43 protein-coding genes, 2 tRNA genes and 1 pseudogene (1 of these 46 running past the window's edge) are annotated in these 57,671 nt (G+C 64.6%); 16 read left to right on the forward strand and 30 right to left on the reverse strand.

Going from position 1 to position 57,671, the window contains the following annotated elements:
* Positions 1-241 precede the first annotated feature (241 nt).
* Both istB and P3L18_RS22925 read left to right on the forward strand, forming a co-directional pair.
* Entirely contained in the window at positions 242-964 is a 723-nt protein-coding gene (istB, locus tag P3L18_RS22920) for an IS21-like element helper ATPase IstB (RefSeq protein WP_276115332.1), read from the forward strand.
* Between the two features lie 85 nt (positions 965-1,049).
* Positions 1,050-1,263 (forward strand): annotated as a pseudogene (locus tag P3L18_RS22925) (transposase); the annotation flags it as partial.
* Positions 1,264-1,472: 209 nt separating this feature from the next.
* On the opposite strand, the gene P3L18_RS22930 reads toward P3L18_RS22925, so the two are convergent.
* Genes P3L18_RS22930 through P3L18_RS22940 form a run of 3 tightly spaced genes read right to left on the reverse strand, consistent with a single transcriptional unit; the run spans position 1,473 to position 9,750 of the window.
* Entirely contained in the window at positions 1,473-2,858 is a 1,386-nt protein-coding gene (locus tag P3L18_RS22930; protein WP_276115333.1) for a hypothetical protein, read from the reverse strand.
* A complete protein-coding gene (locus P3L18_RS22935; protein ID WP_276115334.1) occupies positions 2,855-6,244 on the reverse strand; it encodes a serine/threonine-protein kinase in 3,390 nt (1,129 codons plus the stop codon). Before P3L18_RS22935 ends, P3L18_RS22930 begins: the two co-directional genes overlap by 4 nt.
* Positions 6,245-6,300: 56 nt before the next feature.
* The gene (locus tag P3L18_RS22940; RefSeq protein ID WP_276115335.1) at positions 6,301-9,750 is read right to left on the reverse strand and encodes a DEAD/DEAH box helicase family protein; all 3,450 of its coding nucleotides are present in this window, start codon (positions 9,748-9,750) and stop codon (positions 6,301-6,303) included.
* Between the two features lie 170 nt (positions 9,751-9,920).
* Here P3L18_RS22940 and P3L18_RS22945 point away from each other — a divergent pair, with 170 nt between their 5' ends.
* On the forward strand, positions 9,921-11,759 hold the full coding sequence (locus tag P3L18_RS22945) for a hypothetical protein (protein ID WP_276115336.1): 1,839 nt from the start codon (positions 9,921-9,923) through the stop codon (positions 11,757-11,759).
* 17 nt (positions 11,760-11,776) lie between these two features.
* Here P3L18_RS22945 and P3L18_RS22950 read toward each other — a convergent pair whose 3' ends face one another.
* The 13 genes from P3L18_RS22950 to dnaA all read right to left on the reverse strand — a co-directional run bounded on the left by P3L18_RS22950 (position 11,777) and on the right by dnaA (position 28,525).
* Entirely contained in the window at positions 11,777-12,694 is a 918-nt protein-coding gene (locus P3L18_RS22950; protein ID WP_276115337.1) for a restriction endonuclease, read from the reverse strand.
* Positions 12,694-13,851 (reverse strand): restriction endonuclease subunit S, encoded by a 1,158-nt coding sequence (locus P3L18_RS22955; protein WP_276115338.1) that lies wholly within the window; start codon positions 13,849-13,851, stop codon positions 12,694-12,696. The genes P3L18_RS22950 and P3L18_RS22955 overlap by 1 nt, the downstream gene beginning before the upstream one ends.
* Positions 13,848-15,371 carry a class I SAM-dependent DNA methyltransferase gene (locus P3L18_RS22960; protein WP_276115339.1) on the reverse strand — a complete coding sequence of 508 codons (1,524 nt, stop codon included), beginning with the start codon at positions 15,369-15,371 and terminating at the stop codon, positions 13,848-13,850. The genes P3L18_RS22955 and P3L18_RS22960 overlap by 4 nt, the downstream gene beginning before the upstream one ends.
* A gap of 509 nt (positions 15,372-15,880) precedes the next feature.
* Positions 15,881-15,953, reverse strand: a tRNA-Ala gene (locus tag P3L18_RS22965).
* A 9-nt stretch (positions 15,954-15,962) separates the two neighbouring features.
* Positions 15,963-16,039, reverse strand: a tRNA-Ile gene (locus P3L18_RS22970).
* Between the two features lie 97 nt (positions 16,040-16,136).
* Positions 16,137-17,045, reverse strand: a complete 909-nt coding sequence (locus P3L18_RS22975) for a DUF3566 domain-containing protein (RefSeq protein WP_276115341.1) — start codon at positions 17,043-17,045, stop codon at positions 16,137-16,139.
* Positions 17,046-17,159: 114 nt separating this feature from the next.
* A complete protein-coding gene (gene gyrA / locus P3L18_RS22980) occupies positions 17,160-19,649 on the reverse strand; it encodes a DNA gyrase subunit A (protein WP_014358153.1) in 2,490 nt (829 codons plus the stop codon).
* A gap of 47 nt (positions 19,650-19,696) precedes the next feature.
* On the reverse strand, positions 19,697-21,775 hold the full coding sequence (gene gyrB / locus P3L18_RS22985) for a DNA topoisomerase (ATP-hydrolyzing) subunit B (protein WP_006368621.1): 2,079 nt from the start codon (positions 21,773-21,775) through the stop codon (positions 19,697-19,699).
* Between the two features lie 365 nt (positions 21,776-22,140).
* A complete protein-coding gene (locus P3L18_RS22990; RefSeq protein WP_079931973.1) occupies positions 22,141-22,746 on the reverse strand; it encodes a DUF721 family protein in 606 nt (201 codons plus the stop codon).
* Positions 22,743-24,041, reverse strand: a complete 1,299-nt coding sequence (gene recF / locus P3L18_RS22995) for a DNA replication/repair protein RecF (RefSeq protein WP_276115342.1) — start codon at positions 24,039-24,041, stop codon at positions 22,743-22,745. The genes P3L18_RS22990 and recF overlap by 4 nt, the downstream gene beginning before the upstream one ends.
* Positions 24,042-24,043: 2 nt before the next feature.
* On the reverse strand, positions 24,044-24,976 hold the full coding sequence (gene gnd / locus P3L18_RS23000; protein ID WP_006368618.1) for a phosphogluconate dehydrogenase (NAD(+)-dependent, decarboxylating): 933 nt from the start codon (positions 24,974-24,976) through the stop codon (positions 24,044-24,046).
* A gap of 104 nt (positions 24,977-25,080) precedes the next feature.
* Positions 25,081-26,271 (reverse strand): DNA polymerase III subunit beta, encoded by a 1,191-nt coding sequence (gene dnaN / locus P3L18_RS23005; protein WP_006368617.1) that lies wholly within the window; start codon positions 26,269-26,271, stop codon positions 25,081-25,083.
* Between the two features lie 583 nt (positions 26,272-26,854).
* On the reverse strand, positions 26,855-28,525 hold the full coding sequence (gene dnaA / locus P3L18_RS23010) for a chromosomal replication initiator protein DnaA (RefSeq protein ID WP_006368616.1): 1,671 nt from the start codon (positions 28,523-28,525) through the stop codon (positions 26,855-26,857).
* A 625-nt stretch (positions 28,526-29,150) separates the two neighbouring features.
* On the opposite strand from dnaA, the gene rpmH reads away from it, so the two are divergent.
* From rpmH to P3L18_RS23055, 9 genes are all read left to right on the forward strand, one after another.
* A complete protein-coding gene (rpmH, locus tag P3L18_RS23015) occupies positions 29,151-29,294 on the forward strand; it encodes a 50S ribosomal protein L34 (protein ID WP_006368615.1) in 144 nt (47 codons plus the stop codon).
* Between the two features lie 55 nt (positions 29,295-29,349).
* Positions 29,350-29,787 carry a ribonuclease P protein component gene (gene rnpA, locus P3L18_RS23020; protein WP_079931970.1) on the forward strand — a complete coding sequence of 146 codons (438 nt, stop codon included), beginning with the start codon at positions 29,350-29,352 and terminating at the stop codon, positions 29,785-29,787.
* On the forward strand, positions 29,784-30,266 hold the full coding sequence (yidD, locus tag P3L18_RS23025) for a membrane protein insertion efficiency factor YidD (RefSeq protein ID WP_006368613.1): 483 nt from the start codon (positions 29,784-29,786) through the stop codon (positions 30,264-30,266). Before rnpA ends, yidD begins: the two co-directional genes overlap by 4 nt.
* 3 nt (positions 30,267-30,269) lie before the next feature.
* Positions 30,270-31,625 (forward strand): membrane protein insertase YidC, encoded by a 1,356-nt coding sequence (gene yidC, locus P3L18_RS23030; protein ID WP_276115343.1) that lies wholly within the window; start codon positions 30,270-30,272, stop codon positions 31,623-31,625.
* A gap of 88 nt (positions 31,626-31,713) precedes the next feature.
* Entirely contained in the window at positions 31,714-32,370 is a 657-nt protein-coding gene (locus P3L18_RS23035; protein WP_276115344.1) for a R3H domain-containing nucleic acid-binding protein, read from the forward strand.
* 313 nt (positions 32,371-32,683) lie between these two features.
* Positions 32,684-33,334, forward strand: a complete 651-nt coding sequence (gene rsmG / locus P3L18_RS23040) for a 16S rRNA (guanine(527)-N(7))-methyltransferase RsmG (protein ID WP_276115375.1) — start codon at positions 32,684-32,686, stop codon at positions 33,332-33,334.
* Between the two features lie 210 nt (positions 33,335-33,544).
* Complete coding sequence (locus P3L18_RS23045; protein WP_006368609.1) at positions 33,545-34,426, forward strand: ParA family protein; 882 nt, start codon at positions 33,545-33,547, stop codon at positions 34,424-34,426.
* Between the two features lie 70 nt (positions 34,427-34,496).
* On the forward strand, positions 34,497-35,588 hold the full coding sequence (locus P3L18_RS23050) for a ParB/RepB/Spo0J family partition protein (RefSeq protein ID WP_014362114.1): 1,092 nt from the start codon (positions 34,497-34,499) through the stop codon (positions 35,586-35,588).
* A 164-nt stretch (positions 35,589-35,752) separates the two neighbouring features.
* A complete protein-coding gene (locus P3L18_RS23055) occupies positions 35,753-36,610 on the forward strand; it encodes a hypothetical protein (protein ID WP_276115345.1) in 858 nt (285 codons plus the stop codon).
* A gap of 44 nt (positions 36,611-36,654) precedes the next feature.
* On the opposite strand, the gene P3L18_RS23060 is transcribed toward P3L18_RS23055, so the two are convergent.
* From P3L18_RS23060 to P3L18_RS23085, 6 genes are all read right to left on the reverse strand, one after another.
* Complete coding sequence (locus tag P3L18_RS23060) at positions 36,655-37,815, reverse strand: N-acetylmuramoyl-L-alanine amidase (protein WP_276115346.1); 1,161 nt, start codon at positions 37,813-37,815, stop codon at positions 36,655-36,657.
* A 212-nt stretch (positions 37,816-38,027) separates the two neighbouring features.
* Positions 38,028-38,366 (reverse strand): thioredoxin, encoded by a 339-nt coding sequence (gene trxA, locus P3L18_RS23065; RefSeq protein WP_006368605.1) that lies wholly within the window; start codon positions 38,364-38,366, stop codon positions 38,028-38,030.
* A gap of 67 nt (positions 38,367-38,433) precedes the next feature.
* Positions 38,434-39,429, reverse strand: coding sequence for a thioredoxin-disulfide reductase (trxB, locus tag P3L18_RS23070; RefSeq protein ID WP_276115347.1), 996 nt, complete (start codon positions 39,427-39,429; stop codon positions 38,434-38,436).
* A 165-nt stretch (positions 39,430-39,594) separates the two neighbouring features.
* On the reverse strand, positions 39,595-40,353 hold the full coding sequence (locus tag P3L18_RS23075) for a hypothetical protein (protein WP_276115348.1): 759 nt from the start codon (positions 40,351-40,353) through the stop codon (positions 39,595-39,597).
* A gap of 127 nt (positions 40,354-40,480) precedes the next feature.
* Entirely contained in the window at positions 40,481-41,074 is a 594-nt protein-coding gene (gene sigM, locus P3L18_RS23080) for an RNA polymerase sigma factor SigM (RefSeq protein WP_006368602.1), read from the reverse strand.
* A 237-nt stretch (positions 41,075-41,311) separates the two neighbouring features.
* On the reverse strand, positions 41,312-41,530 hold the full coding sequence (locus tag P3L18_RS23085; protein WP_006368601.1) for a hypothetical protein: 219 nt from the start codon (positions 41,528-41,530) through the stop codon (positions 41,312-41,314).
* 232 nt (positions 41,531-41,762) lie between these two features.
* Between P3L18_RS23085 and P3L18_RS23090 the strand changes: the two genes are divergently transcribed.
* Positions 41,763-42,311: a DUF1990 domain-containing protein gene (locus P3L18_RS23090; RefSeq protein WP_108772678.1), complete on the forward strand. Its 549-nt coding sequence runs from the start codon at positions 41,763-41,765 to the stop codon at positions 42,309-42,311.
* Positions 42,312-42,411: 100 nt separating this feature from the next.
* Here the strand turns inward: P3L18_RS23090 and P3L18_RS23095 are convergent, their stop codons facing one another.
* The 3 genes from P3L18_RS23095 to P3L18_RS23105 form a co-directional block, all read right to left on the reverse strand.
* Positions 42,412-42,789 (reverse strand): Lsr2 family protein, encoded by a 378-nt coding sequence (locus P3L18_RS23095; RefSeq protein ID WP_026920447.1) that lies wholly within the window; start codon positions 42,787-42,789, stop codon positions 42,412-42,414.
* Positions 42,790-43,102: 313 nt separating this feature from the next.
* Complete coding sequence (locus tag P3L18_RS23100; protein ID WP_079931960.1) at positions 43,103-43,531, reverse strand: PPOX class F420-dependent oxidoreductase; 429 nt, start codon at positions 43,529-43,531, stop codon at positions 43,103-43,105.
* Between the two features lie 81 nt (positions 43,532-43,612).
* Entirely contained in the window at positions 43,613-44,200 is a 588-nt protein-coding gene (locus tag P3L18_RS23105; RefSeq protein ID WP_346348447.1) for a TetR/AcrR family transcriptional regulator, read from the reverse strand.
* Positions 44,201-44,481: 281 nt separating this feature from the next.
* Here P3L18_RS23105 and P3L18_RS23110 point away from each other — a divergent pair, with 281 nt between their 5' ends.
* Positions 44,482-45,423, forward strand: a complete 942-nt coding sequence (locus P3L18_RS23110) for a sterol desaturase family protein (protein ID WP_079931958.1) — start codon at positions 44,482-44,484, stop codon at positions 45,421-45,423.
* Here the strand turns inward: P3L18_RS23110 and P3L18_RS23115 are convergent.
* The 3 genes from P3L18_RS23115 to P3L18_RS23125 all read right to left on the reverse strand — a co-directional run bounded on the left by P3L18_RS23115 (position 45,407) and on the right by P3L18_RS23125 (position 53,619).
* Positions 45,407-49,222, reverse strand: a complete 3,816-nt coding sequence (locus tag P3L18_RS23115) for a murein biosynthesis integral membrane protein MurJ (protein WP_276115376.1) — start codon at positions 49,220-49,222, stop codon at positions 45,407-45,409. The two genes, P3L18_RS23110 and P3L18_RS23115, sit on opposite strands and share 17 nt — an antisense overlap.
* A gap of 256 nt (positions 49,223-49,478) precedes the next feature.
* Positions 49,479-52,316: a DUF6049 family protein gene (locus P3L18_RS23120; protein ID WP_276115350.1), complete on the reverse strand. Its 2,838-nt coding sequence runs from the start codon at positions 52,314-52,316 to the stop codon at positions 49,479-49,481.
* Positions 52,309-53,619: an NUDIX hydrolase gene (locus P3L18_RS23125; protein ID WP_276115351.1), complete on the reverse strand. Its 1,311-nt coding sequence runs from the start codon at positions 53,617-53,619 to the stop codon at positions 52,309-52,311. The genes P3L18_RS23120 and P3L18_RS23125 overlap by 8 nt, the downstream gene beginning before the upstream one ends.
* A 115-nt stretch (positions 53,620-53,734) precedes the next feature.
* On the opposite strand from P3L18_RS23125, the gene P3L18_RS23130 reads away from it, so the two are divergent.
* Positions 53,735-55,207: a CCA tRNA nucleotidyltransferase gene (locus P3L18_RS23130; RefSeq protein WP_276115352.1), complete on the forward strand. Its 1,473-nt coding sequence runs from the start codon at positions 53,735-53,737 to the stop codon at positions 55,205-55,207.
* 27 nt (positions 55,208-55,234) lie between these two features.
* Here the strand turns inward: P3L18_RS23130 and P3L18_RS23135 are convergent, their stop codons facing one another.
* Positions 55,235-56,329 carry an aminotransferase class V-fold PLP-dependent enzyme gene (locus tag P3L18_RS23135; protein ID WP_276115353.1) on the reverse strand — a complete coding sequence of 365 codons (1,095 nt, stop codon included), beginning with the start codon at positions 56,327-56,329 and terminating at the stop codon, positions 55,235-55,237.
* Positions 56,330-56,414: 85 nt separating this feature from the next.
* On the opposite strand from P3L18_RS23135, the gene P3L18_RS23140 reads away from it, so the two are divergent.
* A complete protein-coding gene (locus P3L18_RS23140; RefSeq protein WP_276115354.1) occupies positions 56,415-56,960 on the forward strand; it encodes a hypothetical protein in 546 nt (181 codons plus the stop codon).
* Here P3L18_RS23140 and P3L18_RS23145 read toward each other — a convergent pair.
* A protein-coding gene (locus P3L18_RS23145; RefSeq protein WP_079931928.1) for an MFS transporter crosses the window boundary here: on the reverse strand, positions 56,927-57,671 show its 3' portion. The gene runs 599 nt beyond the window's last position; the window shows 745 of its 1,344 coding nt (coding positions 600-1,344); its start codon lies beyond the right edge, outside the window; the stop codon is at positions 56,927-56,929. The two genes, P3L18_RS23140 and P3L18_RS23145, sit on opposite strands and share 34 nt — an antisense overlap.

The following is a 57,671-nucleotide window of genomic DNA, read 5'->3' on the forward strand; positions in this document are numbered from 1 at the left end:
GTCGTTGTGGTCGACGGTCAAGCACGAATACTACAAGCGACACGCCTTCACCACTCGCGCGAATCTTACTGCAGGACTTGACAATTACATTCGATTCTACAATCATGACAGGAGGCACAGTTCGTTAGGGATGATCTCACCCATCGACTTCGAGATCAGCTCGCACGCAAGTCAGCAATCAAGCTAACCGTGTCCATTTTTTCGGGGGAACCCCATACCGCCACTGGCATCCGATCTTGACATGGCGTTGCGGCGGTTGAAACTCGCCGCGATCTGTCACCTGGCACCCGAGGTGTTGTTGACCGCGAAAACCCAACGCTGGACCCCCGAGGAATTGCTACGCACCTTGGTCGAAGCCGAGATCGCCGCCCGAGACGCCTCCAACATCCGCAACCGACTCAAAGCCGCCGGGTTCCCCGTCACCAAAACGTTGGAGACCTTCGACGTGACCGCCTCGTCAATACCGGCGAACACCTTCGCCTACCTGGAATCCTTGGAATGGTTACGCGCCCAACATAACCTGGCGATCATCGGGCCCGCCGGCACCGGCAAAAGCCACACCCTGATCGGGCTCGGGATCGCCGCGGTGCACGCCGGACACAAAGTGCGTTACTTCACCGCCGTCGACCTCGTCGAAACGCTGTATCGCGGCATGGCCGACAACACCGTCGGCAAGATCATCGACACCCTGCTCCGCCAGGACCTGATCATCGTCGATGAAATGGGATTCGCCCCGCTCGACGACACCGGCACCCAGCTGTTGTTCCGGCTCGTCGCCGGCGCATACGAACGCCGCTCCCTGGCCATCGCCTCCCACTGGCCCTTCGAACAATGGGGTCGGTTCCTACCCGAACACACCACCGCGGTCAGCATCCTCGACCGACTCCTACACCACGCCACAACCGTCATCACCGACGGCGATTCCTACCGCATGACCCACCGAACGGAGGCCCCCAACCACTAAACCAAACCGCACAGGGCGGGGACTTTCAGCTGGCCACCAGCGGGGACCTCAACATGGCCATTGACACCACGGGGCACTATCCACCTGGTGTGCTGATGCCGACATCCCCGAACTCACCCGCCTGGCCACCACGATCGAGACATGGTGGCCGGCGATCCGTCCGTACTGGCCTGACAAGCGCCCGCACCGAGGGATTCAACCCGCTGGTCAAACGCGTGGCGTGCGGCTTCCGCAACACCGAGAACTCACGCCGCCGGACAAGATTCCACTGCACCCGCGCCCAGCGGGCCAACAACTAGCAATTCCACTGCTGAACAGCAGTTGCCCGCTCAACTTCGAGGAGCCGGGTTAGTATCCGGCGGGACATCCGCACTATAGGCGGCCATGTCGCTATGTAACGATCACCGACGGGCTCCCTCCCGCACGTCGTACACATAGGACACCCGAGATGGGTTATCGTGTGCCTGCACGGCCCCTACTTCTGGAAGGCACCGGATCGTCCAGTACATCAAATGTGCTGATCATCGAGCAGCCCAAGATAGTACTCGTACTGCTTCTGCACGCGCGATGGGATCGAAACCATGGTGCCCTCCTCCATCCGATAAGTCCTGTTCGAATCCCCACGAAAGGACAACCAATTAAAGCTGGTGCTAACCCAAATGTCATCGAAGATAAGAATCTTGGCGTGAGTGTTCCGTACCCGGATCAGAGAGAACTGCTGCTCATATCGCTTCGCGAGGTTATCGAGACGACGAAGCGCTGCGTCGTCCGAGCCGCGATCGTCCTCACCATAGCCGTGCGCGATCGTTACTTCGACCTTTGCTCGGAGCCGCCGCTCGAGTTTTGCAAGGAAATCGGAAGTAACTACCGCGCTCCGCACCCATGGCGCGATGATCATCAACCGACGCGTTGCAGTTCGCAGCGCCTCATCCAAGAGATCTGGGTGCTCGAAGACACTCACACTCCGAACCGGAACTCGTCCGTCTTCTCCGGTAGCGAATGGATCGGCAACCGGCTCGTTTAGCTTCCCTGCTTCTTCACTCTTTGGATTTCCTGCTTCTTCACTCAACGACTGAGAACCGTCGCCGGCTGGAGGCTCTTCCTCATCGCGTATTTCCTCAAGATCCGCGTCAAGAATTGGGCGTTCAGCGGGCATTCCGACAGATAGATCCAGCCGCTTAGCGGCACCAATGCGATCGAGGGCGATTCCGTGCGCGTTCGAGAGGTCGTCATCTAGGCAGAGAGCGAGTTCTATCTCGTCGTGACCTGCGTCGGCGAAAACCAACAACGTGCCGGGCAGGTACCTGTGCTTTCGCACACTGACCTTGTGGATGCGCAGCACTTGAAGTCGGTCTTCTTTGAGCAGCAGTTTGTTGAACTCTGTGGCGGTCACGTCATTTAGCCCGATTCGAGCATTTCGGTCGGCGGGTAAAATCAGCATGCCGCGTTCCTGCGCCTGTCGCTTCTCGACCAATGCGCTCTCGGGATAGTCCGCAAGCGCCCACGTCAGCCTGTCGAACGCAACCGGCAAGGAGCGTTCGACAGGTTGTGTCGCGGCGAGCGTTCGTGCCACTTCTACTCCCAGGGGCGTCAAGGTGAGTTCGCCGGTAGCGCGGCGGCGCAGGTGCCCCTCACGGATCTGTGATGCTGTGGCCTCAATGACATGGACCTCGTCCAAGCCCAAGTAAGCAGCAATTTCATCTGTCGTGGCGACCCCTCGATCGACGAACTGCAGCACAAAGGCCTCGGTGACTGGGAGGTCCTTACGCTCGCGAGCGAGCACATCAGCGCGAAGAATAGTCACCGGCACTGCAGCTTCCTCGATTGCAACGAGTTCAAGGCCTGGACGTGACTCACCGAATCGCCGATGAAGGATCTGCCATTGACGGCTCATCGAACTGCCTCCCTGACGGTGCACGCATCAGGATGACTTTCAATGTGACCCAGAACATTTCGCAGAGCACCGTTGGTGCCTCTAATGAACGCAGCGTCGCCGATGATTGTGAGCCCGAAGCGCGCCCGCGATAGTGCGACATTGATGCGGCGCCAGTAGTGGGGACCCAGAAATCCCAGTTTGCCTTCACGATTGCTTCTGGTCACGGAAACCAGGGCAAGATCAGCTTCGCGACCCTGCACAGCGTCAACGGATAGAACTGTCAGGAGGAGATGCGTAAACCTTCTCGCGGAGATACGCCGTCGGAGCTCTTCGACCTGACTCTTGTATGGCGCGATCACAAGCACCTCTAGCGGGCCGTCTGGGTTCAGGAGTTTGTACTCCACTGCATTATCGATTGTCTCTAGTTGGCTCACGATCAGTTTTGCCTCTTCGCGGTTGGCAAAGCTCTTCGTACCGTTTTCTCGCCGGGATTCTCCGAGATTTCCCGTGTCGATCCACGTGACCGCACGACCCATGAGTTGGTCCCATCCGACCAACCCTTGGGTGCGCGGAGATCTGAGCCGACGGTCGTAGAAGCAGTCGGAGATCAGATCTCCGATCGGCTTGATCATTCTGTACTGCTCTTCGAGCATGAGCTGAGAATGCTCAGGCAAATAGTTTACAAAGCGCTGGAACAGGGTTTCCTCCACATCCTCCCTGCTGAGGTTGCGCTCGGCGAGGATAGCATTCGCGCGCAGGAGATCTTCGTCAGTCGGTGGTAGCTGATGCGTATCACCAACAAGTATCCAGCGGTTCGCGCGCGACATCGGAATGAGAGCCTCGGTGAGAGTCGCCTTCGATGCTTCGTCTACTATGCACAGGTCGAATTCAAGGTCGCCAACGGCTTTGTTCCTCAGAAATCCGGTACACGTTCCCGCCACAACTGACGTGCCAGCCAGGAATAGTGACGCAAGGCTTTCCTGTGCACCGATCTCCTCCAACCACGCCGCCTGAAGCTCCAGCCTCTGAAGTAGTTCACGGCCTCCACTCAGTCCATCAAGGATGAGGTCGACTGCCGCGCGCGCATCATCACTCGTGATCGCTTCAGTAATCGTCAGGTGGCCCGCAAGATGTGCCTGTGCTTCCTTGACAAGCTCCGATCGACGATCGTGCTGTTGGTCCAATTGCATTTGGAGACTTTCCAAAGGGTCCTCGTCAGCAACCGCACTCGCGAGGGATGACTGCTTTTCGCCACGTGCCTTTACAAGCCCTTCCATCTGAATCTCCACTCGCTCAATTCGTCGGGCGACAGCCGCGAGTTTCTCAAGAATCAGTGCTGCACGAAGGTGGTCGGGTTGCAGTCCATGGTCGGCGGCTCGCTGAGCGATATTCGCCTCTGCCCGCTTCCTGACGCCCGCACTCCACTTCTGAACCTGGGTGTCGAGTAGCAGGCTCCGCACACCCGGTTGGACGACGGACTCGTCGACGCCTGCGAGTCGCACCAAACCCGTGACTCCCGCTGCGTGCAGCCGTTCAACCGCATTGTCAACAGCGACGTGCGTTTGCGACGCTATCAAGACTCGAGCACTCGGTTTCATTCTCAGGAACTGAGTCACGGCCTCGGTGATGAATCGAGTCTTCCCTGTTCCGGGTGGACCCTGGATGACTAACACGCCGTCCGCACCCAACGCGAGTTGAACGGCCTTCTTCTTGATCGGGTCGAGGTCGGCACTCCACGACGCGACATCGACAGCCGTGGGCGCCGGGTTGCATGCAGGATCCACGAGAATGGAGCGAAGTTCCGGGCAAGCAGCACCGCCCCGTCTCACTGCGTTGACAGCGTTGCGCTGTCGATTCAAAGCGATGGCGCTGGGCTGATTGTAGGGAATCAGCGTAGCCGCCACGGGGATTCTCGCCAGTGGTCTCCCTGGAGACAGCAGAGTAAGCCGATCTGCCTCCTGATCGATGATCTCGCCGTACCCATACTTCCGGCCAGCCTGCTGGTCGACGACCTGCCACGCAGATCCGATGAGATCGATCTCAAGCGGGTCGACCAACGTGAATAGGGTCCGCCGACCCTCAGTTGTATAGCCGCGGTATAGCAAGTCCGCGTCATCGCCTCTGCCCAACTCCTCGCGTGCATCGAGGATGTTCAGCCACCGCTCGAACAACTCGTCAGCTTCGTCATCCGCAGCGGTCTCGGGATTGTTTCGGCGCTCGTAATGCTCGTCGAGGAGCTGGAGCAGCGTCCGAGTGGCCGTTTCGCTCCCGGCCTGTTTGAGTGGCCGCTGCACAGTCCAAGAGAATATGGGCGGGAGCAACATTCCGTTGTGACGCCCACCCTCAAGCTGTTCGAACTCCAGCGCTGGGGCGGCTGTGACCGTAAATTGGGCCGAATCTGCAGCACGCCTTAGCGTGTACCGATGCTCAGAACCGATCAGCAAAACAATCGTTCGGTCGACCTGGCCAGATTCCCTGTTTAGTCCGAAGTGGGCATGAACCTCACCCCGCAAATCCGCAAGCAGCTTCACACCTGCACGCTGACGATCTATCGGTTCGCCCGCCAGGTGTACTTGTGCTGCCTTTGTTAGGTCCAAGAACACTTCGTTGTCCGACTGAGCCCTGCCTGCCGCTCGGCGATCCGCTATGGCTTTCAGTCGGCCTGCGAGATCTGAGGCGTTCGCTGGGCGCTCAGTGGGTTCGGTGCTTACGCAAGCCGACAGCACGTCCCTGACCTCCGGTGGGACATCTACTGCTTCAAGCGCCGGTTTGACGTCGGGGAAGTCCTTGATCAAGTCCTTGCTGAGACACTGCAGGATGAGGATACCGACACTGTAAACGTCGCGAACATACGGAATCGTTGCCTCCATTTCGGGCGGCGCATATGGCCCAGAACGATAGTGCTGCAAAGTCATTTCGCTGTGCGGCTCGTCGCTTCGAATCTTTGCTATCCCGAAGTCCGCTAACAACGGTTGACCCGTCGCGTCGATCAGGACGTTTCCTGGTTTGATGTCGCGGTGCTCCAGTTGCTTAAGATGGGCGTAGGAAAGGCCGGCGAGAAGGGGGTCCACAAACTCTGAGTAAAGGTCATCCCATCCGCCCCAGGGATACTCTCCCAATACGTCAGTCAGGCATCGGTCAACCCAGTCGAGCACGAGAAAGTAGGTGTCGGCCTCGTCAATGCCCGAGTCCCGAAGCCGGACGATGTTGCGATGGTCGAGCGACCGCAACGCCTGGGACTCACGCTCAAATACCTTCTTGGTCACCTCGTCTGTTGAGGCGATGACGAACTTGACTGCGACGGCGGAACCGTCACGCATGTCAATCCCCTTGCGGATCGTCGAGAGGCCTCCTGAGCGTGGATGCGCATCAAGTAGTACGAAATGTCGTCCGACCTGTTCCACCTAGTGCTCCCTTGCTCCCTCGGCACGAACTCTCACACACGATATGACGTGGGCAGTCACGCGGACTTCTCATCCGCTGATGAGCTGATACGTTCGATTGTCTGTACCAAGTGCGAGACCTTCGCCATATCAAAAACCTGCGTCGGCCCTTGGGGTGCGTTGTCCGTAAATGGCGGATCAAACAACTGGGTAGTGTCCATCGAGCCGTTGCGGGTGAGGTAGTCGACCACTAGCCCAATAAAGTGGATTTGATTGGCAGTTGAGTTTAAATCGTTGATGAACTCGGCAAACGCCTCATTTACCGCTTGTTGGTCGAGCCCAACAAGTGACCGGATGAAACGGCCAAGGCCGTGCGCATCGGCGATGGCCTGCTGAAGCTCTCGGTCGGTACCAGCACCACTTCGGGCGAGCAGCTCCTGTAGCGAATCAAGATCGCTCTGGGCCAGTGCCTTCCCAGTTCGCAGCTTCTGCAGCGCGAGGTTATCCGGCTGGCGGCGTAAGTAGTCGCGCATCTTGGCGTTGAAGCGCTCCCTGTCTGTGCTCGTGGCCATGTGCGGCATATCGACGTCAGTGACATCGCCGGTGAAGGTGTCCTGCAGATCGGTGTAGACGAACGGCTGCTTCGTCTTCTCTAGCAGCCCTACCAGGGATCGCAGCTCTTTGCGCGCGTCCTCAAGCATCTCGGGGGTGACGTCCTCCCACCATTCCTCGGAGGCAACTTCGCGCAGTAGTTCTTCTTTGGCTTTGATTTTGGGAATGGTGAGCTGCTCGAGCAGGCCTTCGGCGATGGTGCGGACTCTGACTTCTTGTCGTTCGAGGGTGGTGTCGTCGGCCTCGATCACGGCGAGTTGCCCGTGGAGGACGATGAGGTCGAAACGTTTGGCCATCTCGTCGGTGTCCCGGACGGTGGTTGGGAGATCGGCCAGGTTGTCGACGATCTCACGAACCTTCTGTTCGGTCAGCGATTCCCATTCGCTGCGGTCGCGATAGACCTCGACCTGCCGCCGGCGGGGCCGGACGAGGAAGTTGTCGAGGTTCATGCCGGCGACCTGGGTGTGCAACACATCGGTGATGTCTTCGCGCAGTTCGGTGTTCGTGTCGGCGCGGTCTAGGGCCCACACCACGTCGGTGCGGGCAGTGAACAATCGCTCCGACAGTGAAGCCGGCAGACGTGATTCGGCGGGTGCGGGGTGGGCGTTGAAGAACTCGACGTTGCCGCAAAGGTCGAAGATGAAGAAGTCGGTCTTGTCCTGGCCCGGCCCGTAGAGGTCTTGGCGGAGGCGGGTGCCTCGCCCGACCATCTGCCAGAACTTAGTCTTGGACCGGACCGGTTTGAAGAAGACTAGGTTGACGACGTCGGGGACGTCGATGCCGGTGTCGAGCATGTCGACCGAGATCGCGATGTGCGGGTCGGACGTCGGCTGGGAGAACTGGTCGATGAGGTCTTGGCCGTGGGAGACGGCGTGGGTGATGACGGCGGCGAACTTGCCGTTGTACTGCGGATAGTTATGGTCGAAGCGTTGGGCGATGAAGTCGGCGTGTTTCTGGTTCTTGGCGAAGATGATGGTCTTGCCGAGACGGTCACCGCCAGCGACGCGGTGGCCGCGGGTCATGAGGACTTCGATGGCTTTGTCCACGGTGTCGGTGTTGAACAGCCACTTGTTGACCGCCTCGGACGAGACTTCGTCAGGGAACTCGTCCGGGTCGACGTCTTCGCCCCAATCCTCGCCCTCCCAACGCTTTTTTTCCTCGTCGGACAGGTCGTCGTATTTGATGCCGGATCGCGGGAACGCCAGTGGCACTGTCACGGCCCGTGGCGGAACAAGGTAGCCGTCCTTGATGGCTTCCTCGAGACTGTAATCGTCTGTGGGGATTCCGGTTTCGAGGTTGAACAGCTGGTAGGTGTTGTAGTCGACCTCGTCCTTGGGGGTGGCGGTGAGGCCGAGGAGGTAGGAGTCGAAGTACTCGAAGATGCGTCGGTACTTCTGGTACACCGAGCGGTGGGCTTCGTCGATGACGACGAGGTCGAAGTAACCGGGACCGAAGCGCCGGCGGCCGTTCTCGAGGTCGTTGATCAGGCCCATCATGGTCGGATAGGTGGAGACGTAGATGCGCCCCTCGGTGTTCTTCTCTGTAAGCAGGTTGACCGGCGATGCGTCGGGCAGGAAGGTCTTGTAGGCGTTGACGGCCTGCTTCACCAGAGCTTTGCGGTCGGCAAGGAACAGGATGCGCTTTGTCCAGTTCGCGCGCATCAGCATGTCCGACAGCGCAATCACCGTGCGCGTCTTGCCCGAGCCCGTAGCCATCACCAGCAGCGCAGCGCGCTGCCGTTTGACCTCGAGGCCTTCGGTGACATTGCGAATTGCCCTTGTCTGATACGGCCGTTCCACAATGGCTGTGTTGATGTCTACGTCGGCGAGCTTCTTTCGAGTGGTGCGACGCTGGATCTCGAGAGTCAATTCGTCGCGGGTGTAGAACCCCTCCACCTGGCGGGGCGGATAGTTGGTGTCGTCCCATAGCCACGTGTCGAAACCATTGGTGTAGAAGATGATCGGGCGTTGCCCATGCATAGCTTCGAGGCAGTCAGCATACAACTTGGCCTGGTACTGGCCGACGGTGGCGTCTTTGGAGGTGCGTTTGGCCTCCACCACCGCCATCGGCAGCCCGTCCGTGCCCCAGAGCACGTAGTCGACAAAGCCGTTCTTGCCCTCGGGCATGCCGGTGACCGGATATTCACGAACCCGCGGCGCGTCGACGTCCCAGCCCGCTTCGCGTAGCAGCAGGTCGATGACGTCGGTGCGGGTGCGGGCTTCATCGTAGTCGTGGGTGTCCGCCTGTTGGGCCGCGGACGACTGTGCCGCGGCGACCTGGGCACGCAGCTGGGCAACCAGCTCTTCCAAGCTGGCGTGCGCGGCATCGGCGGCTTTGAGCTGTTCGTCGCGTGCGAGGAGTTGCTCGGTGAGGTCGGCGCGTACGCCGGCGGCCTCTTCAAGCTGGGCGTCTTTGCGTTCGAGCTCGGCGCCAAGTTTCTGCAGTTGCGCCATGGTTTTGGCGACCGCAGCTCCGCCACCCGGCTTGGGCAGCTTCGCCCGGTCGAGCTTCTGCTCAGGGGTTGGCTTCGAATCCGGTTGGGTGGCGTAGGTGCGGGCAAGCCAGGACAGCACGTGGAACAGTTCCTCGAGCAGGCGGATTCCTGATTCCTGCCCGATCGAGCGGTCGTCGTGGACGGCATGGTTGCCGGCACGGCGGATCAGATCCAGCTTCGTCTGTACGTTACTCGGCAAGATCGCCTGGAACGCGGGGTCGTGGATGCGCGCAGAAAGGTCATCCTTGTAGGGCTTGTCCAGGCCGTTGACCGTGTACAGCCACTTGACCGCGGCCTCCACGGTGCGGCGAGCATAGAAGCAGGTTGAACGGCTGTCGAACAGCGCGTCACGCTCTGCATTCTTCGCAGATGCGTGAATCTGGGGCCACTCACCCTGCAGAAAATCGAAGTTGCCGGCCACCTTGCCTCCTCCCTCACCTGTCCGATCTTTACACAATGCCTGAGCTGATTGACGTAAGCCGGACAGACTACATCGCTCCTCCGACAAGTTGAATGAACCGCTGTCGCCGAGACGGTGTCGGCTCCACAGGGCACAATCGATTCGCTCAATCACACCGTGACGGAGGGCCGATGTCATTCGAGACGAGCAGAACTGCATTCATCGCTGACCAGCTCGGTGAACTCGCGGTCCTCCCGCTCTTCGACGATGACTTCTCCATCGTTCTCGACCCGGGTGACGCCGGATTGCGATTGACCGCATCCCCGTTGGACGTTGACGACGAAGAGTATGTGATGACCTACGACCGCGAGCGGTGGACAGATCACGATCCCACCGCGGAACGCGACGCGAACGCGGCAACGCCGACGCCCTGGGCTCCGTTGATTCCCGACGATGTCAAGGACGTCGATCCGAGCGACGAGGACGCGCTCACCGACCAACTCTTCGCCACCGCGGGTGCTCACGCTCAGCTGGTGGATCTGTTCACGACGCTTGTTGCGAGTGGCTGGCTTGCAACCGTGCGCCACGTCGATTCGAAGGATGCAACGACCGGCACTCCGCAGATTCGCCTCGATGCGGAGGCCCCGGGCAGCGATGCGGAGCGGGCGGCGACGGCGCTGCGCGCGCTGCGTCTGCCAGTGGGCTTGGCACGTCTCGAGGCGACGTACGGGCCGGCAGGTGTGAGCGATCGAGCACTGTGGCGGTTCCCCGACGACTTGGCCGTGGCCATCACCGCAAATGGCGAACGTCGGCCCGTAAGAATCGATGATGTACAAACTTATGCGATCAGCAGCGCGCCGGCGTGGACTCTCCATCAGGGCATCGACGCCAAAGTCCAGCGCCACACCGCAGGTAGTCCGATGAAGGGCTCCGTACTCGCCCAGCTCGCCATCCCATCGACCCCTTCACAAGCTGAGATCTATGAACGCCGGAACGCGGTGGACACATGGGCATCGAACAATGGATTCGGGGCGTCGATCGAACCGGCAAGACCCGCTGATGTCCAGCGAGCCCTCGATGAGCTCGACGAAGGGAACGTTGGCTATTACCTCCTCGAGTTCACCAACGGGGATTGCTATCTCGGCCAGTCAATTTCGATCGCGGATCGACTCAAAGGGCACCGTGCGCTTCACAAGGACATCGGCGGTATTCGCCTACTGCCCGACCTGACCGCACGAAGCCTTGTGAATCCACTCAGGCATCTACTCGACCGCGAAGCAAGCCTCATCCACAGCCTCCAAACCGCTGGTCTACCTGCGAGGAACAAGGCTCAGATGACGTACCAGACCGGTGACGGCCTTCCGATCGACGAGATCTTCAAGTCGAACGGAACCGCGGCTGCGGAGTGGCTCGCCGATCCCATCAGTTGCAACCGGCGTGGCGGAGAAGCAGGCCGTGCCCTCACGCCAAGCGCGGACCAAATGGCGGCTGGGGAGGCCGCGTACAAACGCTGGGTTGAGCGGACGGGAGAGCACGCCGACACCGTGCGGTCGCTGTTGGGCATCTACATGGCCCGTTGCCTGCCGCTTCCGCTGCGTACCGAGTACACGCACTGGGTACTCAGCTCGCCTCAGGTCATCCCACGCCATCGCACACTATCGAACCTCAGTATCGGTTTCACCGAGGTTTTCCGGACCATGATCGACAGGGACGGACACCTGAGCGGGATGCTGCACGTCAACGGGATCGAACTCCTCGGCGCAGATATGTCCGACGACGCCCTGGTCAGATTCATGCGCCAACACCCCGGAGTCAGTGTTACGCAGTCCCCATATCAGGCAGCCGGGCCTTTCAACTTAATGCTGTGGGCGCCGGATTTGGAATCGGTGGACGACCTCCTCGATGACACAGTGGTGACCCGCGCTGCCGCGACAGCGGCGCTGCACCTGATGCGGAAGAGCAAGGTCGGGAACATCAAGAATTCACACAATCCCGTCCTGGTTAACGCCATCCTTGGGGACAAACGGTAGCTACTTGCGCATCGCGATCAGTCGAAGAAGTCTTCGTCGACCTCGACCACGGTGAACACGTCACGCGTCTGAACGCCGATGCCGTACTTGATCATTAACGCAGCCAGCCGTTCGCCGTCGATCAGAATGATTCGTGTGCTCACGCTGTTGGCATACTCACGGGCACCGGGTGAAAACGAGCTCGTCGTGATGAAGATTCCGCGCGAGGCGCCCATGCCGTGCAGCGCTCCAACGAAGGCCTGGATGTCGGGGCGGCCAACCGTGTTGCCCTGCCCATATCGCTTGGCTTGCACGTAGATCTGGTCGAGGCCGAGGGCGTCCTGATCGATGACCCCATCGACGCCGCCATCGCCCGTCCCGCCGAGCCTCGTTGCCTTCTGCTCCGTTCCGCCGTATCCCATCGCGACGAGTAGCTCAAGAACCGCGCTCTCGGGGAAGTCGGGCGTCTGTTCGCGGATGCGCTTGATCAGGTCGGTCTTCACCTCATCATGAAGGCGCGCGACGCCCTCGTTGATCTGCTCAAGCGGTTCGATAGTCGATTCATGAATGACAGGCGTCTTGCGTTGATCTGTGGGCGTTGACGGCGTGTACGCCTGGTAGGCCGGGATCAGCTTCAGATGAGCATCGCTAATGTCCCCGGTGTGCTCAGCGAGAAACCTCATACCTGCGTCGGTGATTTGGTATGTCGCCCGACGCGGCCGGTCGACAAGCTCAGCACGCACCAAATCCGATAACGCCCAACCACAACGGCCCTCTGCCCGATTTCCACCGCTCGCAACCTGCTCACCCAACTGCTCATCTGTGAGCTGCATGTACGCAAGGACATCTGCCACTAGTTCCCGGCGTGACCGCGTCTTGCGATCCGACATCGTCTCAAGAATGGGTCGCAAGAATCCCTGCCAGACAGGAAGGTTCGTTACTGGCCAGGACGACATCACAGTTCACCGCGAAAGGCGCGGGACTGGAGAGCCGAAAAGAGGTCGTCGAGCGCTTGGGCATCTCTCTCGAGGGTCTCACGTTGCCGTTCGATCGCATCCACGGCCCTTGCATAGGTCCGTTGACACTGGGGACTCGCAAGCAGGATCGGAATTCGCTGCAGCTCTTTAGCATTGATGTTCGCCATGCCTACGATACTCTTGCACATATTGCGCAGAACAGCCTTGCCGTGCCTCGAATTCAGATAGCCAGCAACGTATGCAGGCTCGTTGTCTCCCTTTAACCGAAGACGTACAAGATAGCCAGCGTAGGCCATTCGCCGCTCTCCACGATAGACAGCGGTCTTGCCCACGAGCGCCGCGCTGTTAGTTCGATTGAAGAGGATATCGCCGGAAACCACAGTATAGCGATCGACCTCGCCGGGTGCGAGGTTCATGTACTTCAGATCAGCAATGTCAATCTGGCCGTTCATTGTTAAGTTGCCCATTCGAAGAACTGGCACGTCACCATCAGGCACGCTCTTCTGCGAAGTTCCATACCTCGCACTATCGACCAAGTCCCCAATCGAGCCAAGCGGCAAGCCGTACCGATTCGACGAAGGATCACCAAATGCTGTGTCGAAGCTCGAGCGTTCTAGCTCGGTGACGAATTCTAAGGCGGTCTTCCGCTTGGTGCGGAGGGTGTCGGCGAGGTCGAGGATGGCGGCGATGCGGCGTTGTTCGGGGAGGGGAGGGAGATCAGGGACCTGGAGCGCCAAGAAGTCATCGACGCTGGTCCTGCGTTTTCGTGGCACAGAGCCATAGGCGATGGTGTCGTAGCGGGCAATCATGTCTTCTGTAAGCAGCAACCTGATCAGATAATTTGGATCGACTCCTTCACGCGCACGAAAGGTTGGGTACAACGGGGAGATGATTCCTTTGTCCCAGTGCCGATTCTGAGCAATCGCTCCGGCCCACAGCAAGTACGGGTTGAAGGCGATGTCGAACATGCCGATTAGCTTGTATTTGCTGGTGTTCTCAACTGCAAGGCGCTTGTTGAACCGCTCACGTTGTGCGACGAAGCCATTTCGCTCGGTTAGGGTCAGGACCTCAGGCTCGGATTCGCCAGGCTTTGCTCGGTCCTTGAACTCGTAGAGAAGGTCACCGAGTGAAATCATTTAGCGCCGCCTGCCAGCATCTGCCGCAGTTCGGCGAGTCCGGATTGGATGTCGAGTTCGAGTTTGTCGAGTTCGTCGAGAATCTCTTCGGGTGCGCGGTGTTCGACCTCGTCGTGGACGATCACCTTGTACCGGTTCAGGCTGAGGTCGTAGCCCTGCTCCTCGATCGCGTTCCGTGGAACGCAGAACGACTGCTCGGTGCGCTCACGCTGGAGCTCAGAGCTATCGCGTTCGGCCCAGCGGGCGAGGACGTCGGGCAGGTTGTTCTTGACGTGCTCGTCATCGCTAAGTGCGGCGAGCGGTCCAAGTTTGTCGCTGTCGAGCAACGGGGTTCGTTTGTCGTCGAGCGAGAATCCGTCGGCCTGGACATCGTAGAACCAAACGTGGTCGGTGCCGCCCGAGTTGGTCTTGGTGAAGAACAGGATCGCGGTGGAGACACCAGCGTAGGGCCTGAAGACGCCGGACGGGAGCTTCACGACGGCGTCGAGCTTGTGGTCGTTGACGAGCATCTGGCGCAGTGTCTTGTGGGCTTTCGACGAGCCGAACAGCACGCCGTCAGGCACGATCACCGCAGCGCGACCGCCGGGCTTCAACAGTCGGAGGAATAGCGCGAGGAACAGTAGTTCGGTCTTCTTGGTCTTAACGATCTGCTGCAGGTCTTTGGCGGTGTTTTCGTAGTCCAGGCTGCCGGCGAACGGCGGGTTGGCGAGCACCAACGAGTAGGCGCCGGCGTCGCCGGTGTTGGCTTCAGCCAATGAGTCGCGGTAGCGGATGTCGGGTTGCTCCACGCCGTGCAGGAGCATGTTCATCGAGCCGATGCGCAGCATGGTGCTGTCGAAGTCGAAGCCGTGGAACATGTCGTGGTGGAAGTGCTTGGCGCCCTTGCCCGAGCTGATCTCTCCGGCATGGTGGTCGCGCATGTACTCGGTGGCCGCGACAAGGAAGCCGCAGGTGCCGGACGCGGGGTCGACGATGGTGTCGCCGGGGTCTGGCGCCATCATCTCGACCATCAGTTTGATGATGTGGCGTGGGGTGCGGAACTGGCCGTTCTGGCCGGAGCTGGCGATCTTGGCAAGCATGTACTCGTACACGTCGCCCTTGGTGTCCAGATCGCGCATCTCGATCTTGTCGAGTAAGTCCACCACCTTGGTCAACATCCCCGGGTTCGGAATGGACAGACGAGCATCCTTCATGAAGTGGGCGTAGGTGGAGTCCTCGTCGCGCATGGTACGGATGAACGGAAAAACGTCCTGTTCGACAGCCTGGAACATCTCGTCCGGGGCGTAGTTCTTGAACACCGACCAGCGCAGTCCATCGCGGTCGACCGGAAAGGGGTTGCCGAAGATCGGCTTTTTCGTCAGGTTGGCGCGGTTCAGCGCGAGTTGCTGCTCGTCATCAAGGCGGCGGATGAACAGGAGGTAGGTGATCTGTTCCATCACCTCCAGGGGGTTGGCTATGCCGCCGGACCAGAACGCGTCCCAGACGGCGTCGACCTTGCTCTTCTGCTCTCCAGTGATCACTCGCGCACTCCATCAAGTCGTCAGAACCCGAATAGGACTGTATAGCGCGACGCGCCGGCCGCTCGCCAGCCGTGCGACACGCCTAGTCGATTCATACCTTTGACCAAATCACCACCGCCCAACCACCTCCGCAGTCGCGGACTTGACGTTCCGGACGAGCACGCAATCGCGAAGGCAGCAGAGCTCAAATCGCGGATACTCAAGAACGGGGCGAAGCCGGCCAAGGTCCTAGACGATGACCGACACCTCCAGGCAGTTGAACCGGGCTACCTCCGGGCCAGCTTCCCACGCAGGCTCTACTCCACAGCAACCTCTCGGAGTTCACCGTTGTGCGGGAATCACCCTCCCGGCTGATTCATACGCCGCCGCGGCTGTTCCGCTGGTCGCGAGCTGCGGTTGACGGCGCTATCACAAATCAACCTCATCAGTAAGGGGTTGCCCGCGGATTCTGGCGGGAACTGCGACTTACCCAAATTAGGTATATCGACTTGGCCAAGAATGTAAAAGAGTGGAGCCTAGGAGATTCGAACTCCTGACATCTGCCTTGCAAAGGCAGCGCTCTACCAACTGAGCTAAGGCCCCGGGTTCGGGTGGTGGGCCTAGGAGGACTTGAACCTCCGACCTCTTCGTTATCAGCGAAGCGCTCTAACCGCCTGAGCTATAGGCCCCTGAACCGAGGACTGAGATTACCCGACGGGGTGGTGAGAAACCAAAACGGTTCCCACCGACGCCCGTGAGCTGCGCAGATGAGCCTCGGCGCCCGAACTAGTCGAGGTCGGCCAGGGTAATCTCGAGTCCGCCGACGAGGTCGGCGACGAGGTTGTAGATGTAGGAGCCGATGGTGCCCAGCGCGGTGATCAGCACGGCATTGACCACACCGAGTACGGCCGCGTAGAAGAACACGCTGCCGGCACCGATGATGTCGCTTTCCGACGTCGAGCCGTCGGTGGTGACCAGCGTGCCGAAGGAGCTGTTGACCTGCTCCCAGACACCCATGCCGTCGAGCACCAGATACAGCACGGCGATGGCGATCATCCAGATGACGAAGCCGACGATCGAGAGCACGCCGGCCACCTTGAAGGTCGCCCACGGGTCGAGTCGGCGGATCTGCACCGCTGCGCGCAGCCCGCGGCCCGAAGAGCCGACCTGGGCCGGCGCCGAGCGGGCGGCGGAGCCGGTGGCCTTCGCGGGGTCGACCGCCGCGGCCCGGGCGGTCTCGGTGTTGGTGTGGTGGATCTCGTCGAGATCGGGCAACTCGGACTCCAGGGACGGATCCCGGGCGATGTTGCGCGTGGGGGTCTCGGTGAACCGACCACGCGGTACCTCGGCGGTCGCGGTGGACGCACCCGCCGGCGAATCGAGCTTCTTCACCGGCGCCTGCTGACCACTCATGCTGGCTGCGGCGGTGCCGCTACCGGTCACCACACCGCGCGGAGGGGGCCCGCCGGCACGACCCCCGGCGGGGATCTGCTCGGTGGTCCCCGCGTCGGGCACGGGAGCCTGCGCACTTCCGGTGGCCTCGGGTCCGGCCACTCCGCCCGGGCCGCGCTGCCACGGAGGAACCAGTCCGCCGCCCCGAGGCGGACCCGACTGGGCTGCCGGGCCACCGGACGCGGTCGACGGCGTGGACGGGGTCTTGTTGTCCGGGTCGTTCGGTTGGCTCACTGGTGTCATTTCCTCCGGTTGCGCACGTTGGGTCCACCCTAACGGTTGTGGCCGTCACACAAGACGAGCCACGACGCTGCAACAGCGTCGTGGCTCGTGCGTGTGTCCGGAATGCCGGTCGGATCAGGCGGTCGGTTCCGGTTCCGGCTCGTCGGCGTTGCGGGCGATGGCCAGCAGCGTCGTCCCCTCGTCGAGGTTCATCAGGCGCACACCCTTGGTCTGGCGTCCGGCCTTGCGGACCTGACGGGCCGCGGTGCGGATGACACCGCCCCCGGAGGTGATCGCGTAGAGCTCGGAGTCGTCGTCGACGATGAGCGCGCCGATCAACGTGCCACGGCGCTTGTCGTGCTGAATGGTCAGCACGCCCTTGCCGCCCCGCCCCTGCACCGGGTAGTCCTCCATGCCGGTGCGCTTGGCGTAACCGCCGGAGGTCGCCACCAGCAGGTAGGTCCCCTCGCGCACGACATTCAGCGACAGCAACTCGTCGTCGGCGTTGAACCGCATGCCCTGCACACCGGAGGTCTGCCGGCCCATCGGGCGCAGCGCCTCGTCGTCGGCGTGGAAGCGGATCGACTGTCCCTTGCGGCTGACGAGCAACAGATCGTCGTCGGCACTGCACAATTGGGCGCCGACGAGCTCGTCCTCGCCGCGCAGGTTGATCGCGGCGATACCACCGGACCGGTTGGAGTCGAAGTCCTCGAGCTTGGACTTCTTCACCAGGCCGTTGCGGGTGGCGAGCACGAGATACGGTGCGTCGGTGTAGGTCTTGATCTGGATGACCTGGGCGATGCGCTCCTCCGGTTGGAACGCAAGGAGATTCGCGACGTGCTGCCCGCGTGCGGTGCGGTTGGCCTCGGGGAGCTCGTAGGCCTTGGCGCGGTAGACGCGACCCTTGGTGGTGAAGAACAGGATCCAGTCATGCGTCGAGCAGACGAAGAAGTGCGCGACGATGTCGTCCTGCTTGAGCCCTGCCCCCTGCACACCCTTGCCGCCGCGTCGCTGACTGCGATACAGGTCGGTCTTGGTGCGCTTGGCGTAGCCGGTTTCGGTGATGGTGACGACGACGTCCTCGCGGGCGATCAGATCCTCGTCGGCGACGTCACCGTCGGCGGCGATGATCTGGGTCCGTCGCTCGTCGCCGAACTTCTCGACGACCTCTCGAAGCTCGTCCCGCACGATCGAACGCTGACGCTCGGGCTTGTCGAGAATGTCCTTGTAGTCGGCGATCTCGCGTTCGATCTCGTCCAACTCGTCGATGATCTTCTGCCGCTCCAACGCCGACAGTCGACGCAGCTGCATGGCGAGGATGGCATCGGCCTGGATCTCGTCGATCTCGAGTAGGTCCATCAAGCCGGTGCGGGCTTCGTCGGTGTTGGCCGACGCACGGATCAGCGCGATCACTTCATCAAGGGCGTCAAGGGCTTTCACCAGACCGCGCAGGATGTGGGCGCGCTCCTCGGCCTTGCGCAACAGGTAGCGGGTGCGCCGCACGATGACGTCGATCTGGTGGGCGACGTAGTAGCGGATCATCTGATCGAGGCGCAGGGTGCGCGGCACGCCGTCCACGATCGAGAGCATGTTGGCACCGAAGCTGGTCTGCAGCTGGCTGTGCTTGTACAGGTTGTTCAGGACGACCTTGGCCACCGCGTCACGACGCAGGGTGACCACGATCCGCAGGCCGACACGATCGGAGGAGTGATCCTCGATCTTGCTGATGCCCTTGAGTTTTCCCTCGTTGACCTGCTCGGCGATCGATTGGATCATGTTGTCCGGGTTGACCTGGTAGGGCAGCTCGGTGATCACGATCTGCGTGGCGCCGCCCTTGGCCTCCTCGATCGCGGTCACGCCGCGCATGCGGATCGACCCGCGACCGGTGGTGTAGGCGTCCTTGATGCCCTGACCACCGACGATGAGGCCGGCGGTCGGGAAATCCGGGCCCTTGATCCGCTCCATGCAGGCGTCGAGGGTGGTCTCGTCGTCGGCCTCGTGGTTCTCCAGCGCCCAGAAGATCGCCTCGGCCACCTCGGTGAGGTTGTGCGGCGGGATGTTGGTGGCCATACCGACGGCGATACCGCCGGAACCGTTGATCAGTAGGTTCGGGATCCGCGCGGGCAAGACCGTCGGTTCGTTGGTCTTGCCGTCGTAGTTGGGCGTGAAATCGACGGTGTCCTTGTCGATGTCGCGCAACATCTCCATGGCCAGCGGGGTGAGCCGGGCCTCGGTGTAGCGCATGGCGGCCGGACCGTCGTTGCCGCGGGACCCGAAGTTGCCCTGGCCGTCGATCAGCGGGTAGCGCATCGACCACGGCTGGGCCAGGCGTACCAGCGCGTCGTAAATCGCCGAGTCGCCGTGCGGATGGTAGTTACCCATGGTCTCGGCAACGGGTTTCGCCGATTTCACATAGCTGCGATCGGGGCGGAAGCCGGCGTCGAAGGAGGCGTAGAGCAGTCGGCGGTGCACGGGTTTGAGGCCGTCGCGGACCTCGGGTAGTGCGCGGCCGACGATCACGCTCATCGCGTAATCGATGTAGCTGTTCTGCATCTCCTGGCCGAGATCGACCGGTTCGACGCGATCGCCTTCCCCGCCGGCGGGCGGGAGCGTGGTGTCAGTCATGAAAAGTCCTCACAGATGTGGTGTCCGGTCAGGCGTGGTGCGTGACGTCAGACATCAAGGAAGCGAACATCTTTCGCGTTGCGGGCGATGAAGCTGCGGCGCGCGACGACGTCTTCACCCATCAGCACCGAGAACAGCTCGTCGGCTGCGGCGGCGTCGTCGAGGGTGACCTGGCGCAGTGTGCGGGTGGCCGGATCCATGGTGGTCTCCCACAACTCGCTGGGGTTCATCTCACCGAGGCCCTTGTAGCGCTGGATGCCGTCGTCGGTGTTGATCTTCTTGCCGGCCTCGAGGCCGACCTGGATCATGGCATCACGCTCACGGTCGGTGTAGGCGTACTCGGCCTCGGCGCCCTTCTGCCACTTGAGTTTGTAGAGCGGCGGCTGGGCGAGATAGACGTGCCCGTGTTCGATCAGCGGGCGCATGAACCGGAACAGCAGGGTCAAGAGCAGCGTGGAGATGTGCTGTCCGTCGACGTCGGCGTCGGCCATCAGCACGATCTTGTGATAGCGCAGCTTGGCCAGGTCGAACTCGTCGTGGATGCCGGTGCCGAAAGCGGTGATGATCGACTGGACCTCGGCGTTCTTGAGGACGCGGTCGATACGGGCCTTCTCGACGTTGATGATCTTGCCGCGCAACGGCAGGATCGCCTGATACATCGAGTCCCGCCCGGTTTTGGCCGAGCCGCCGGCCGAGTCACCCTCCACGAGGTAGATCTCACACTTGGACGGGTCGTTGCTGCGGCAGTCGGCGAGCTTGCCGGGCAGACCGCCGATGTCGGTGGCGCTCTTGCGCCGCACCAGCTCTCGAGCCTTGCGCGCGGCCTGACGCGCATGGGCGGACTCGACGGCCTTGTTTATGATGATCTTGGCCTCGGCCGGATTGGCCTCGAACCAGTGCTCGATGTGCTCGCCGGAGGCCTTCAGCACGAAACTCTTCACCTCGGTGTTGCCGAGCTTGGTCTTGGTCTGACCCTCGAACTGTGGATCGGACACCTTGACCGAGATCACCGCGGCCAGACCCTCACGGATGTCATCGCCGGTGAGGTTGTCGTCCTTCTCCTTGAGCAATTTCTTCTCGCGCGCATAGGAATTCACCACGCGCGTCAGTGCCGCACGGAAGCCCTCCTCGTGCGTACCACCCTCATGGGTGTTGATGGTGTTGGCGAAGGTGTGCACCGACTCGGAATAACCGGCGTTCCACTGCATCGCGATCTCGACCTCGTGGCCGGTGCCCTTGCCGGTGAATCCGATAACGGACTTGTGGATCGGGTTCTTGGTGCGGTTGAGGTGCTTGATGTAGTCGATCAAACCGTCCGGATAGTGATAGGTCCGCGTCTTGGGTTTCGTTGCGGCAGCGGCTTTTTCCTCGTCGGACTTGATCTCTTCGGCGGTCTCGGTGGTGCCCTCCTCGCCCTCGCCGTTCGGGTCGCCGGGCGCCTCGACGGCCTTGGGTCGCCGGTCGGTGAGGGTGATGGTGAGGCCCTTGTTGAGGAAGGCCATCTCCTGCAGTCGGCGCGCGACCGTCTCGGCGTTGAACGAGGTCGTCTCGGTGAAAATCGACGCGTCCGGCCAGAACCGCACCGTGGTGCCCGTCTTCCGGGTGGGCTCCCCCTTGACCAGGCCGTCCGGCTTGGAATCGGTGAAGGTCTCCGACCAGTGGAAACCGTCGACGTCGATCTCGACCTCGACCTTGGTCGACAGCGCGTTCACCACGGAGATACCGACGCCGTGCAAACCACCGGAGACCGCATAGGAGTCGGAGTCGAACTTGCCGCCGGCGTGCAGCTGGGTCAGGACGACCTCGACGGTGGGTACACCGGTCGCGTGCATGCCGACCGGGATGCCTCGACCGTCGTCGACCACCTCGACGCCACCGTCCTCGAGCAGGGTGACGTCGACCTTGCTGGCGAATCCGGCCATCGCCTCGTCGACGGAGTTGTCGACCACCTCCCAGATGAGGTGATGAAGGCCACGTTCGCCGGTGGACCCGATGTACATACCGGGTCGTTTGCGCACGGCCTCGAGACCCTCGAGGATGCTGATCGATTCGGCACCGTACTCGGACGGCTTCTTCCGGGGCTTCTTCGATCCCGAACCACCGGTCTTGTCACTGCTGTCGGCCACGAGGTGCGTCCGCTCCTGTTCTGATCGATTTCGACCCGACGGTCATGAGATGATCAGCACAAAAGCGCCCGCACGACATGCTGTGGTCGGACGAAATCGTCCGCTGTCACCGCTGCCATCGCGGGCGGCTGATCCCCCTGTCGGGACAACTCTCAATTCATTGTACTGCCTCAGTCAGTCAGAAACCCACATCTGGTGCCGCTGATTTGCACACAGACCGATTTTTTCCGGCATCTGCCGGTCCGGTCGTGGTCTGAGGATGAAATATGGCTCAGAGTCGACGTGACGCGGAAAACTGTCGGTGAGGTGGAGTAGCACGTCACGCTGCGCTCCGACGGCTTGTCCGAGTCACCGGCTCCACCGGGTCATCCGTACGTGTCGCGGGGTCCGCGTCCACGCACGTGCCGCTCCCCCTTGCGCCACGACGGGCCCTTGGGTCCGGTGATCTTCAGTGACGTGACCATTCCGTCGCCGATCGCGGCCGCGATCTTGGCAAGGATCTGTGCCTGCACGTACCGCAGCTGCGTCGCCCAGGCCGTGGATTCGGCCTGGACGTATAAGACGTTGTCGCGCAACGATGTCGGTGTGGCATGCGCGGAGATGTCGGAGCCGACGATCTGCTCCCACATGCCGAACAAGGTGCCCTCGGCGATGCGCGGTTGCCATCCCCGTTCACGAGCCAGTCCACCGACGAGGCGCCCGAAGGGCTGCGGATCCCGTGCGTCCGGACCGGAGCCCGACCACCGCCGACGACCACCCTGGCGCACGCCGGACCGCCGCCGCGGTGGCGACGCGCGACCCTGACCGACCGACTTACCCGCGGCGCGGGCCGATGCTCTCGCCTCTTCCAACGCGCGCCGCGCACGCTCATAGCCGGTGAGTCCGTCGGCCGGCGCCGCGGAGCCGGTCGCCGGTGATCCCGTGTCAGGCGCTCCCGTGTCAGGTGGTCCCGTATCGGGCTGATCGGTCATGACGTCAGTCTCCCCGGCGGGTCCGACACGGCCGTCTCCGACACCTCAGGTTCTGCGACATCGCGTTCTGGGCCGTCGGGGTCTGGGCCCTCGGGGTCTGGGCCGTCGGGGTCTGGCGTCTCGGCTGCCGGCGCGACCACCGAGTGCCGGACCCCGTCCTCTTCGATCATGTTCACCGCGATCCGCCGACCCCCGACTCCCTCGGGGACGTCCTCGGCGACGGCAGCGGTGATGATCAGCTGCTCGGCACCTTCGGTGAATTCGGCGAGTTTGCGACGTCGCGTGGCGTCGAGTTCGGCGAACACGTCGTCGAGCATGATCACCGGTTCGACGCCCTCGGCTCTGGCGAGTTCCACCGATCCCAGTCGCAGCGCGAGCGCGAGCGACCACGATTCCCCGTGGCTGGCAAAGCCTTTCGCCACGTCGGTACCGAGAACGAGATCGACGTCGTCACGGTGCGGCCCCAACAACGACAACCCGCGCTCGATCTCCTTGCCGCGGATCTCGCCGAGCCGGGTCAACAGCGCCGCCTCGATGGCCTCCGGGTCGGCGGATTCTCCTGCGACAGGCACGATCTCGTCGCCGACACTGGGCCGATACCGCAGCGTCGCCGGTCGCGAGTGCGGCGCGATCGCCGCATACGATCCGGCGAAATGCGGTTCGAGGTCACCCAGAACGTCGATCCGTGCGGCGGTCACCTGCCCACCGAGAGCGGCGAGTTGGGCGTCCCAGACATCGAGTGTCGAGATCACCGAGTCGGCGTCGGATCCACCGCGCCGCATGGCCGCACCGGCCGTCTTCAACAGCGCCGAACGTTGTCGCAACACCTTGTCATAGTCTGAGCGTGCCGCGGCGAATCGTGGACCACGTTGTGCGACAAGCTCATCGACGAAGCGTCGCCGGTCACCCGGATCGCCTCGTACGAGGAGGAGATCCTCGGGGGCGAACAACACCGCGCGCAGAACGCCCAGAAGATCGCGCGGCCTGCGCTGGGGTGCGGTGTTGAGCCACGCCTTGTTGGAACCTTCGGCGTTGATCTGCAGGGACGCGGTCAATTCCCGGCCGGCGTTCTCGACGGTGGCGGTCACCAGCGCCGACGTCGCCGACGAACGCACCAGCGGTGCGTCGGTGCTGACCCGGTGGGATCGCAAGGTGGCCAGATAGAACAGCGCCTCGACCAGGTTGGTCTTGCCGAAACCGTTGCGGCCGGTGATGATCACCGGTCCGGACGCCAACTCCACGTCCACCCGCGGCCACGAGCGAAAGTCACGCAGATGCAGTTCACGGACGAACACGGCTAGCCCGCCGAGGTGTCCGGCGGCGAGCCGGTCTCCCCCACCGAGCGGCCCGTGGTGTCGCGAACAGCGTGCCCGCCGAACTGATTTCGCAGTGCCGAGACGGCCTTGAGGGCCGGCGACCCGTCCTGGCGGGAGGCGAACCGGGCGAACAGCGCGGCCGAGATGACGTTGGCCGGAACCGAGTGCCGGATGGCCTCCTCGACGGTCCAGCGACCCTCGCCCGAATCGGTGGTGTAATCCGAGATCTCTGCCAGCCCCGGATCCTCCTGCAGCGCGCGCACCAGCAGGTCGAGCAACCACGAGCGGATCACCGTGCCATGGGTCCAGGCCCGCAGGGTGCCTTCGACGTCGGTGATCAGGGGTTCGGCCGAGAGCAGCTCGTAACCCTCGCCGTAGGCGTGCATCAGGCCGTACTCGATACCGTTGTGCACCATCTTCGCGTAATGACCGGCACCCACCGGCCCGGCGTGCACGAAGCCGTCGGCGCGTTCGCCCTCGGGCCGCAGCGCGTCGAAGATCGGCATGACGCGTGCGACATCGGCGTCGGCACCGCCGGCCATCAGACCGTAGCCGTTCTCCAAGCCCCACACGCCGCCGGACACACCACAGTCGATATATCCGATTCCCTTGGCTTGCAACAGTTTTGCGTGCTCGAAGTCGTCGGTGTAGCGCGAGTTGCCACCGTCGATGACGATGTCACCGGCCGACAACTCCTCGGCCAGTGAGGCCACGGTGGTGCGCGTCGGATCGCCGGAGGGCACCATCACCCAGATCACGCGGGGCGCATCGAGTGCGCCGACCAGATCGGCGAGGGTCTTGACGTCGGAGACCTCGGGACGCGGGTCGTAGCCGATCACCTCATGCCCGGCGCCGACGATACGGGTGCGCATGTTGGCACCCATCTTCCCCAGACCGACAAGTCCCAGCTGCATCGCGATCCTCTCGAAGGTGGTGGTGGCGATCCGCTTCTGATGTGGAAACAGTTGTGTAGGAACGTCTTCGGGGTGGAACATCTTCGCCGGAGAGGCGAACCGGCTCAGCCCGGCAGGCGGACCGGCATGAGCAGATAGCTGAAGGCGCTGTCGGGAGCGACGAAGGCACCGGACTCGTCGGCGACCGGCTCATCTCCGGTCGACACCCGCAGCACCGCCGGGCGACTGGGTGTGGTGAACCCGAAATCGACGGACTTGGCGTTGATCGCCGACAACCCGTCCTGCAGATAGCCGGGGTTGAACGCGATCGTCAGCGGCTCACCACGGAACTCGACGGGAAGCTCTTCCTCGGCCTTGCCCGCCTCGTCGCCGCCGGCGGTGAGTAGCACCGATCCCTCGGTGAATTCCATCCGCACCTGAGCTCCGCGCTCGGCCACCAGTGCCACACGCTTGATCGCCTCGATCAGGGGAGCGCTCTCGACGGTCGCGACGGCGGTGTGAGCGGCCGGCAGCAGCTGACGGAACTTGGGGAACTCGGCGTCGAGCAGGCGCGTCGTGGTCTGCTTCGACTCGCCGAGAATGCCAAGGATGCCTTCCGAGCCGATGGCATCGCCGGATCCGAACGCGAGTCGAACAGCCCCGGTGCCCTCGGCGCCTGCCGTCTTCGCGCTCTCCGACAAAGTCTTGGCGGGCACGAGGACCGCTCCACTGACGTCGGGCTGGGCCGGATCCCACTCGAGTTCACGCACGGCCAACCGGAAGCGGTCCGTGGCGGCGAGGACGACGGTGTTGCCCTCGATCTCGACGCGCACACCGGTCAGCATCGGCAGCGTGTCGTCGCGGCCGGCGGCGATTGCCACCTGCGACACGGCCTCGGCGAACCGGTCGGCCGGGATGGAGCCGGTGATCGCGGGCACGTCGGGCAGCTGCGGGTAATCCTCGACCGGCATCGTCGGCAGCGAGAACTTCGCGCTGCCACAGGCGATGGCCACCCGGGATCCGTCGAGCGTGACATCGACCGGCTTGTTGGGCAGCGCCCGCGTGATGTCGGCGAGCAGGCGTCCCGATACGAGGACCTTGCCCGGTTCGGCGATCTCGGCGGCGATCGATTCCTGCGCGGAGACCTCGTAGTCGAAACCAGAAATCGTCAGACCGGCGTTGGCGTCGGATCCGGTCTCGTCAGGAGCCTCGAGAACGACGCAGCCGAGCACCGGCACCGGCGGACGGGACGGCAGGCTTCGGGCGACCCAGGCAACCGAATCGGAGAACTCGTCGCGCGCGACACGAAACTTCATAACTGGGGATGCGCCCTTCTCTCGTCTGCCTTGGTTGCTGTGCGGGGTCGGTGTGCGGGCCGGCATGGATGCGCTCAAGCGGCGTGTGGGCACGCGCTCGGTGCGAATCGGGAATTCCCACTCTAGAACGCCGACGCGTGCGGGTGGGCGGTTGGGGTCAAGTCGCCACGCCGCGAATCGGCGATCTCCACGCCGACCCCGGAGTGGGTGTGTACACACATCCTTCTTCAAAAGAGATTTCTTGAAAGAGAGATCAACAATAGTCATAGGAGCTGTGGATCCTGTGGAGATCGTGGTGTTTGAGCAGGCCATGTGCCTGATCGGGGTGTGCACAGTCGTGGGATGAGCCGTGGAGGTGCGGCGCGGTTGATGTGGATGACGAGTGTTGTTCGATTCCTGTCCACCTTCGATGCACATATCTGCGGGCTCGATCCCAAGGTCCATCCACAGGGCGGCGGGCACGGATTTCCGGCGTCGAGAGCTCGGAGATCCGTGGGTGAGGACGGCGCGTCGGAACCACAGAAGGCTCGCGTGTGAGTTGAGAGTTGATGCCAGCGGGGTCGGTGACCCGTGCCCAACCGGGTCAGCGGTCGGCGCGCTGCTTGATGCGGGCGGTGAGTTCCTGCACGTGGTCGTAGACCTTGCGCCGCTCGGCCATCTCCTTGCGGATCTTGCGTTCGGCGTACATGACCGTGGTGTGGTCGCGGTCGAAGGTCTCACCGATCTTGGGCAGGGAGAGGTCGGTGAGCTCGCGGCACAGGTACATCGAGATCTGCCGGGCCTGGGCGATCGCTCGGGTCTTGCCGGGGCCGCGGAGTTCGTCGACGGAGATGTCGAAGTACTCGGCGGTGATGGCGAGGATGCCGGCGGCGCTGATCTCGATGGTGCCGGAGTTGGGCAGCAACGCCTGCAGCACGACGTCGGCCAGGGATTTGTCGAGCTCGGTGTTGTTCAGCGACGCGAATGCGGTGACCCGGATGAGAGCACCCTCGAGCTCGCGGATGTTGCGTTCGATCTTCGACGCGATGAGCTCGAGCACATCGTCGGGGACCGCGATGTTGTCCATCTGGGCCTTCTTCCGAAGGATCGCGATCCGGGTCTCCAGGTCCGGCGGCTGCACATCGGTGATCAGGCCCCACTCGAATCGAGTGCGGAGCCGATCCTCGAGTGTCGCAAGCTGTTTCGGCGGGCGATCGGAGGAGATGACGATCTGCTTGCTGGTGTTGTGCAGCGTGTTGAAGGTGTGGAAGAACTCCTCCTGGATACCTTCCTTGCCGATCAGGAACTGGATGTCGTCGACGAGGAGGACGTCGACATCTCGGTAGCGGCGTTTGAACGCGACCCGCCGATCGTCACGCAGGGAGTTGATGAAGTCGTTGGTGAATTCTTCGGTGGAGACGTACTTGACCCGCATGCCCGGGAACAGACGCTGGGCGTAGTGGCCCGCGGCATGGAGCAGGTGGGTCTTGCCCAGCCCCGACTCGCCCCAGATGAACAACGGGTTGTAGGCGCGTGCGGGCGCCTCGGCGACGGCGACGGCCGAGGCGTGCGCGAATCGATTCGACGCGCCGATCACGAAGGTGTCGAAGGTGTACTTCGGGTTCAGACTGACCGGCGTTCCCGATGCGGAGGCGGTGGAGGTGGTGGGTCGCTCGGCGAAATACGAGGACCACTCGGCGCCGGGGGTCGCGTTCGGCGCGCCCGGACCGGAGGAATCGGTTGCGCCGGAGTAGCCGGCGCCGGTCGGAGTCGGGTGCGGGAACGAATCGGACGGTGCTCGGTGCTCGCGGCCCGCGAAACCCTGTCCCGCCAACGGTCCCGATCCGTCGGGGGACGGGCGACCGGGCGCCGACGGATCGATCGGGCGGCCGGGCCCGGATTCGTCGAATGCCGTGTGAGACAAGGGAATCGGATTGGTGGAGGCACCGGAGCCGACCGAATCGGTGGTTGCCGGGTCGGGTGTCTCCTCGAGTGGCGCGGGCGTGGCGGTCCGCACCCCGAGGTCCACGGGCTGGCCGAGATGACGACTCAACGTGGTGCGGATCGTGTCGCGCAGATTGCGTTCGATCTGTTCCTGAACCAGTGGTGTCGGCACGGCCAGCAGGGCGAATCCCTCGGCCAGCGTCAGTGGCTGAACGAGGGACAGCCAGGCCTTCTGCTGACGGCTGAGAGGCTCATGATGGGCGGCGTCATCGTTGAGTTCGGCAACAACCTGCTTCCAGACCTCGCCGAAGGAGTCGCGATCCGATGTCACACTGACCCTCCTGCTCGACGCCTGCTCACCACCGACGCCTGCTCTTCATCACTGCTGCGAAGGCCGGCGGCGTGCCCTACCGGCTTCCGCCTCCGACGAAACTACCAGCATCGGCGGGGGTCGGTCGGGGGTGGACGGATACCACCTTGGCGGGGTCGGGCGGACTTGTCCACACACTTATCCACATCTGTGAATAAAAGGAGATGGAAGATCGGCGCTGCGGGTCGTGGTCACCGCATACCGTCAGTGGGACGTGACTGGCGTCAGTGGGATGTGACTGGCGTCAATGGGACGTGCCTGGCGAAACCGTAACAGACCTGATCGGGCGCCGACAAAGGAAACGAGCGGTCGATCCTCCGATCGGGGGAACGCGTCGGGCTGGCCTGCACGATCGGTGCTCGTTTGATTTGGCCGGGTTCACTCCCGTACTCTCGACTGGTCATCCAGGTTGCGGATTTGCGGTGGATCACGTCATCAGCAGCGTCGTCGAGCACTCGGCGTCGGTGCGGGGGGCGCCACCACCCCGGCACTAGTCCGGCACCGCGTCAGGATAAGCAGAGACCACCACAGGATGTGGGAACGCGAGCCATCGGCGTGCCCATGTCACCGAGCACAAGGAGTCACCGTGGCCAAGGGAAAGCGGACTTTCCAGCCCAACAATCGTCGTCGCGCACGCGTGCACGGCTTCCGGCTGCGTATGCGCACCCGTGCGGGTCGTGCCATCGTCAACAGCCGTCGCAGCAAGGGCCGCGCGAAGCTCACGGCCTGATCTCGACTTGCGCTGCCGGTCGTGACCACAAGTCCGGCCGGCTTCGTGTTGTTCGATGATGTCGGCCCAACATGGGATCTCTCGTGGATCCGACTTCTCCCGCACGCTGAAACGCGGTGTGCGGACCTCGACGCGTGATCTTGTGGTCAGCGTCGCCGTGGTGCCGTCGGTCTGGCCGGACCCGTCGGGACGTCGTACCCAGGTGGCGATGTCCGGCGGGCCCTGGCTGGGGCTGATCGTCAGCAAGTCCGTCGGCCCCGCAGTGGTTCGGCATCGAGTGGCCCGTCGGCTGCGCGCCGCCTTCCGCGATGTCCGCGGGCGGGTTCCGGCCACCGAGACCTTCGTCGTCGTCCGCGCCCTCCCGGGCGCCGCACATCGCTCCAGTGACGAACTGGCCGATCAGCTGCGAGAAGTGATGGGACGTAAGCGTGTTCGCCAGCTTGCAGCGCGTTCCGCAGGGGTCGACGTGGCCGGCGCCGGGGTGTCGGCATGACCGATGTCGAGCCCCTCCCCCACTGCTGCACGCCCACCGCCATCGAGGACTCGCGGTCAACGCGGGTCATGCGATGGATCCATCTGTTCCCGCGGCGCGCGCTGATCTTTGTCATCGAGCTGTATCGCACCTGGGTGTCGCCCCTGCGACTGCCGACATGTCGGTTCGAGCCGACCTGCTCGGCATATGCGGTCGAGGCGTTGACCCGACACGGGTTCTTCCACGGCGGTGCGCTGGCGGTGATCCGGCTGCTCAAGTGCGGACCGTGGCACAAGCCCGGCTATGACCCTGTCCCCGATCGAGGATTCCGCCATCCGCCGGTGCCCTCGCAGGTGACGCGGCGTGATGGCGCGCAGAGCGACGTCGCTCACGGAGACCTTTCTCAATCGGACGACCTTTCTCAATCGGACGCGGCGGAAACGTCGTATCGCATCGCCGACGACGGCGTACGCGCATCTATGGAAGTGAGGGATAGCTGACCCGTGCTGAACTTCATCTATTGGCCGGTATCCGCGATCATGTGGTTCTGGCACTGGCTGTTCGACTTCATCACGCCGGACTCTCCCGGCGGTAACGGCGTCGCCTGGGCACTGTCGGTGGTGTTCCTCGTGTTCACCCTGCGTGCGATTCTCTACAAGCCCTTCGTGAAGCAGATCCGCACCACGAAGAAGATGCAGGAGATCAACCCACAGCTGCAGGCGATCCGCAAGAAGTATGCCAAGGATCGGGTCAAGATGACCGAGGAGATGCAGAAGCTGCAAAAGGAGCACGGGTTCAATCCCCTGCTCGGCTGCCTCCCGATGCTGCTGCAGGTCCCCGTGTTCATCGGCCTGTTCCATGTGCTGCGGTCGTTCAACCGCACCGCGCACGGAATGGGTCAGCTCGGCATGTCGCCCGAGGAAACACGGTCGGTCGGCAACTACATCTTCAACGTCGACCAGGTGCAGAACTTCCTCGACGCTCGCCTGTTCGGGGTGCCGCTGTCGTCGTTCATCTCCGAGCCGAAGACCGAGTGGGCGGCGTTCGTCCAGCCGGGGCAGCCGATTGACTTCACGCGAGTCGACATCGCCATCGTGGTCATCCCGATGATGATCATCGCGTCCATCGCGACCCACATGAACTCCCGGGCGTCGGTCGCACGTCAGCCCGAGGCCGCGCTCGAGAATCCGCAAACCCGGATGATGAACATGCTCGCGCTGTACATCTTCCCGCTCGGCATCTTGGTCACCGGCGCATTCTTCCCCGTCGCGATCCTCCTGTACTGGATGAGCAACAACGTCTGGACCTACGGGCAGCAGCACCTCGTCTTCGGTCGTATCGCCAGGGAAGAAGAAGAGGCCCGACTGGCCAAGCAAGAGAAGTTGAAGGCCAACGCTCCCAAACCCGGGGTCAAACCGGACCGCACCAAGAAACTCGGTGACGGCCAGGGGTCGGAGAACGGTGTGGACCTCGAGAAAGCCGACGGTGCGGAAGAGGCTTCCGACAACTCGGCGGAGAGCACCAAGAACGCATCGCTGATGGATCGACTCACCAAGGCCCTCGGGATCGGTGGGGCCGGCAGTGCGAAGGCGAGTGGCTCGAAACCTGAGGACTCGAAAGCTGACGCCTCGACATCCGCGGCCGCGACTGAGTCCGAGGCGGCAGGCGCGTCCGGTTCTGGGGCGTCTGGTTCTGGGTCGTCCGGTTCCACGGGGAACGGGAATGGGTCCGCACCCGCCAAGCCGAAGCCGGGACAGAAACCTGCGGCGCAGACTTCCGGAGGGTCGGGAGCCAGGCCGAAGAATCAGGGGTCGAAGAAGGGCGGAAAGCGAGGCGGCCGCAAGGGCGGCCGGCGCTGAACCGTTTGTAGTACTCCCCCATCGCGGGCCGGGTCATACCGGCGACCGCGCCAGACATCGCAAGTACGAGTAAGAAGGTGGAACCGAGATGACAGCTGAGACCGCGACGCACGGCGAATCAGATGTGACGGAACCCGAAGTGACCGAGTCTTCTGAGACTGAATCTCCTGTGACCGAGTCGGACGTCAACGAGTCCGGAGTTGCGGAACCTGAGGTCGCCGAGTCGGAAGAGACCGGTGCTGAGGACGACGGTGCTGAGGACGACGGTGCTGAGGACGACGGCGACCGTCTCTTCGAAGAGGGCGAGATCGCCGGCGATTATCTCGAGCAGCTCCTGGACGTGTTGGACTTCGACGGCGACATCGATCTCGACGTCGACGGGGACCGCGCGGTGGTGAGCATCGACGGTGGCGACGATCTCGCGAAGCTCGTCGGCCGCAAGGGTGAGGTTCTCGACGCGCTGCAGGAGCTGACGCGTCTCGCGGTCCAGCAGGTGACCGGCGACCGTAGCCGGCTCATGCTCGACATCGCACGGTGGCGTGCCGACCGCCGCGATCGGCTGGCGCGTCTCGGCACCGAGGTGGCCGAGCGAGTCCGCGACAGTGGCGGCCGTGAAGCGCTGGATCCGATGACCCCGTTCGAGCGGAAGATTGTGCATGACGCCGTCGCGGCTGTGGATGGCGTCATCAGCGAGAGTGAGGGCGTTGAACCCAAGCGTAAGGTCGTCGTCATCAAGGTCGACTGACGATCAGCCGCTGCACGCGGCATGCTCGGTGCCATGAAGTCGACCATGAGGTCGGTAGTGACGAAGTCCCGGTTTAGCGCCGGGACTTCGTCATTTCTGGCACTGCTAATTACACATCTGTAATTCCTGATGCTGTGATGTTCTCCGCGGCGAGGTCCATGTTTCACGTGGAACATGTTGCGTGGGGAAGACAAACGGAAGGATCGCGTTTCACGTGAAACATGAGAGCGGCAGTGCCGTGCACGACGACGGTGCGGACTCCTCCCCTCCCCCATCGGCCCATGCGGTGTTCGAGGAGCGGCTGGAACTGGCGATGCGGTATCGCGAGATGCTCGCGACCGATGGCATTACGCGTGGCCTCATCGGGCCGCGGGAAGTACCGCGCCTATGGGATCGCCATATCGTCAATTGTGGGGTACTCGGTGAGGTCATCGCCGACGGGGAGTACGTCATCGACATTGGTAGCGGCGCCGGCTTGCCGGGCATCCCACTGGCCTTGGCACGACCCGATCTCCGCATCACGCTCGTAGAGCCCCTCCTACGACGAACAACATTCCTGGAAGAGGTCGTCGCATCTCTCGGGCTGGACGTCACGGTCGTCAGAGGTCGCGCCGAGGAGCGAGCCGTGCGAGCTGAGGTAGGGCTCGCCGATGTGGTGACGTCGCGTGCGGTCGCGCCACTGGACCGTTTGGCTTCGTGGTCTGCTCCACTGATTCGACCCGGCGGGCGGCTGGTGGCGATCAAGGGATCGACAGCGTCCGACGAGATCGAGCGGGACCGCATGGCTGCATCGCGCCGAGGGCTGATTGATCTCGAGGTACAACAGTGTGGTGTCGGCGCGATCGAACCGCCGACTACGGTTGTTGTGGGCGTCCGAAATGATCGTGTCAGCGGGTCGCAGTCATCCAAGAAGAAGCGGGTTGATCGGCGTAGCCGATCGGACTCTCGTGGGTCAGGGAGGTAATTGGTGCGGATCGGTCGCAGGGCGCAGAATAGAAGAGCGTCATCAAGTGGCTCGGAGATCTCTGGTGATGACACCCCATTGGTCGGTCGAAGGAGTCCCCGCGTGGTCCAGCAAGATCGCAACGTTTCACGTGAAACCGTCTCCCCAAGCAAGAGCGCCTCGGACCCTCGCATCATCTCTCCCACTACTTCGACGGCCTTGGAGGCATCGTTGGACGACACACCTATCGCCGCCGCGGCCGCCCGAGCCAGCCAGGTGCTGACACCCGGTGCGGCTGGGCGACTACCCCGCCCGCGGGAGACCCGCGTCCTGACGGTTGCCAACCAGAAGGGTGGCGTCGGCAAGACGACGACAGCCGTCAACCTTGCAGCGGGACTGGCTGTCCACGGCCTCCGTGTCCTTGTCGTCGATCTCGATCCTCAGGGCAACGCCAGTACCGCGCTCGGAATCGATCATCGTGCGCCCGACATTGCCTCGGTGTACGAACTGCTCCTCGGAGAAGTCGGGGTCCGCGAGGCGATCAAACAGAGTCCGAGCAACGAGAACCTCTACTGTGTCCCCGCAACGCTTGACCTTGCCGGTGCCGAGATCGAGTTGGTTTCTCTCGTCGCACGTGAAAACCGCCTTCGGAATGCGTTGAACGACGAGGCGATGGCGGAGTTCGGCTTCGACTATGTCTTCATCGACTGCCCGCCGTCACTCGGTCTGCTGACCGTCAACGCGATGGTCGCGGCGCGCGAGGTGCTCATCCCCATCCAATGTGAGTACTACGCGCTTGAAGGTGTCGGGCAGTTGCTCCGCAACATCGAGTTGGTCCAGGCACATCTCAACAAAGAGCTCCACGTGTCCACGATCCTCCTCACCATGTACGACGGACGCACAAAGCTTGCCGACCAGGTGGCCGAGGAAGTCCGCCGACACTTCGGCGAGAAAGTCTTGTCCACGATCATCCCTCGAAGCGTCAAGGTCTCCGAGGCACCCGGATACGGGATGACGATCATCGAATACGACCCGGGTTCACGTGGATCAATGAGTTACCTCGACGCTGCCCGAGAACTCGCTATGCGCGCCGACACGGCGCCCGTGCCCTGATACCGCCTGATACCGCCTGATACCGAATGTCACCCGAGAGTGTCAGCCCGCCTTGCCCGAGAGGAATCCAGTGAGTCAGAAAGAGACCGCACACCGACGTGGTGGACTCGGCCGCGGTTTGGCGGCATTGATCCCGACCGGTCCCACCGACGAGGACCCGACCGCTCCGAAGCTCGGAGCTGCCGCAGCCGACGTCGTGATCGGCACCGGAAACGGTGGGGGTTCGGCAGCGTCATCGGCAGGCGCACCGAGCCAGAAGACCGCTGCGGCCACAGCCAACGGTGCCGGCGCGCCAGGTGCATCCACTCCCCCGGCTCCGATCGGCACACCCGATGAGGTCGGCGCGGTGTACCGGGAGATCCCACCGAAGCTCATTCAGCCGAACCCGCATCAGCCGCGGACCGTCTTCGACGAGGATGCGCTGAACGAGTTGATTCATTCGATCCGCGAGTTCGGTCTCATGCAGCCGATCGTGGTTCGCAAGTTGCCCGCTCCCACCGCCGACGGTGTCGAGTTCCAGATCGTCATGGGCGAACGTCGGTGGCGAGCCAGTCAAGAGGCCGGCCTCGATGCGATCCCGGCGATCGTTCGGGAGACGCCCGACGGTGACATGCTCCGCGACGCACTCCTGGAGAACATTCACCGCGCGCAGCTGAATCCGCTCGAAGAGGCGGCCGCGTATCAACAACTCCTCGAAGAGTTCGACGTGACACATGAGGAGTTGGCCGCCCGACTCGGTCGCTCGCGCCCGGTGATCACCAACATGATCAGGCTGCTGAAGCTACCCATTCCGGTCCAGCGACGTGTCGCGGCCGGGGTCCTGTCCGCCGGACATGCGCGCGCGCTGTTGTCTCTCGAGACCGGAAGTGATGCTCAGGAGGCGTTGGCGGCGCGCATCGTCGCCGAGGGACTGTCGGTCCGTGCGACCGAAGAAGCGGTCACTCTCGAGAACCGTGACGGCGGATCGACGGCCCCCTCGCCGACCTCCAAGCGCAAACCGATGCAGATGCCCGGCCTCCAAGACCTTGCCGAACGCCTGTCGGATCGTCTGGACACTCGCGTCACGGTCAGTTTGGGTAAGCGAAAAGGCAAGATCGTCGTCGAGTTCGGTTCGGTGGACGACCTCCAGCGAATCGTTGGAGTGATCGATCCGGGTAAGTGATTTCGCCGACGATTTTCCACGACCAACCACCCTCGGGAGTAACGTCACTGTGACGCAACAACGTGAACGCGGAACGATGAACATCGAATATCGTTACAGCACAATCGGTTTCGGTGTGACTGCGGCTTCCGACGGCAATGTGGCGATGGGACGGATGAGCTGACATGGAACCGGTGGTCTCGCGGCTGACTCTCGAGTCGTTCGAGTCACTACCTCCGCATGCGCGTCGGTGTGTCTTCTGGGAGGTCGACCCCAGCATGGCCGGCCCGCTGGATCAACCCGAGTCCGCGGGGCATACCGAGGTGGTAGGTCGCGGCGAGATCGTCGGTCGTGGCGTGGCCCGCGCTCCGTTCGAGAGCGAGTTCGACAAGGAAGCCTGGATCTCCTCGGTGCTCTTGGAGTGGGGTGCGTGCGGTCAGCTCGCCACCGATCCGGCGACCGGAGTCATCGTCGGCACAGCCTTCTATGCACCGCCCGGCCGTGTCCCACGATCTCGGTTGTTCCCGACGTCGCCGGTCAGCGCCGACGCCATTCTCCTCACCTCCATCCAGGTGGAGCCCGGTTATGAGGAGGTGGCCACTCCCCTACTCGATGCGGTGCTCGTCGACCTCATGCGTCGCGGTGTTCGCGCGGTCGAGGCATTCGGATTGGTTCGTGGCGGCGGACCGGACGGTGCTGGATCCGGCACGGCCCGCCGGAACCCGACGCCTGATGCGACTCCGGGAATGCGCGACATCAGTGAATGGTCGGATGAGGAGATCGTCAGCGTCGCGCGTGAAATCCTCGACAACCCGCAGCCCGATCTGTGCACTCGATGTCTACTCGACGCCGCCTTCCTGAAAGCATCGGGATTCGATGTCGTTGCATCTCACGCCCGCTTCCCCCGGCTGCGGTTGGAGCTCGATGAAGGTCTGGGGTGGAAGTCGGAGGTCGAGGGAGCTCTGGAGAAACTGGTCGTGATGGCGGCGATCGACATGACGGGACGGGAACGAACCTTCGCCCCGGTAGGACGCCGACTCTAGACTGCTACGAAAAGCTAAGTGGCGCGGTGATTTACCGCGTCGGATCAGGAGATCTCTTCGGCGGCAAGAAGATCGGCAAAGGTGTAGGTCCCCGTGGGTCGATCGTCGTCGCCTAGCAGATACAGTCGCTTGACCGCGACGAGGATCGCCTCCGCAATGACGTTGCGGTAGTCGGCGTCCTCGAGGACCCGAGCGTCGTCGGGGTTGGTGATGTAGCCGACGTCGAGAATGATGACCGGCATCCTGGTGAGCCGCAACAGCTCCCACGTGCGTTCGTGAGTGCGGCAGTCCGTCAACGGGGTCCGTGCGGCGACCTCGCGTTGGACGAAGCCGGCCAGGTTGCGGCCGATTGTGGAGAACGATCCGTGGCTGTTACCGAAGTAGAAGGCCGCCACGCCGTTCGCGGCCGAGTTCGGGTAATGCCCGACGCGGAGGGAGATCATGACATCGGCGTCGATCATGTTCGCGACCCGGGCGCGCTCCTCATCGGTGGGCCGTCCCCTGCCGTCATGTGACAAAAAGGTCTCCATGCCGGCGGCCGCCATCCGGCCTTCGAGGCGGGCAGCGAGATCCCACAGTAGGCGACTTTCCGTGTCGGCGAGATCACCGGTCGAAAGGTCATGCAGCCCACCGGATCCCGGATCGATCACGATGCGCTTGCCGGACAATCGGGGACCCGAACGACGGACGTGCTCTTCTTCGCGGATGGCGAGAGGCGACCCACCGGTCACCCGGGTACCAAGGCGTTCGAGAGAACGCAGGGTGGCGGGCCCGCAGATTCCGTCGGCGAAGAGCCCGTATTCGCTCTGATAGAGACAGACAGCGTTGTGGGTTGTCTCGCCGAAGACACCGTCGACCAGCGCGGTGTAGTAGCCGAGGTTCTGTAGGCGGTTCTGCAGCTGTGCGACGTCGTCGCCGACCATCGGCGCCGAGAAGCGGAACGCGAGCACACGTGCGCCGAGTTGATAGGAGGCCTCGCGCAGCGCGCGGTAGGTCGCGGGTCCGACGATTCCGTCGACGATGAGGCCGCGCCGCTGCTGGAAGGCCCGCACCGCCTGGTCGGTGTCGGCGTCGAAAGTGTCACCCGGCGTGTCGGCGTCGGCGGCGTGTCGTCCGCGAGTTGTGCTGAGAAGACCCTGTCCGGCGAGGATCGAACGGATTTCGGCGACTGCCGAGCCCTGATCACCCAGTCGGAATTGTGGCATCTTCAGACTCCTTGGTCGCGACGAACAATCAGTGTCCGTGCGGATCGCGATTCGACGCCGGTACTCACGGAAACGCACTCGGCAGAACCACGAGCATTCTTTCAGTTCGACCGATGTGGGCCAAACCGGATCAGGTCACAATGTAGCGACAGGCACCGTCACCAGCCCGAACGTCGGTGACCGTGCCTGTCGTTATGCCATCTCCAACGATGTCAGGCGTTGGTGCCGACCACCGAATCGAGCTCGCGCAACAATGCGGCTTTGCCCTTGGCGCCGACGATGGTCTTGGTGGGCTGTCCGTTCTCGAACAGGATCAACGTCGGGATCGACATGATCTGGAAATCACGCGCCGTCGCCGGGTTCGCGTCGACGTCGAGTTTCGCGACGGTCAGCTTGTCGCTGTGTGCGTCGGCGATCTCCTCGAGAACCGGTGCCACCATGCGGCACGGTCCGCACCAGGTGGCCCAGAAGTCGACGAGCACCGGCTTGTCGGAGCCGAGTACGGCGTCCTTGAACGTGGCGTCGGTGACGGCGACGGTATTTGCTCCCATGGTGATGTCCTCCTGTGATGAGTCTGGGGTTGATGAGGCTCGGGCTCGGGTGGCCGGTGCGGCCGGGTCAGCTGTGTGCGTCGACGACCAGCACGTCGGCCTCGACCGGGGTGGGGTCGATGTCGCCCTGTTCGGCCAACCACCGCTCGGCGTCGATCGCCGCAGCGCATCCGCTGCCCGCCGCGGTGATGGCCTGCCGATAGGTGTGGTCGACGAGATCGCCCGCGGCGAAGACACCGGGCAGCGATGTATAGGTGGTCCGGCCCTGGACCTGGACGTATCCGTCGGAATCGAGGTCGACCTGGCCGCGGACGAGTTCGCTACGCGGGTCGTGGCCGATGGCGACGAACATGCCGGTCACGTCCACTGTCTGGGTGTCGCCACTGCGGGTGTCGATCAGTTCGAGACCCGTGACCGACCCGTCACCGATGACGGACTTGACCGCCGCGTTGGTGACGAACCGGATCTTGTCGTTGTTGCGGGCGCGATCGAGCATGATGCGCGAGGCCCGGAACTCCTCCCGGCGGTGGATCAGGGTTACCGAACGCGCGAACTTGGTGAGGAACGTGGCCTCTTCCATTGCCGAGTCACCGCCGCCGATGACCGCGATGTCCTGGTCCTTGAAGAAGAAGCCGTCGCAGGTCGCGCAGGCCGAGACGCCGCGGCCGAGCAACTCTTGCTCACCGTCGATACCGAGGTACCGCGCAGCGGCACCCATCGCGAGGATGACCGCGCGGGCGCGGTGGGTCTCACCGGAAGCCACGACCTCCTTGATGTCGCCGTCGAGCCGGAGCTCATCGACGTCCTCCATGCGGAGGTCGGCGCCGAAGCGGATCGCCTGCTCGCGCATCTCGTCCATCAGTGCCGGACCCTGGATGCCGTTCTGGAACCCCGGGAAGTTCTCCACCTCTGTGGTCGTCATCAGAGCGCCGCCGAACTGAGTTCCCTCGAAGACGAGCGGGGCGAGTTCGGCGCGAGCCGCATACACCGCCGCGGTGTAACCGGCAGGCCCGGATCCGACGATGATCAGCTCGTGGATCTGCTGGTTGTCTGACTGGGTCAATTCGTCCTCCGTGTCATCGACGCGCCGGCCCGGTGAGCCGCACGTACCTGGCATTCAACACAAGGGTATGCGGACATGTTCCCCGACGCGTCGGCCCCACGACGCGCGATCGGACGATTCGGCTGCATGGTTGACGAACGATATACCCGGGCGTTCTCGGCGGGATCATCCCCCGATGATCGTGCGGGAGATCGTGGCCGGATTGCGGGAATCACACTCGGGGCCGACCACGAGCGCCAGGAACCGCCCGGCCGTCCCGGTGGCGAGCAGGATCACCACCTGGCGGACACCGTTGACCATTACCGGTCCCGACCCCAGCACCGGTGTCTCGGCAGCGACACCGTTTGCAGCGGTGCACCGGCGTAATGCGGCTGTGGAGGCGAATGGTGCACCGTCGGTCCGGCCGAGCACCGACAGCGCTGCTGCGGCACCCGGTGCGGCGACGGTGGGCACAACGGACGAACTCGCGGGGGTGCCATCGGCCTGGTTCGACGGAGCGCCGGTACGGGCCGAATGGCTGACCAGGACGACACCCACGATGACGGCAACGAGGACGGCTGCGGCCACCGAGAGCAGAGCCACCGCCTGCGGGGCCGAGCGCAGCGGCCGTCGGCGCGCGAGCGGTGTGACGTCACTTCCGCTGCCGACCTCGGCGGCGATTCGGGCGAGCGTTTGCTGTGTGCGCGCGTCGACCCACTCGGGAACGGGCTGCTCGGGCACCGGAAGATCGCGCAGATCGACGCGCAGACCCTCCAATGCCGCGAGAACCTCCCGAGCTCCGGAGTCGTCGGCAAGTCGGGAACGGATGTGCGCGGCGACATCGGGTTCGAGTACGCCGGCATCGAGATCGGTCAGCAGATCCACGGAATACGGTGGATCCGGAAAGCGCGGTGATCCTGCAGAGCGCAGGTCATCGTCGGTCATCCGCGCTCCCCTCGTGTCGTGTCGCTGTACCCGGTGGGAACCCGGTCGTGATGGGACCCACGAATAGTTGGACGCAGCAGGACCTCCAGGGGTTCCATGGCGTTCGAGACAAAGTTCACGCCCGGCCTCACTCCGACTCGTCCTGCAGTGACTCGTGACGGAGATGACCGAGCAGTTTGGCCAGGCGCAGCCGTCCGCGCGAACTCCGACTCTTGATCGTGCCCTCGGGCACGCCGAGCAACTGCGCCGCCTCCGAGATGGAGTAACCCTCGACGTCGAGTGCGAGGACCGCCGCCCGCTGACCGGACGGCAATTCGTCGAGCGCTCGAGAGATCGTCTCGGTCAGGTCGACGCGCTGATAGTCGTCGGTGTGATCGGTGAGAATCGCGGTGTCGAACTCCGGTAGCGGCACAGTGCGGCGAGCCGCGTTGCGCCGCAGTCGATCCAGCGAAGCGTTGACCACGATGCGATGCAACCAGCTCGATACACGTGCCTCGGCGCGAAAAGAGCCTGCGGTGCGGTGAGCCGACAACAGTGCCTCCTGCAGGGCGTCGGCGGCATCGTCGGGGTCTCGGGTGGTGCGCAGGGCGACATTCCACAGGTAGGTGTGGTGTCGGGTGATGAGTGTGGTGAAGGCGGTGGGATCGCCATGGGTGTGCGCGGCGAGCAGTTGCTCGTCGCTGCGTGTGTCGCCCTGTGGCGAGTGGGTCCCCCCGGACATGGGATCGAGCGTAGTGGGCGCGGGTGTGCCGGGATAGTCGTGGTGCGGTGCTTGTGGACAACCGCACCGACGGTGGGGAGACCTGGATCAATCGAGGTTCCTCGGGCCCCGCGACCGAGTGCCGCACCGCAGGCGGTGTCATCGAATGTCGATGTCATCGACTTGATTCACCTGCTGCACAACCGACGGAAGTGCCTGCGGCGCAGCCGAACCTGCGCGGAGACGCACTCGAGATCGCTACCCGGCCGGCGTTGTCCATTGGATCGTTGACGCACCGTCATGACCATGAACCGCCTCGACATCGGCGATCCCGCCCCACACCGCGGTCGAGCGGTGTTCGCCGGCCACCCAGTGGATCGCCACACTTCCGTCGGTGAATTCGACGCCCTCGGCGACCACACCGGTGCCGGTCACCCCGGATACGTCGATGTGACGGTAGAGAAAGAAAGTCCGCATGGTGTGCTCCCCCCAGAGCGCGGATCAAGCCCGTTGCCCGGTCGCGCACTCCGACGGAGATTTAATATCAGATAGTCGGGCTTCACTACTTCATTTGCATAGACGTGAGCAAGATCACCACGCCGAGTCCGGTCCCGGAGCGGCCATGCGGCGTCCACGACACACACGCCGCACGCTCCCGGAAATCGCTGTGCGCCAGCGCTTTCACACCGTTTGGGGCTACAGTCAGGAGGTGTCCCGCGCCCGGCTGCGCCTCCTCGACGATGTCGAAGTACGACGGCTGCGCGCCGAAGAATTCACCTATTCGGAGGTCGGCGAGACGACCGGAGTGACACCCACCGGCTATCGACACGTCCGCCTGCGGACGCAACTGGGCAGCGGCCGTGATCATTTCGAAGTGGCGCGTGAGGCCATGCTGTCCTGGCAGATCCAACTGCGCGCGAATATCGCGGTCGCCGCGTCGCATCCCACCATCACCGACGATGCGGTGGCGATATTGGGCCTACGGATCGGGAGGGTGAATGCTGTGCGGGCACCCGTGGCTATCGTCGCGGTGGAGTCCGATGAGGACATGGCCGGGTTCACCTACGGGACGCTGCCCGGGCACCCGGAAATGGGTGAGGAACGATTCGAACTGCGTCTGATGTCCGACGAGTCGGTTCAGTTGTCGATCAACGCCTTTTCGAGGCCGGCCACCCTCATGACCAGGCTCGGCCGACCTGTGGCCGCCGCGCTCCAGGATGCGATCACCCGGCGATACGGCCGCGCATTACAGGCGTGACGGGTATCCACCATAGGAAAAGACCCGGTACCCCGACGTCGGTCGACGTCGCGAATCAGGTACCGGGTCAGTTCGATAATCGTGGGATTTGGGGTGCAGGTCAGTTTGCCGCGTCGTAAGCCTCGAGGATTTCCTTCGGGAGTCGGCCACGCAGCGGCACCTCGTAACCCGCTTCCTGCGCCCACTCGCGAATCACCTTGGTGGACGGACGTGCTGAACTCGACGACGATTCCGAGCTCGCCGCGGGGGTACTGACCTTCGGCGCGGTCGACTGCTTACGGCCACCGACCCGGGTCGACACCTCGAGTAGTTTGGCGACCGGAACCCGACCGTTCTCGATCTTGTCGAGATTCGCCGACGACACATCGATCTGGTAATCGACGCCCGACCACGACCACGAAATGGTGTGAGCATCGTCGATATCGAGTTCACGGCCGTCGAGGTCATCTATGAACGACACAACTTGTCTTTTAGCCACGCCACGAGAATAACGCACGCCGCGGGCCAGACGTCGCATATGTGTGCACTGGCCACGTGCAGGGACGCCGACGGCGTCGGACGGCAACCCTCGCCCGACGCCGGCAGCAGCGTCAATCGGGCGTCTCGGCCCGGTGGCGCGGATATCCGCGAAATTATCCCCGGTATTTCAATGAGCTTGCAGTGCAACAATTTTCGACAACTCTGGAACGCTCTCAGCGAAACGAGCCCCATCGTATTTCCCGCGCAGGGCAAGAAAATCGGCGACTATGTGGTGCCCTACCGAATCGCCGGCGAGAGATTCGGTCCCGCGATCAGTCGGCGATGTCGAATACCGCATTCACCTTGGTGGGCGTGAGGCGGACGACGAGCTCGCCGGGTACCGCGTTACGCCTGCCGTACGTGTCGGCGAGATCCGGCCCCATATATCGGGCAGCGATACGTGTTGCGGTATCGAGGAGATCGGCGGGATCCTCACCGATCTCCGCGGTGCCCTGGACCTGAACGAACGAGAAGGGCGGACGCTCGTCGTCGACAAGTATTGTGAGTCGCCGATCACGGCTGAGCGCACGCCCTTTTGCGGTGTCTGCCCCGGTATTGAACACGAGGACACCGTCATCCACGATGAACCAGATGGGCGCGACGAGCGCTCGTCCGGACGTGGAGACGAATGCCACCTTTCCGGTACGCGTGCCCTCGGTGAGAAATGCGACAACCCGGTCGTCGAGTTCGGTGTGTGCCATCACCCCATCATGGCCGACCGTGCGACGAAATTCAGCGCCGACGGTCCGGCGAGCGAAAGGAAAAGATGACGCCGAACCTTCTCAGCGCATGAGCTGATCGTAGGTGGCACCGAACATATCGACACAGACGTCGAGCACGACGTCGAGGTCGGTGGGTTCAGCGCCGATATCCACGGGATCGGGCGCGACATTCGTGAAATACCAATCGACGAGCAATTGCGTGACCGCGCCGACGAGTCCGACCGCGGCGAGGTGTTGTGCCGGCGACACCTCGCGCTCCCCCATCGCCAGCGCGAGAATGAGACTCGCCCAGTTGTGGATGGCTCGTAGGCGAGTCGACTCCACCGTCGGATCCACTCCGACGACCTCGACGAGCATCACGCGTGCGCGTCGCGGATCACCTGTCAACGTTGCGAGGAACGCCCCGAGGGTGTCACGGGCCGCTGCGCGCACGGCGTCGGGCGCGACGCCTGCCGGGTCGAGGAGATATTCCGCGGCGGCACCCACGGTCGCGGTTCGGGTGACCTCGACGCAGTGCTCGTACACGGCGATCAGCAATGCGGGACGGTCGGCGAACGACTCGTAGAAGTAGCGCTGGGTCAGACCGGCCTCGTCGCAGAGACGTTTGACGGTCACCACGGGGTAGCCGAGTTCCCCGAACAGCTGCAAACCGGCGTCGATGAAGGCTCGTCGCCGGCGGGCGCGTCGCTCGTCGGCCTCTGCGCCCCCGTACCGGCGCCCCTCCCCGGACTCGGGCTCCGCGGACTCGGGCTCAGCGGACTCGGGCTCAATGGAAGAGCGCTGCTCCCGGGATGGCAATGCTCTCCCCTTTCGGCGTGTGCGATCCGACGGCACCGTGGACAACCCGTCATCTGACACGCTATCGTGTCACACACAGATCTGACACGAGACTGTGTCAGATAACTCGACGATCACCGGAGAACAACGCCGTGCTCGACCTACTTCCCGACCCGATGCACGAGCCGACGGTGCTCGCGATCCCGTTCTTCGTGGCGCTGCTGGTACTGGAATGGTTCGCGGCCTGGAAGCTCGAGGACCGGGCCACCGATGCCGAGGACACCGGTCCTGCCGTCGAGCGCCGGTCACCGGTCGGTGCCTACGAGAAGCGTGACGCGCGGGCCAGCATCTCGATGGGACTGGTGTCGATAGCCACGAGCGCGGTGTGGAAGATCGCGGGGCTGCTGGTCTACACGGCGATCTTCGTCTACATCGCGCCGTGGCAGCTACCGATCGGCTCCTGGTACACGTGGGTGATCGGATTCGTCGCCGTCGACGTCCTCTACTACTGGAATCACCGCATCTCCCACCGGGTCCGGTTGGTGTGGGCGACTCATCAGGCCCATCACTCGAGCGAGTACTTCAACTTCGCTACCGCGTTGCGGCAGAAGTGGAATATCAGTGCGGCGCTGGTGATGTGGCTACCGCTGCCGTTCCTGGGCATCCCGCCTGCGGTGGTGTTCGCCTGCTACGGCGTGAATCTGGTGTACCAGTTCTGGATTCACACCGAACACGTCGATCGCATGTGGCGGCCCGTCGAATTCGTCTTCAACACCCCGTCACACCATCGGGTGCATCACGGCAGCGACCCGGAGTACCTCGACCGCAACTATGCCGGGGTGTTCATCCTGTGGGACCGGATGTTCGGATCGTTTCGTGCCGAGGCGCATCGGCCACATTATGGGCTGACCAAACCTGTTGGCACCTACAACATCTGGACACTGCAGACGCACGAGTACGTCTCCATCGCCCGTGATGTGCGGGCGGCCGCGGGCTGGCGTGCCAAGCTCGGCTACATCTTCGGACCACCCGGGTGGAGCCCCACGACCGGGGACGCCCCCTCGGCGAGCGGCGCGGTCAGCTCGTCGCGCTGATCTTGGAGATCTGCACCTGATAGCTGCCCCCCGCGCCGGGCAGGGAGGTGACCCACACCAGTAGATACCGCGACTGTGTGGGACTGGCGATCGACAGTGTGGTGTCGGGCTGATCCACGGTGCCCTGTGCCAGCTGGGTTGTCTGGGCCAGGGTGGCGTCGGCGCTCTGCGCACCGCGCAGCGATACCGCGAATCCCGGTGTGGTGGTGGTGATCGAGACGGACTCGACCGTCTGTGGCGATCCGAGATCCAGCATCAGGCCGAGCCCCTGCTTGAGGCTGCCGAAGTCGGCGGTGCGGTAAGTGTCACTGCGCCAACCGGATCCGGCTCCGGTGATCACGTTGCGGGCGAGGTCGGGATTGTCACCGGACTGCCCGGAATAGTCGACGAGGGTGGCCGAGCGCAGCGCGATCGGTCCGCCCGCGGGTGCAGCGGCGCCAGGTGCCGGTGCAGGCGCCGACGTGGTCGACGACAGGAACTTGTTGATGTCGGTCTGCTCGTCACCGCCGCCGAACACACCGGTCAGCCACACCACCAGGGCGATCACCACGAACAGCACGAGCAGGGCCGCGCCGACGAGCAGTGCGACGGTCCGGTTGCTGCGCGCGGGCTCGTCGGAACCGATCCGACCTGACGGGCCGATCGACACCGGCGGCTCGTCGGAGTCACCGAGCGCGGGGATCATGTCCGTCTTGAGGTCGACGACGGTGGCCTGATCCAGAACGTGCTGAACCGTTGCCGCAGTGCGGATTCCACGACTCCCCGACAACGCGCGGGCGGCGACGGCGGAGATCTCGAACGGGATCTCCGGGTCGACCTCGCGCGGTTCTATGGGGCCCTCGCCGTCGGCGGCGGGCGAGGCGATCGCCAGTCCGCCGACCGGGGTGGTCGTGTTGACGGTGGTCACCAGCTCGGAACCGGTGGCGCCGTCGAGCGGCCACCGTTGCAGCAGTAGTGCGTAGAGCACCGCTCCGAGTCCGCGGACGTCGGAGGTGGCATCGTCGCCGGCGAGGGTGCCGGGGAAGGCGAGTACCGCATTGCCCTCGGCGGAGATGCGGATGCGATCCGGATGGTCGATGGACAGGGCGCCGCCGGAGCGATGTGCGGCCTCGGCCGCGGCGGCCAGCGCGCGGACCGCACGTGCGGCACCGATCGGTGACGGATGCGTGGCGGCGACCTCCGTCAGCGAGGAACCCTGAACCCATTCGGCCACAACGATGCCGCCCGATGAGCCGCGGACCACGTCGAGCACGCGGGCGACGCCCGACGAGCTGATCTGGCCGAGACGCAACGTGCGGGTGAGCACGGCCTGCGGTCCGGTGTCGCCGGATTTGCTCGGCGCTCCCTTGTCCGGTGGGGGTGCGAGCTGTTCGGCGTCGACGAAGGTCAGTCCGACCTCGCGGTCGAGGTTGATGTCCTGGGCCTTCCAGAACTGCAGACCCCGTGTGCCGCCGTGATGTTCGAGCAGGCGGTACCGGCCGCCGGCGACCGCAGCGCCCGGCACGAGACGGGGTCCGCGACGTCGCGCGGGGCGGATGGGCTCGGCACGGTCGGGATCGACGGGGGTGGCCGGCATCGCGTCGGCCGGCTGACCGCCGCCCGAGCCACTGGCCGAATTCGTCTGTGCGACTGGTCTTTCCGGAGGTGTGGCAGTATCGGAAGTCGGGGTGACGCCGCGTTCGGCCGGACTGATCGGGGATTCCGGTGTGGCGTCGATTCCGCTCTCGTTCACGCGGCGAACTCCTCTCCTCCGATAGCGCATGTCCGGGGGTCGTTGGGGCGGGGTCCACGGCGCCACACCGGCGCCGCCCGCGGCGCCACCGGTGTGCACCGCATACGACTGCCACGTCGCGGAACCGCGATCGAACCGTCGAACGACCTGTACCTGACCAGAGTACGGTAGCGACTCGTCGCTGGTGACCCGCGGAAACTGAACCGTGATCGTTGCCGATGGTTGTTGTTGCGGTTCGCCGTTCGGCGCAAGTGCGGGGATGAAGCGACCGGCCACGCGTCGCACCGACATCAGGACGGAGACCACGTCGGGAAGACCGGCCGCCGCCAGGCCCGCATAGATCACGCCGAGCACCACGATCGCGGTGAGCAGAAGGTAGGCGATCGACCCGATCTTGCCGTGCTGTGTCGCCAGATGCAGGCCCGAGATCTCGGCGATCAACCACACCGCGAAGGCGCTGCCGACGGAGATCGCGAGCGTCACCACCGTCGTGCGGGCGACGTTGGTCAGCCGGGCATCACGCGGATCGCGGGCATCGGCGCGCAATCGGCTGCGCAACAGATAGTGGCCGACGATCGCGCCGACGAGATAGCCGAGACCGTTCGACAGGGCCAACCAGCGCACCACGAGGTCCGGGTCGGAGAACAGCACCGGGCCGAGATAGGAGGCGGCGATCTTGACGACGGTGATACCCAGAACCATGAAGGTCGGCGTCCACGCATCCTCGCGGGCGTAGAACACCCGCAACTGCACCAGCGTCATCGCATAGGGGATCAGGGTGAACGCACCCCAGGCGAGCGTCGAACCCAGCTGCGTGGCCACGTGCGCGTCGAACCGGCCGAAGTTGAACACCGCGACGCCGATGGCCGGGCCGAAGAAGGTCATGTAGGCGACGACGGGCACCAACGCGACCATGGTGAGCCGGGTGGCCAGCGACATGTCGTCGACGACGGCCTTGGTGTCGTCGCCGGCGGCATTGCGCGAGAGCCGCGGCATGATCGCGGTCAGAATCGTCACGCCGAGCACACCGTAGGGCAGCTGCAACAGCTGCCAGTGCGTGACGTAGACGCTGATGCCGGTCTCGGTGGCCGCCGACGCGATGCGATAGGTGACGATGAGACCGACCTGCAGGATCGCCACGTAGGAGACGATCGCCAGCGCCATGTTGCCGAACTTGCGCAGACGCGCGTCGAGCCCCCACTCGATGCGGAGCCGGATACCGGCACGACGCAGATACGGCAACAGCACCAGCGCCTGCAACACCACGCCCATCGCGCAGCCGATACCGAGGACGAGCAACTGCGGATCGCTCATCCGGAACGGGTTGAGCGTCAATTGGCCGGGCATCAGCCAATACGCGATGAGTGCGCTGATCTGGACGACGTTGTTGAGGACCGGCGCCCACGCTCCGGGCTTGAAGTAGCCGCGCAGATTCAGGATCGCGGTGAACAGTGCGGTCAGCCCGTAGAAGAGGATCTCGATGAGCAGGAAGTAGGCTAGCCCGGTTGCCAGCGGGCGCAGTTCCGCGTTGTCGATGTTGAGGCTGGTCAGCAGGGGTGCCGCGGCGATCGCGGCGATGGTGCCGATACCCAGCACGACGACGGTCAGCGTGAAGATCTTGTTGATGAACGACGCACCGCCGTCGGGGTCCTCGGCTTCGGCGCGGGCCAGCAGCGGGATGACGATGGCGGTGAGGACCGCGCCGAGCAGGATCTCGGCGATCATGTTCGGCAGGACGTCGGCAGCCTGGAAGGCCGACGCCACCGACGCGCCGAGCAGGGCCAGGATGAGCACGGTCCGGACGAATCCGGTGATGCGGCTGGCCAGGGTGGCGATCGCGATGGACCCGCTGGTCCGCAGGATGCTCGAATCGGAGTCGCGTGCCAGTCCGGTGCCGGACTCGTCGGACGACGGGGCGTCCTCCGCTCGGGTTTCGTCGGACCGGGGGTTGCGGTCGAGCGTCGGGGTCGGGGTGGATGTCGGGGTGTGACGCGGGGCCCGCGCGGGCGGCGGGGTGACGCCGGGCCGGGGTCCGGTGCCGCCGGGTGCGGCGCGGCCCGCGCCCATGCGTCGGGTCTCGGGGGTGCCGGCTGCGCCCGACAGCGGCGGGGCGTCGGCGAGCGGGCCGGCCAGCGGCGGCGGTCCCGACCGGTGGGGACCCTGACGGGCCGGTCCGTCGGCCGGACGGGACTGAGTCCGGCGGGGCGGGTTCCGGCGGTCGGGGATCTGCCGTTCCGGAGCCGGAGTAGGGGGAATGCGACGGGGTGCGGCGCGACGCGGTGGTTCGCCCGGTCCTCGCTCGCTCATTCGCCTGCCTCGTCGGTCATCTCGGTGGGGTACTGCTGTGTTCTGCCGGTGTCGTCGGATTCTCCGCCGGTTCCGGCTCGTCGGGTTCCGGACCGGGCGTCGGCCCGTCGGTGGATCCGGGGTCGGTGTGCCGGTAACCCGGGTCTTCGGACCCGTCACCACCCGGCGAGGTCCGCACCGACCCGGCATCGTCGGCCCGCTCGGGATCCGGTGGCCACGAGTACCCCGCGTCGTCCGACCACTCACCCGAATGAACTTCTTCGATGTGCAGCGTACGTCGTCGTTGCTGATAGGTTGCCGCGGCGAGCAATCGCTCCTGCTCGTCGGGCTCGGGACGGTCGGCGTCGGCCGGGTCGGGTTCGCCGCGGAAACGGTGCCAGAGTCGCCGTGCCGTCAGCAGCACCAGGGCGGCACCCGCGATGATCGTGATGATGAACAACGCCTTGCCGTAGGCGTTGGAATGCACCGAGAGTCGGATGTCGGAGCCCATCGGCAAGCCGGTGACCGTCGCGATCGAGATGGTGACGGTGATCGCCTCGGAGGTCTCGGCCCGCGTCGGCAGCTGCAACTGGCGCGTGCCGCGTGCCGGGATCTCGATCGTCCCGACGTCGCCGATGTCGAGGTCATGGGGCGCGCTGGTCCTGATGTCCACCCGAATGGGCAACGCCAGATCGTTGCGCACCACCAGTAGCAGTGGGCTGCGTTCGGAGGCGAGGGTGTAGCGACCGCCCGGGTCGAGGATCGTCACCGCGGCCCGCATGCGATCCAGCGTCGAGGTGACCGCACGGATCGTCTGCGCACGGGTGTCGGCCAGACGGGTGCGCGTCGCAGCGCCGGCCCGGGCGGGCACGGTCAGCGAGCGCAGCATGTCCTCGCGCAGTGGCGCGAGGTATCGCTCCGGCGTGGTCTCCACGTCGGCCGAACTCACCAGCGAGCCCTGCAGCTGGTAGCTGAGGTCGGCCTGCTCACGCATCGCGGTCGCCGTCTGCTCCGGCAGGGGCACCGAGACCGACGCCACCGGTCCCACACCGGGCAACGGGGCCAGCCGGGCGTCGGCGCGCGCCGCGTCCGCCGAGTCGACGACGCTGGTCAGCGGGGTGGGGGTGGCGACCCGGGACCCCAACAGCACCTCGGCGGTGGAGATGAGCGCGTTGGCGTCGTCGGTGCTCGGCGACCAGTACAGCGACGGAAGAACCACCTGCGAGCGGCCGGTGGTCGGCAGCTGCGCTGCCGAGGTCTGCCCGGCGGAGCCCTGTCCCGAGTCCGCGCGCTCATCGTCGGGTGTGTCCACCGCGGCGAACGCCAGCGCGCCGATGCCGGCCTGACGTCTGCTCAGCGGCGACTCCGCGGAGAGGTCGACCATCTGGTCGGCAGGTGTGATCGCCGGTGTCGTCGGGTTGGTCCCGAGCGCCGCGAGTGCGGCCGTGACCGGCTCGTCGTAGGACTGTGCGGCCAGCGGTCCGACGCGATAGGCGCCGCTGCTCTGCGGCTGCTCGGTCGACAGATTGCCCGCGGAGGTCAGCACGGTGGTGTGATTGGTGTCCTCGAGCAGCCGCGCGCCCGCCTGGTTGATCGCGCCGAGGGCCGGAATGGTCAGTCCGCGAACGCTTTTGACGCCGAGAATGGAGTCGACGATGTCGGCGGGGGAGTCCAGGGCGGTCGCGGTCAGGCCGGAATTGTCGATCTCGGCGAGTGCAGAGAGGTCCGCCCCGGCAAACGGCAGAGCCACGACGCACAGTCGCGAGGCGACGTCGTGCAGCTCGTTGAGCCAGGTGGTCGCCGCGTCCTGACCGGTGCCCGGCACCGTCGACGACGTCGGGTCGGACGGATCGGAGGACACCACGTAGCCCAGCGACATCGCGCGCACCGTGACGAGCAGATTGGGGTCGACGGCCAGGCACATGCTCCGCGCGAGGTCCGAGGTCTGACCGGACTGTGCACCCGGTGCGGGGGCCACCGACGACGGCGCATTCGGGTCGGGCGCCGACGGCGGCGCGGCGTCGGCGATCGCCCGCAGCGGGGCGAGCACCGAATCCAACCGACCGCCCGGCGACAGTGAGCGGGCCATGTCCTCGCTGATCAGCCGCACCGGTTCGGTGTTGCCGCCGAGGGCGCCCGGAGCGAGTTGCGGGGGTGCGGCAATCGGCCACAACAGGGTGAATCGCGACGGACTGGAGGTGTCGGCGGACACCGAACCGTCGGCACCGAGACCGGGTGTCGTCGACGACGCGTCGCCGCTGCCCGGATCGGTGTAGGCGGCCGCCCGGCTGCGGTCCGGCGGCAATGACAGCACCGGCAGCAGCGTGCGCGATCCGGCCACCTGGGCGACGCCACCGTAGTCGGGGAGGCCATTGACGTTGAGCTGCAGCGGATAGACGCCGCGTTGCGAGATCTGCAGACCACCCGCGCCCGACAACGGCACCGTCAACGAGAAGCTCGCCTGCGCACCCGGCGCCAGGGTGTCCGAGGACAGATCGCTGAAGTCGGTGGCGGCGGCGATCGGTGGGTGCTCACCGGCCAGCGCCGACCTCAATTGGGAGGCACCGGCCAGCGCGTCGCCGCGTTCGAGCCGGATACCGAGATCACGCAGCGTCCGGCTGCTGGTGTTGATCACATGCCCGGAGATCGCCACCGTGGGACCCGAACTGCTGGTGACCATCGATGGCGTCATCGAGTCGATGACGATCTGCGCAAACCGATCCGGCTGGGCGGTGGCGGCGTCGCCGGGTGCCGCAGCGGCCGGGGCCGCAGACAACACCGCGGCCGGGGCCGCCGACAACACCATCAGCACCGCCACCGCGACGACCGTGAGGAACCGAGCCCACCGTGCGCGCCCCGACGAGGGGTCAGCCATCACCGGCCGCGGGGCGGCGGGGACGCCTCCGGCGCCGACGCGAGGGCGCCGCAGGCGGCGGCTCGTTTCGGCGCTGGTTGCGGGCGGCTGCGGCTCTCTCATAGGCGTTGGGTTCTGTGCGACTGCTCTCGGCCTCGGACTGGGCCAACCGCTGGGGGTCGGCGGCCAGGTCGGCGATGACACCGCGGGCCATACGGGCCAGTCGTCGCTCGTCAGAGTACGTCAGTCGGCGGGGTAGCTCGTGCAACGGCACCCACGCCACCTCGCTGACCTCATAGTCTTCATCGGAGAGCTCACCGCCGACACTGCGCAGCAGATAGTGATGCACGGTCTTGTGGATGCGACGGCCCTCGCTGACAAACCAGTAGTCGATCTTGCCCAGCGGCGCGACCACCAGACCCTGGATGCCGGTCTCCTCGGCCACCTCGCGGACCGCGGTCTGCTCGGCGGTCTCCCCGGTCTCGATGTGGCCCTTCGGCAACGACCACATCATGCGCCCTCGGCGGTCGACGCGGCCGATCAGGGCCGCCGACAATTCCTCGACCGGCAGGTCGAGATCGGAGATCACCAACCCACCCGCCGACGTCTCCCGCACCGTGCGCAGACGCTCCGCGCGTTCCGGACGACGGTTGCCGCGCCTGCGCCGAGTCGGCGCAGGCGTCGCCGCCGCGTCCTGGGTGAGGCCGGTTTTGGTGATCTTGGCCGACATCACGGCCATATCCGACGGCTTGGGCGCGCTCACCCGCGTGCCCTTGCCGGTCGGTGTGGCGGCGGCCACGGACGCCGGTGACGGATGGCGGGTTCCGCCGGGCTTGGGCCTGTGTGCTGCTGCCTCGTGTGCTGGTGCCTCGTGTGCTGGTGCCCCGTGTCCTGCTGCCCCGTTGACGCCGGTTGCGTTCACCCCGGTCCCGTTCACCGGAGCCGCAGACCCGTTCACCGGGCCGGGCTTGGCTGTCCCGTTCGTCTCTGCGCCGTTCTTACTCGACCCGTTCTTGTTCGGACTGCCGGTGGTGCCGTTTCTGGTGCCGCCGGTACGATCGGCCAGATCTGCCGGAGAAGGCCGTTTCGGGCGTGGCGTCGGATGTTCGGCGCTGGTCGGAGGCGTTTCCGGCCGAGGATGGAACTCCGCGTCAGACCGCGACTCCGGGGTGCCCCGGCGCCTCCGCCGGCCCCGACGACCGCGTCGACGACCCTGCCCAGCGACACCACGCGCATCACCCGACCCGGCCTCTGCGGCCTGGCGCCCACCCGTGCTGACGTCGTCGGAGACGTCTGTGGGGTCGGTTGACGGGTCGGTGGGCACGCCTTCGATGCTAGCTGCTGGTCACCGGCCGTTTGCCCACATGGTGCTGGCAGCAGCGCACACAGCTGCATACGGCCCGCTCGCTTCGCTCCCGGCGCCGGTAGGCTGTCGTGCCGTGACAGAGCAGCCCCACCCCACCACCACCGCCGAGCGCCGCACCCGGCTCCTCGCCGCGGCGGCGGTGTCGCTGCGCGCGCTCTCCGACATCACCGAACCGCTCGGCGTGCTGTTCGCCGACGCCGGCCACGAGCTGTATCTCGTCGGCGGCTCGGTCCGCGACGCCGTCCTCGGCCGCCTGGGCACCGACCTCGACTTCACCACCGACGCCCGACCCGAGAAAGTCCAGGAACTGTTGTCCGACTGGGCCGACACCATCTGGGACACCGGTATCGAGTTCGGCACGATCAGCGCGCGCCGCAAGGACCTGATCCTCGAGATCACCACCTACCGCGCCGAGAAGTACGACGGCGTCGGCCGCAACCCCGAGGTCACCTTCGGCGAGTCCATCGATGACGACCTCGTTCGCCGCGACTTCACGATCAATGCGATGGCCGTGCGCATCGGCCGCGGGGGCGCCGAGGAATTCCACGACCCCCTCGACGGATTGTCGGCCGCCCTTGCCGGGATCATCGACACCCCCGCGACCCCGCAGGAGTCCTTCGGCGACGACCCGCTGCGCATGCTGCGTGCGGTGCGCTTCGTCTCCCAGCTCGGTTTCGGCGTCGCACCCCGTGTCTCCGCCGCGATCACCGACATGGCCGAACAGATCGATCGCATCACCCCCGAACGTGTCCGAGTCGAACTCGACAAGATGATCACCGGTGCACACCCCATCGAGGCCATCGAGCTGATGGTCGACACCGGACTGGCCGAGCGCGTTCTGCCCGAGGTGCCGGGGATGCGTCTGACCATCGACGAGCACCATCAACACAAAGACGTCTATCAACACTCGCTGACCGTCCTGCGGCAGGCCATCGATCTCGAGGACGGCGATCCCGATCTCGTCCTGCGCTGGGCGGCGCTGCTGCACGACATCGGCAAACCGGCCACCCGACGCCACGAACCGGGCGGCGGCGTGAGCTTTCACCATCACGAGGTGGTCGGCGCCAAGATGGTCCGAAAACGTATGCGCGCGTTGAAGTATCCGAAGGCCGTCGTCGAAGACGTTGCGACGCTGGTCTTCCTGCATCTGCGCTTTCACGGATACGGCGACGGCGCCTGGACCGATTCCGCGGTCCGCCGCTACATCACCGACGCCGGGCCGCTGCTGGACCGTCTGCACAAACTCGTGCGCGCCGACTGCACCACCCGCAACAAGCGGCGGGCCCGGCGCCTGCAACAGAACTACGACGACCTCGAACGCCGCATCGACGAACTGCGCGCCGCCGAGGATCTCGCCCGTGTCCGGCCCGACCTCGACGGCAACGCGATCATGGAGTTGTTGGGTCTGCCGCCGGGACCGCTGGTCGGGGAGGCGTGGCGATATCTGAAGGAGTTGCGCCTCGACCGCGGGCCACTGTCCCGCGACGAGGCGGAGGAGGCACTCCGTCAGTGGTGGGCCGAACAGGGCGGGACGGGCACCGCGTAGTCGGGCGAGGTTCGTACCGGAACTGCGTCAGTACCCCATCGTCCGCAGGGCGTCGGCGAGCCGGTCGAGGTCCTCGCGGCGCACATCGAGGTGAGGGCTGATCCGCAGCACCCCTTGGTCCCCGGCCAGCGGTGCCCGCCACGATTCGGCGGCGGTGACCAGGATGCCGAGCTCGTCGAACAACCGATCGCGAGCGGCCTGGAGGTCGGAGTCCTGCCAGCCCGGCGGCGGGGCGAGAGTGACCAGCGCCGACGGCTCGTCGACGGGTTCGCACACCACCCAGCTGCCGATCCCGTCGAGGCGTTCGCGGGTCGCGCGGCCGATCGCCGCGAGCTCGCGGAAGACTCGCTGCTGGCCGATCTGCTGCAGTTCGGCGACCGCGACACCGAGCCCCAACCGGCCCGCGAGGAACGCCTCCGAACTCTCGATCTCGACGGTCCGCAACGAGTCCCGGCGCACCGCGAGAAAGCCGACGCCGCGGGGCCCGGTCAGCCACTTGCGGCTGGTGCCGTAGACGATGTCGGCGCCGGTGACGGTGGGGACATGGCCCACCGACTGCGCCATGTCGACGACGACGGGCACCTGTGCCGCATGGGCGATCTCGACGATCCGCGCCACCGGCTGCACCACCCCCGACATCGACCCGATGTGGCAGATGTGGATGAAGTCGGGCTGCTCGAACTGCAGCATGTTCTCGAGCGCATCGAGGTCGATGTGCCCGTTGAGGTCGCCGTCGGGCAGTGGGCGCACCGCATAGCCGCGACGTTCGAATTCGACGAGGTTGGGCCCGAACTCGTTCTTGGCCACCCACACCGTGGTCGAGACCGGCAGGCTCCACCCGTTGAGCAGTGCCCGCAACGCCGCCCGCGCACTCTCGCGAAAAGTGATCTCCTCGGCGGTGTGTCCGATCAGAGAAGCGAGATCCCTTGTGTCCCTGGCGAATTCTTCGGCGCGGTCATCGGCGGCCACATAGGACCCACGCTCGGCCTCACGCCACAGGTGCGCCGAGATGGTCCCGATGACGGCATTGGACGACCGACCCGCCGACGCCGAATCGAGATGGGTGATCGCCGGCGACAGTCGCGCCCGGTGGAACTGCTCGCCGAGAACGCTGACGTACATAGCCGTTGAACCTACCGTGTGGGTCGTCGCCGCGACCATCGACCGTCGAGGGAACCGTGGCGACTGCCCGTGCGTCCAATACCCCATGGATCCTGTCCTGGAGTACGTGTTCGGCAATGGCGACTCTGAGCCCACGCTCTGGCACACCCCCGCCGACACCGATACCGACGCCGACGGTGTGCTCGACGCGATCGCGCTCGACTTCGACGGCGACGGTCGTCGCGACGATCTGCTCATCGACACCGACGCCGACGGCATCGCCGACCTCGCGGCTCTCGACCTCGACGACGACGACACCGTGGAGCACCACTATCGCGACTCGGGAAACGGGATCTGGGGCGTCGCCGTCCCGACACGGGAGGCGCCGCCCGCGCCGCACACCCCCGGCACTCGCACCCCGGCCACCCCCACCCCTGCGGATCCCGCTCCCACCGACACCCGGGTCCAGGCGCACGACCTCGACGGCGACGGCACCCCGGACATCGAGATCCTCCTCGACGCAGGGGCGATCCGACGGCTCTACGTCGACACCGACTCCGAGGGCCACCCCGACCAGGTGCTCGTCGACTCCGACGGCGACGGCACCGCCGACGCCGCCTACGCAGAGGGGGAGCCGGGTTTCGGCAGGTGATCGTCGGGGACGGGCGGCGGTGAGTAGTTGTGGCGGGCGGGATGCAGGCCGCGGACCACCACGACTCCGATGAGATAGAGCGCGCACCCGATCAGCACGAGCGGCACCGAGCGGCCGTCCGGGGAGATGATCACCGCGGTGAGCACCATCGCGATGACGTAGGCGACGTTGAACAAGGCGTCCTGCACGGAGAAGACCTGTCCGCGCACGGAGTCGGAGATGTCCACCTGCATGGCGACGTCGCCGCACAACTTGGTGGTCTGTCCGACCAATCCGAGCACGACGGCGGCCACGCAGAAGCCGGGGATCGTGAACGTCAGCAGCAGCACCTGGGCCAGCGCGCCGAGCAGCAACATGAGCATGATCGTGGCGCGTCTGCCGTAGCGGTCGACGAGGATCGGTGTGGTCACCGCGGCGGCGAAGGCCCCGGTCGCCACACATCCGAGGACCAGGCTGATCCGGCTCAGTCCGTCACCGCCGCCGTGCACGTGCCGGGCGAAGACGAACAGCATCAGGGTGTTCAGACCGAAAACCAGCCGGTGTATCCCGATCGCCGACAGCGCCGCCGACGCCGGACGGCATCGGGCGATCGCCCGTGCCCCGTGCAGAAAGCCGACGGCCACCGCGTGTGCAGCCGAGTGCCCGATGTCGTCGGGCCGGTCGGGTCCGAGCTGACGGGGCGGAAAACCGTGTGCGACCAAGCCGGCGACG

It is taken from the genome of Gordonia sp. N1V (assembly GCF_029269935.1).
Classification (GTDB): domain Bacteria; phylum Actinomycetota; class Actinomycetes; order Mycobacteriales; family Mycobacteriaceae; genus Gordonia; species Gordonia polyisoprenivorans.

What these genes read in the sequence shown, in the direction of transcription:
- istB (WP_276115332.1), top strand. Translation starts at nt 242, where the DNA reads ATGGCGTTGCGGCGGTTGAAACTCGCCGCGATCTGTCACCTGGCACCC.
- P3L18_RS22930 (WP_276115333.1), bottom strand. Translation starts at nt 2,858, where the DNA reads ATGAGCCGTCAATGGCAGATCCTTCATCGGCGATTCGGTGAGTCACGT.
- P3L18_RS22945 (WP_276115336.1), top strand. Translation starts at nt 9,921, where the DNA reads ATGTCATTCGAGACGAGCAGAACTGCATTCATCGCTGACCAGCTCGGT.
- P3L18_RS22950 (WP_276115337.1), bottom strand. Translation starts at nt 12,694, where the DNA reads ATGTCGTCCTGGCCAGTAACGAACCTTCCTGTCTGGCAGGGATTCTTG.
- P3L18_RS22955 (WP_276115338.1), bottom strand. Translation starts at nt 13,851, where the DNA reads ATGATTTCACTCGGTGACCTTCTCTACGAGTTCAAGGACCGAGCAAAG.
- P3L18_RS22975 (WP_276115341.1), bottom strand. Translation starts at nt 17,045, where the DNA reads ATGACACCAGTGAGCCAACCGAACGACCCGGACAACAAGACCCCGTCC.
- gyrA (WP_014358153.1), bottom strand. Translation starts at nt 19,649, where the DNA reads ATGACTGACACCACGCTCCCGCCCGCCGGCGGGGAAGGCGATCGCGTC.
- P3L18_RS22990 (WP_079931973.1), bottom strand. Translation starts at nt 22,746, where the DNA reads ATGACCGATCAGCCCGATACGGGACCACCTGACACGGGAGCGCCTGAC.
- gnd (WP_006368618.1), bottom strand. Translation starts at nt 24,976, where the DNA reads ATGCAGCTGGGACTTGTCGGTCTGGGGAAGATGGGTGCCAACATGCGC.
- dnaN (WP_006368617.1), bottom strand. Translation starts at nt 26,271, where the DNA reads ATGAAGTTTCGTGTCGCGCGCGACGAGTTCTCCGATTCGGTTGCCTGG.
- rnpA (WP_079931970.1), top strand. Translation starts at nt 29,350, where the DNA reads ATGATGTCGGCCCAACATGGGATCTCTCGTGGATCCGACTTCTCCCGC.
- yidD (WP_006368613.1), top strand. Translation starts at nt 29,784, where the DNA reads ATGACCGATGTCGAGCCCCTCCCCCACTGCTGCACGCCCACCGCCATC.
- P3L18_RS23035 (WP_276115344.1), top strand. Translation starts at nt 31,714, where the DNA reads ATGACAGCTGAGACCGCGACGCACGGCGAATCAGATGTGACGGAACCC.
- rsmG (WP_276115375.1), top strand. Translation starts at nt 32,684, where the DNA reads ATGCGGTATCGCGAGATGCTCGCGACCGATGGCATTACGCGTGGCCTC.
- P3L18_RS23055 (WP_276115345.1), top strand. Translation starts at nt 35,753, where the DNA reads ATGGAACCGGTGGTCTCGCGGCTGACTCTCGAGTCGTTCGAGTCACTA.
- P3L18_RS23060 (WP_276115346.1), bottom strand. Translation starts at nt 37,815, where the DNA reads ATGCCACAATTCCGACTGGGTGATCAGGGCTCGGCAGTCGCCGAAATC.
- trxA (WP_006368605.1), bottom strand. Translation starts at nt 38,366, where the DNA reads ATGGGAGCAAATACCGTCGCCGTCACCGACGCCACGTTCAAGGACGCC.
- P3L18_RS23075 (WP_276115348.1), bottom strand. Translation starts at nt 40,353, where the DNA reads ATGACCGACGATGACCTGCGCTCTGCAGGATCACCGCGCTTTCCGGAT.
- sigM (WP_006368602.1), bottom strand. Translation starts at nt 41,074, where the DNA reads ATGTCCGGGGGGACCCACTCGCCACAGGGCGACACACGCAGCGACGAG.
- P3L18_RS23085 (WP_006368601.1), bottom strand. Translation starts at nt 41,530, where the DNA reads ATGCGGACTTTCTTTCTCTACCGTCACATCGACGTATCCGGGGTGACC.
- P3L18_RS23100 (WP_079931960.1), bottom strand. Translation starts at nt 43,531, where the DNA reads ATGGCACACACCGAACTCGACGACCGGGTTGTCGCATTTCTCACCGAG.
- P3L18_RS23115 (WP_276115376.1), bottom strand. Translation starts at nt 49,222, where the DNA reads ATGGGCGCGGGCCGCGCCGCACCCGGCGGCACCGGACCCCGGCCCGGC.
- P3L18_RS23120 (WP_276115350.1), bottom strand. Translation starts at nt 52,316, where the DNA reads ATGGCTGACCCCTCGTCGGGGCGCGCACGGTGGGCTCGGTTCCTCACG.
- P3L18_RS23135 (WP_276115353.1), bottom strand. Translation starts at nt 56,329, where the DNA reads ATGTACGTCAGCGTTCTCGGCGAGCAGTTCCACCGGGCGCGACTGTCG.
- P3L18_RS23140 (WP_276115354.1), top strand. Translation starts at nt 56,415, where the DNA reads ATGGATCCTGTCCTGGAGTACGTGTTCGGCAATGGCGACTCTGAGCCC.